We start from the raw sequence: 57,671 nt of genomic DNA, 5'->3' as shown, positions 1-57,671 counted from the left end.
GTATTTCTTCATCGTAGCCAACAAGATACTTTAGAGCCTGATTATATTGTTCTATTGCGCTGTCATATTTCTTTTGGGCGTAATGAACGTCACCTTTAGCAATGATTGTTAATGCTATGGCTTCATCATCTGCATGCTGTAATGCTACAGGTAACAACTCATCTATATATATGTTCGCTAAGTCATAATCTTTTTCGTTTAATAATATTTCAATATATTCAATAGAATATTTTATGTGGTTACGTTTATCACCTGTGTTTTTATAAGTTAAAGAAGCTTGTAAAAAGTGATGTAAAGCTTGATCTACATTGTTTGATTCTTTGGCCAAATTAGCTAACAAAATATGTGACTGAGCAATTACAGAATGGTTTTTGTTCTTTTGAGATAGACGTAATGCTTCATTTGCAAAATCTACACTGATTTGTGGATTTGCATGAGAAAATGATTTGGCTTTATTTAATAGCTCTGTATCACTTAAATTTTGTGTATTAGATATGTCTGTGGAATCTTTTAACAGAGACTCTTGAGCAAAAACAGTGCTCGCGCAGGACAACAATAGTACGCAGAAGAAAAAAGATACTATACAACTATTAACTAAAGACAATCGCTTGTAAAAAGACGCTTTTGAATAGGTCGATAATCTTAAAAGAAATTGGTACTTGTATCGATATATCAGCATATTTTGCAGTTTAAGTCTTTGAGTTATACGGAATAGCCGCAGGTATTTGATAAAAGTATAGCTGGTAAAACCAGATGTTCAAGGAAGATACTATATCAGTTAAAAGGTTAGTTTTTAGGATCGTAATTGTTTACGTTTTTTATAATTTATTTAGCGGATTTGAAGTTAAATTAACTTACGCTAATTTAACTTGCTTGTTATTACTTTTATGCCTAAAGCTATCATAGCGACACCCATCACTCGGTCTACCCAATGGCCTATGGCTTTAAACTTTCTATTTACTGCAGGTCTCGAAAGCAGGAATACAACACTGGAAAACCAAATGAATTGAATAGCCATTATCCATGTCCCGTAAATAAGCAAATGAGATAAAGGTAAATCAGGGGAGAGTACTAAGGTAAATAAAGACACAAAGTAAATTGGCGCTTTAGGGTTTAATGCATTACACAAAAAGCCTGAACCAATGCTTTTTAATGGTGAGTTCTTTTTAGCTTCAGGTTGCGCTGTTTCGTTACTTGCAATCTTGCTAGTTTTTTTGGAAGTAAGTCCTTTGTAACCTAAATACATCAAATAACTACCACCAATAATTTTTATCGCCCAAAGTGCCGAGCTTGAATTGGCAATAATAGCCGCTAAACCTAGTGCAGAATAAATAAGATGAATTGATAAGCCTAAGGTGATTCCTATACTGCAAAATAATCCCGTTTTTTTACCATGAGAAAGGGTTTGTTGAGAAACTAAAACGAAATCAGGTCCTGGAGCTGCAGCAGCCAAAAAGTGAATTGTTGTGATTACAATTAAGCCTTGAATTAAATCCATTATATTCGTCTCAGGTATATCAACACATTACGTGATGTAATTAATTAAAAAATCATTCTAAGTTGAGTAAGTAATTTTGTCTAATGTTAGATTCCGAGCAGCCAGCTAACATGATAAACTGCGTACAATTCATCATTACCATTACAGAATAAAAACAGTCTATGTTCCAATTAAATTTAACGCAATTTACCCAAGAAGAATTCTTACGTGATTACTGGCAAAAAAAACCAGTATTGATCAAGCAAGGTTTCTTAAATTTTGAAGATCCAATTTCACCCGATGAATTGGCAGGTATTGCTTGTGAAGAACAAGTTCAATCGCGTCTTATTCATCATACCGATGGTAAATGGCAAGCTGATTTTGGTCCGTTTGAATCTTATGATCATTTAGGTGAAGAGAACTGGTCGTTAGTAATACAAGCATTAGATAATTGGTCGGAAGACGCAGCGCAAATTATTGAAGCTTTTCGTTTTATTCCTCATTGGCGTTTAGACGACCTAATGGCGAGTTTTGCAACACCAGGTGGGAGTGTGGGTCCTCACATGGATAAATACGATACTTTTATTTGCCAAGGTTCAGGAAGTAGACGTTGGCGAGTAGGTGATAATGGTGAACATAAAGAGTTTTCAGCTCATACCGCTTTGCTTCATGTTGAAAGTTTTGATGCGATTATTGATGAAGAATTAGAAGCTGGTGATATTTTATATATTCCGCCGGGGTTCCCTCATGAAGGCTCATCTTTAAATAATTCAATGAGCTTTTCTGTAGGTTTTAGAACAAATTCTACTGTTAGTTTGTTAAGTGCTTTTGCTGATCATTTAATTGATAACGACCAAGGTAATGAATTAATTCAAGATCCTAATCGAGCAGCGACTCAAAACAGTGGAGCGATTGATACTAAAGACTATCAATTGATTAAGAATCAGTTGCAACAAATTTTAGATAACGATGAGGTGTTTAGAAATTTTGCAGGTAGTTATATGTCGCAAGCTAAACATGAAATGGATCTTGTTCCTAATGAAGAACCTTTCTCAGATGAAGATATTTCAGACATCTTAACGCAAACCAATTTATTACGTTTAGGCGGATTACGCGCTTTTTACTTTACTGACACTGTAGATCAAGGCATTTGCTACATCAATGGCAGCCAAGTTGATTTCGACTCAAGTATTACATCAGCGGTTAAGTTAATGTGCGATAACGTATGTGTTGCGGCAGAAGATTTAGCACAATGGAAAGATAACTCATTATTTATCGACTTTGTTAAAACACAATTAGATCTAGGTTACTGGTATTTTTCAGAATAAATACAGTGAGATTATCTTAAAAGGTTTTTAATGAGCGAATCTCAACCTTTTATGAAAATGAATACCAAGTTAATAGTAAAAATTATTGTTAGAGTTATGTTATGCGTATAGATAAGTTTATTTGTAAAAGTACTGAATTAACCCGAAATGAAGCTAAAAAAGTACTTAAAAGTGGTGATGTAAGAGTAAATGGTGAAGTTGTTAAGAATGCAGCAACACAAGTCCATGAAAATAATACCGTTGATATTGACGGACAAATTCTAACACCAAGAACCTCACGTTATATTATGCTTCATAAGCCGTTAGATACAATTTGCTCAAATGTAGATGAGGTATATCCGTCTATTCTTCATTACATTGAAGTAGATAAAGCTTTTGACTTACATATTGCAGGGCGATTAGATGCAGATACCACCGGCTTAGTGATAGTCACAGATGACGGTCGATGGTCGCATAATATCATCTCACCCAATAAAGAATGCCCTAAAACATATCGTGTTTGGTTAAGAAACCCGGTAGATGAGTCAGCTATTGAAAAGTTTAAAACCGGCGTACAACTTCAAGGTGAAAGCGGTTTAACTAAGCCAGGAATTCTTGAAATTATTGAAGACCAAGAAGTATTACTAACCATTACTGAAGGCAAATATCACCAAGTAAAACGAATGTTTGCTGCTATTGGTAATAAAGTGGTGGGTTTACATCGCGAGAGTATTGGTATTGTTGAATTGGCTGATTTACCTTTGGGAGAATGGCGTTATTTAACTGAAACTGAAGTTGATTTTTTTAAGTAGTGCCGTTCTTTTACTCGTTATATTTTAGTTATGTGGTTCAAATAATAGATTGAAAAATGGCTAAACCTATAGTGATTTCTGCCGATATAAAGGAATAATCTATTAAAAGTTAACATACATTATTTAGAGGTTGTTTGTCATGGATGTTCTTCCAGAACTATTAGCAGCAGCACTTGTTCCTAAAGCTGAAAGTACAGGGAACAACAAAAAACAAAAGAACGAACATTATAAAAAAGAAGCTTTGCCGAAAAAGGCAGATGTTTCTGCCGAAGATGAGGTGGATGAAAATAAAGCTAAGCTTGTTGAGAGAAGATCAAACTGGGTTGAAAAGGACAGACGTTCTACTAACGACCGAAGAAAGCAAGTGGCTAAACGTGGTCGCTGGTTAGAGTCTAGAGACACTAAAGACCGGAGAAAATCCAATAAAACTATCTCAATTACTATTTGACAAGAGTCAGGTGTTTAAATCTTTTTTACAATGCTATAGCGAATTACCGGCGAATTGTTCAATGAATCGCTATCGCTGGCTTTTAAATAGTGCTTAAAATTAATCATATTTAAGCACTATTTAAATAATTGGTAGGAAGTTATTTGAGTTTACTTTTTAGCGTTTAATTCATTAAACTTAGCAAGCTGCTCTGGTGTTGCTGGTAGCTGATGTTTCTCTTTCCATTCAGAATATGGCATTCCATAAACTTGTTGGCGTGCCGTTTCAATATCCACATCTACACCTAACTTTTCAGCTTCTGCTACAGTCCATTTAGAAAGACAATTTCTACAAAAGTCAGCTAAATTCATTAAATCGATATTTTGTACATCTTTACGACTATCTAAATGTGCAAGAAAACGTCTAAATACTGCTGCTTGAATTTCTACTTCTTTATCCATTACTTATATACTCTTTTATTTTTGCGTTTTAGATGATTTAAATACGCTTTAATTCTTGGTTAATCTTGTTGTTCGTCTTCAGTTTTTTCAACAGGAGCAACTTGATCATGTCGTCTTATTTGAACAATCATCCCCATGTACGGATGGTCAAAGTAGTGGATCTCTTTACTGCGTACACGTTTATTTTGCTCAAAACGGATAGATTTTAATTTAACTGGCTGCTTTGTTACCAATTCATTGGTTGCTTGCTCAGCAAGAGACATATTGATTACATTAAAATCAGCCGTTATATGCAGAAAATGTTCAACTTCAACTTTCAAAAAGCCTTCTATTGTCCAATCTTGTGCTGGTTTTTGAGGTTCAATAAGTTGTTGCTTTGAGCTTAATTCGTCACCGGTCACAAAAGAGTTTGTTACTGGGTTAACTAAATCATTAGGAGCTGAACTTAATTGAGCTAATACATCCTTGATATCAGGTTGTGCAGAGTTGGCTTGTTTTAATATGTTAGCAATTTGTTGTTGAACTGCTTCTTGTTGAGCTTCATTATTAATATTTAATTCGGTGACTGTAGAAGTAGCAAAATTTTCATTAGCAGCAGGGTAAGCCCCTTGACCTGTGAATAATTGATTATTTTGCTGTATAGCTAAAGCGTTTGCCGTTGCACGTTTGTAGTTACCTAAAGCCTTATTATAAGGTTGTATTAGGTTTTCACCCGCGTATAACTTAAGAGGTATTGCTTTTTTAGGGCCTTGCGTTCTTTGACGCCATCCCATATGTAATAAAGGTTTGAAGTTTCTGCTACGCTTCAGTTGCTTAAAAATATCTTGTAACTGTAAAGATTCTTCGTTTATTAAGTATGGATGATCAGTCGTTAAGTCTTCCTCACCCGAAATTAACTCAGGAATGTGACTTGGCGCTGCTCCGTTGTAATAAAAGTTTGGATTTTCTTTTTTATATTCAACGAAGAATTCCTCTGGGATTTTACATGATTTTTGAGGAATACTAACTTGTGTTAACGGTTGATTATGCTGGTAACTACTTTCTATAGCTTGAGCTAAATCAGTATCAATAATTGTGTCGTTTTTACTAACTTGATAATTATTATAATTACTATTAGAAGCTGGAATAGATGAATAAACGTTTTGGCTTTCCACTGATTTTTCTAACAAACTAGTTAAGTTATTGCTAGAAAATTGATTGAATTGTGAATTATCAAAAAGATTAAAGTTATTAGCTTTAGCTCTTGCTACTTGTTCTTCAAACGTTGGATATTGAATAGTAAAGCTTTGCGCTATAAAAGGTGACGGAGGTATATTTATAAAACCTTCACAGCTTGGTAATCTATTTTTTAATGTAGAAATGTCAGAGGCTAAATAAGGTCCTAAAAGGTCAAGGACAGTATTTTGTTTAGGTAATTCACTCGACTCAGGAAAAGCTTCTTGCAGACGACTTTTATCGTCAATCTGACTGAACAATATCACTTCAATTTCAAACCATGTATTTTCATAATTATTGGCAGCATTTACATTTAAAGACAATGTAATTACAGTTAATAAAGTAATGATATTGGTTTTTTTTAGTAAGTTCCTGATCAAGTTTTTTCCTTTAATTTTTACATTTCTAGTAACTTTTTTTCAATAATACCAAATTTCGATGGTAAATCGTTACTAATAAATTTACATTTAATTAACAACTGGCTGTGTATTGCTAAGTTAATTCATTTAATACAGAAGCGATTAAAATAAATCGAGACTTACTGTCTTCATTTTGCTGTTTGAACCTCAGTTTATTAGCACCTTCCAGTTTATACATAGACTGTTTTTGTTGGATCAATTTAATAATTTGCATCGGATCAACTTGAGTATCATCACTAAATTCTATTGAACCACCTGTGCTACTTGCTTCAATGCGCGATATTCCTATTTTTTGAGCTTTAAGCCGCAACTTAGCTATATGAACTAAGTTTTTTGCAGGCTGAGGCAATAAACCGAAACGGTCAATTAACTCAACTTGTATTTCATCCAACTCTTGTTTGTTTTTACAACTTGCAATACGTTTATAAATACTCAACCTTAAGCTGATATCAAATATATAATCATCAGGCAGTAAAGCCGGCACTCTTAACTCTATTTCGGTCTGGCTACGCATAACTTGGTCGAGTGATAACTCTTTACCGTCTTTAAGTGCAGCAACCGCTTGGTCGAGCATTTCCATATATAAACTAAAACCAATTTGGCTCATTGAACCACTTTGATCTTCACCTAACAATTCACCTGCACCACGTATTTCTAAATCATGTGTTGCTAAAGTAAAACCTGCACCTAAATCTTCAAGTGATGCTATTGCGTCTAAACGTTTTTTAGCATCTTTAGTCATCGCCTTTACATGAGGAGTTAGTAAATAGGCATAAGCTTGATGATGTGAACGACCCACACGACCACGCAATTGATGCAACTGTGCTAAGCCCAAACGGTCAGCTCGGTCCATTATAATAGTGTTGGCACTTGGTACATCGATACCTGTTTCGATAATTGTAGTACATAAAAGTACATTGTATCTTTGATGATAAAAGTCGCTCATTACACGTTCAAGTTCACTTTCACGCATTTGACCATGTGCAACAACAATACGAGCTTCTGGTACTAAGGTTTGAATGTCTGCCGCAGTTTTTTCTATAGTGTCTACATTGTTATGTAAAAAGTAGACTTGGCCACCACGTACAATTTCACGCAGTATTGATTCACGTATGAGTGCATCTTCTCTTTGTCTAACAAAGGTTTTTACCGCTAAGCGTTTTGCTGGTGGTGTTGCGATAATAGATAAATCACGCATGCCGCCCATTGCCATATTTAACGTTCTAGGAATAGGTGTAGCAGTTAAGGTTAAAATGTCTACATTACTTCTTAGTTGTTTGATTTTTTCTTTTTGTTTAACACCAAACCTATGTTCTTCATCAACAATTAATAAACCTAAATCTTTATATTTAATACTGTTTTGTAAAAGCTTATGGGTACCAATTAAAATATCTATTTCACCTGATTCTACTTTAGCGATAACCGCATTTTGCTCTTTAGTGGTTTTAAAGCGAGATAATACTTCGATAGAAACAGGCCAGTTAGCAAAGCGATCTCTAAAGTTTTCGTAATGTTGTTGAGCAAGTAGGGTAGTTGGTACAAGTATGGCTGTTTGTTTACCATCGTTAACGGCAATAAATGCTGCACGCATGGCTACTTCAGTTTTACCAAAACCTACATCGCCACACACTAAACGATCCATAGTTTTAGGTGAAAGCATATCGCTAACTACGGCATTAATCGCTTGCTCTTGATCTAGGGTTTCTTCAAAACCAAAGCTATCTGCAAAGGCTCGGTAATCTTTTTTATCACGCTTAAAAGTATAACCATGATTGTTAGCTCGCTTAGCGTAAATATCGAGTAATTCAGCAGCAACATCTTTAACTTTTTCTACGGCTTTTTTCTTAGCCTTACTCCAGCTATCTGTACCTAACTTATGTAAAGGCGCATGTTCAGCATCAGTACCTGAATAGCGACTAATTAGATGTAATGAAGCAACTGGAACATATAGTTTCGCGTCGTTCGCATAACTTAACATTAAAAATTCAGTGGTCATGCCGCCTGTTTCTAATGTTTCTAATCCTGAATAACGACCAATACCATGGTCAATATGCATAACAGGTTGACCGATAGATAATTCAGCTAAGTTTTTAAATAATGCGTCGGCTTGGATATCTTTTTGTTTGTTACGACGACGAGTTTGTTGAACTCTATCGCCCAGTAATTCTGATTCAGTAATTAGGGCGATAGCATTCTTTTGTGCTACCCCTTTACTTTGAAAAATAAAACCATGAGTAAGAGCATTTACAGTAATACCAATAACATCATCGCTTTCAACAAAACTGTCTATATCGCTAAAGGTTTTAGGCTTGATATTATCGCGTTTAAGCAGTTCTAAAACACTTTCACGTCGACCTTGGCTTTCAGCAACAAAGAGGATTTTACCTGGCGATTCTTTGCTTTTCATGAATCGAGTTAATAGCTCAAATGGTTGCTTTAACTTATGGTCTACGGTGAGATCAGGTAATGATTTTACGTCGAAATGAATAGTACCTGCTTTAGTGCTAGGTTCTTCATCAAGGCTATTTTCAAGCTCTTGCTGTTGGTCGGTTAGCTCTATGTTTAATTCAGAGTTTACTGTCGTTTTAGTTACACTGTTAGCTTGTAAAACAATTCTATCGTAAGGCTTTAATTCGGTATAAAGCTCTTCGCTATTTAAAAATAATTTATCAGGAGAGACTAATGGGCGCGAAGTATCGTATTTTCTGTCTTCATATCTGAAGGTCGCATCTGTCCAGAAGCTTGCTTGTGCTTTGTCTATATCACCAGAAACAATAACTAAAGTATTATCAGGTAAGTAGTCACATAAAGTATTGGTTTCATCAAAAAACAGCGGTAAGTAGTATTCGATACCTGCGGGTAAAATTCCGTTACTGACTTGATGATAAACAGACTCTTTAGGAATGTTACCTGTGAACATTTCACGGTATTGACTTCTAAATAAATTAATTCCGTTTTCATCTGTTGGAAATTCGTGAGCAGGTAATAAATCTATGCCTGCTATTTTATCACTCGAGCGTTGTGTTTCAGGATCAAATAAACGAATTTCGTCAATCTCATCATCAAAGAAATCTAATCTAAATGGCGTTTTACTTCCCATAGGAAATAAGTCGATAATTGCACCACGTGCACTAAACTCACCATGTTCCATAACTTGATCTACAGCGCGGTAGCCGCTTGCTTCAAGTTCTCGCTTAAGCTGGGTTAGATCTTTTCTATCACCTTTTTTGATGATTAAGCTATTTTGTTCAAGATACTTTTTAGGAGAGATACGTTGTAGCAAAGTACAAACAGGTACAATAACAACACCTTTTTTCATACGAGACAGTTGATACAAGGTCGCTAGGCGTTGTGAAATAATATCTTGGTGAGGAGAAAACGTATCGTAAGGTAGGGTTTCCCAATCAGGAAATAAGCAAATTGATAAAGCTTTGCTGCTATTTAAACTTTTAAGTTCGTGTTCAATTCTTATCGCTGATGGCGTGTCATGAGTCAGTAATAAAACAGGCGAGTCGGCATTACATGCACCGTGATATATCGCTAAACTTGAACTACTGCCTTGTAAGTTCGTCCATGTTTTTTTATCTGCATTTTTCCCTTTTCTTTTCGCCAATACGGGATTGAAAAGGCTTGTATTCTTACTCATAACATCTCTATAAATTTGTTGTCTTTATATTATTACGTATGGCTTCGGCTAAGCGATCATTAAAATTAACCGAAATGAAAAGTAGACGTATTTTATTAGCTTTTTAGTCAGTTAAAAAATGATCCAAAAGTCTGAAAAATCAGCGGTATATTAACATGAGATTAAGTGAAAAGTTTATGAAATTTGCGATTTAACTAAGAAATTAAGTAACAAAAAATACAACAAGCTTAAGGCTTAATAGCAGTTATCTGTTTTAAATTCTGTTAAAATAGCTTTTTACACTTTTCATTTTGTGCTGATTGTTTATTAGTACAATTATTTGATTTATTTTTTAGGATACTCCTTTGACCAATAACGATATTTTACGTCGCCTTAGATACACGTTTAATTTTAACGACCAAAAAATGATTAGCATTTTTGCTTTAGCTGACACCACTGTTACGCGTGAAGAAGTCAGTAATTGGTTAAAGAAGGAAGAAGATCCTGCTTACATTAACTGTCCTGATGTTACTTTAGCGACTTTTTTAAATGGTTTGATCAACGAAAAACGTGGAAAGAAAGAGGGGCCTCAGCCACAACCTGAAAAAAGAATTACTAATAATATTATTTTAACTAAATTAAAAATTGCTCTTAATTTAAAAGCTGAAGATATTCTTGAACTTGTAAAAGGTGCTGAATTTAACTTTAGTAAATCTGAGTTAAGTGCTTTTTTCAGAAAATCAGATCATAAGCATTATAAAGTATGTAAAGACCAATTCTTACGTAACTTTATTAGAGGTTTAGATAACAAGTATCATGTAAGTCGTCCTGAAAAGTATACTAAGAAGAAAGATGAATCTGCTATCGATGGCGGTAAAGGTACGACCAAAAGCTGGTCTAAAAAGCAAGATAGAGAGCCCGATAACTTACCTGAAAATAGAGATAATAATTATAATTCAGCTGCTCCTCGTGCCAGTGCTATTTATGTTAATCCTAATGCTAAAGCCACTAAAAAAGCAGAGCCAGAGCGCAAAGTATTAAAACTTAAACCGAAAGATATTTGGGGCGAGTAATCTCTTTGTCAGTTTTTCTATAATAGCCCGATGAATATTGGGCTTTTTTAATTCTTCGCTTATTCAATTGTAAAATCATAAACATCAGAAATTTAAATTATGCTGTATCTATTCATTATATTTTTAAGTGCTTTTTTACTTTTTCAAGTTCAACCACTTATTGCAAAGTTAATATTACCTTTATTCGGCGGTGGTGCAGCTATTTGGACTGCTTGTTTGTTGTTTTTTCAGGCTTTTCTATTACTTGGTTATTTATATGCTCATGTATTATCGAAATGTAAAAGTTTAACGACTCAAGTTTCAATCCACTCAGTTGCTTTGTTAGCAAGTTTGTTGTTTATGCCGATAGGCTTAAAGGAGTTGGTTGAGTTTGATCAAACTGCGCCGCTATCCGATATTTTAAAGCTTTTAGTTTTATCTATTGGCGCACCATATTTTTTATTATCTTCAACGGGACCCTTGGTGCAAAAATGGTTGAGTCATGTTTACGCAGCAAAACCAGATTTTACACCATATAAACTTTACTCATTATCTAATATTGGTTCTCTGCTGGCGTTAGTAAGCTATCCTTTTATTTTTGAGCCTTTATTCTCTTTACCTAATCAACTCACGTATTGGTCAGCAGGTTATATCTTTTTAGTAGGCTCACTTATTGTGTTTTGTGTGCAATTATTTAAGTTGGTTTCTGCTTCTTCTAATGAGGTTTATGCAGAAAAACCGATAGGCAGTAATATAAGTGACAAAGATTCGAATGATAATCATCAGGTTATCGGTTTTAAGTTGGATTGGCTGTTGTGGTTAGCATTATCGGCAATTGGTGTAGTGTTATTAGTGTCTATCACTAATGCGATGACACAAAATATTCCCCCTGTACCTTTTTTATGGATATTGCCACTTAGTTTATATTTACTTACTTTTATTATTAGCTTTCATAGCCCTAAATGGTATGTTCGTTGGTATTGGTATGTGCTATTTATACTGAGTTCGTTTGCTGGTTTACTGATGTTTTTTATTGGTTCTCAGTTCGATATTTTATCTCAAGTATTTATCTATTCAGGCATATTGTTATCAGCTTGCATGATCTGTCATGGCGAACTTGTTAAGTTAAACCCATCAACTGATAGACTGACGTTATTTTATTTAAATATGTCGCTAGGAGGTTTCTTAGGAAGTGCCTTTGTCGCTTTTGTTGCGCAACGCTTTTTTACTCAATTTTTAGAGTTTCCTATCGCATTAGTTGCTGTGTTTTTGTTACTTGGATGTTGTACTTATTTATTAAGAAATTCAACGGTAAAAGATAACAACAAATCACCAATATTAATTGCAAGTTCTTGTGGCGTTTTTGCTGTAATGCTGGTGGTTGGATTTGTTTCTTTGAACCAACAATTTAAAGAAAATACAGTAGAACTCAGTCGTAATTTTTACGGTATTTTAAGTGTTAAGGATGTAGAAGTTAATGGTGTTGTTGAACGACGACTAATTGATGGAACAACTTCTCATGGTACTCAGTCTTTAAATGCAGAACTTGCAGATATTCCTATGAGTTATTATCGAAAAGATTCAGGTGTGGCTTTAGCACTTCAGCACCTGTTTTTAACTCCGCAAGTGAATGTTGGCTTGATAGGTTTAGGCGCCGGTACTTTAGCCACTTATGGACGCAGAGGTGATAGTTACACTTTTTATGAATTAAACCCTAATGTTGAACGTATGGCACGACAGTATTTTACTTATATTGATAACAGCAAAGCGAATGTTGAAGTGATTATTGGCGATGGTCGAGTGACTTTGCAAAAAGAGTTAGATAATGGTGATGCTAATGCTTTTGATGTGTTAGTGGTTGATGCTTTTTCTGGCGATTCTGTTCCAGCACATTTATTAACAGTTGAAGCTTTTGATTTGTATTTTTCACATCTGAAAGCGAGTGGAGTGTTGGCAATTCATGTGTCTAATAGTCATTTAGATTTAACGGCTTTAGTGAAAGGTTTAGCGGCAAATCGTGATTATTCAGCTTTGTATTTTAAAACTGAAGCAACAGATACTGAAGTAACTCAAACAGAATGGGTGATAGTAACGAATAATCAATCTTTCATTAGGAATACTAAGGTGAAGCGTTTACAGTCTGAATGGCCTAATGATAATGAATTAATTTGGACAGATAATTACAGTAATTTACTGTCAGTGCTTAAGTAATTACTTTATCTGGTGATTGGCTATTCTGGATTAGTGACAAGTAGTAAGAAATTCTGGAGAAAAAGGCTAATAGCTTGGAAACATATTTTTTAGATATTATCTAAAGTATGTCGAAGTTATTAGCCATTGCTTTGCTAGCTATTTTACCAAGTGCCTATGTTTTCCATACTCAACCAAGGCTCTTGAGGTGCTAATGCTTCACCCTTTTGTAATAACTCAACAGAGATGTTATCTGGCGATTTAATAAAAGCCATATTACCACAGCGTGGCGGTCTGTTAATTACAACGCCATCATCCATTAGCTTTTGACAAAAATCGTAAATATTGTCTACTTCAAAGGCTAAATGACCAAAGTTTCTACCTGTATCGTATTCTTCTGTTGATCCCCAGTTGTGAGTTAATTCAACTTCCGGTTCGCCAATAGCTGTAGCCAGATAAATCAGTGTGAATTTACCTTCTGGCACATCAATGCGTTTGGTTTCTACTAACCCTAATTGATCACGGTAGAATTTTAAAGAAGCGTCCAGGTCATTTACTCGTACCATACTGTGTAAAAATTTCATTATTTAATAAACCTATAATTAACGTGATTGAGGTTGATGTGAATTAATAATATAGCAGTTTGTTAGCTAATAATTTTTCACTTTGAATATTGCTACATTTTACATGTCTGTAAAGGTTTTCGGAATTTTTTGTTTTACTAAATGTGACGCTATCTTATTTTGAAGGTTAGGATGCTGTTTTGTGTAGTAACAAATGCTGAGAAACTGTTTGTAGATAAGACCTTGTTACAAAATAATTAGAACGAAAATACAGTGTATTTAGGTGAGAATTTTTCATTTATAAAGGAATGTTAATTTCAAGTTTTTAACGCTAGAGTAGTTATACTAAGTACTTCAGGACGATTGGATAAAATCGGTTTGTTGTATTTTAGTGAATATTAAAAATACGCGATGGATAGCGATAAGCTTTTTAGGTACTGAGGTATTTAAATCGACAGCTATTTATATTTAAATAAGCAATAATACTCAGTAACTTAGCTACCTAATATATTTCCTATATGCCTAAAGAAACACATTCTCAAACTTATTTAGAAATGCTGATCAAGAAGTTTCCGTTTTTATCAGCTTATGTACTTAAGCAAAATCTATATTTACTCATTTCCATTGTTGTGATCATGTCACTCATTTTGGTTGGTATATCAACCTATACTTTATACAGTAAGAAAAAGATGACTGTAGACCCGAAACTTAAAGAAATTTCGGGTATCGAATTTGATAAATATAACCGATTGTGGGCAATTAATGATGGCGGTAATGAAGCTAAACTTTATCGTTTAAATGAAGATGGCTCTATTGCCAAAGAAGTATTAATTACTAATGCTAAAAACATCGATTGGGAAGATATGACTCAAAACAAGTTTGGGCATTTCTTTTTAGGTGATTTTGGTAACAATGAACAAGATCGAAAGTGGTTAACTATATATAAAATTGAAAACCCTATCGATATCAAAGCCGACACGGCTGAAGCTGAAATAATCAAATTCACCTATCCTGAAATGGATGGTAAGCCTGTAGCGCCACATGAAAGAAATTATGATTTAGAAGCTTTTGTTGCCTTAGGACGTCATCTATATCTATTTACAAAGAATCGCACAAAGCCATTCAATGGTATTACTAATGTTTATAAAGTGGGAGACCATGCTGCCAATTTTAACGCCGAGCTAGTTGGTTCATTTCAAACATGTACTACTCTTGAAAAACTGTGCTGGATAACTTCTGCTGCATTAAGCCCAGATCGTAAAAAGCTTATTTTACTCGATTCTACCAGTATTTGGTTGTTTGAGAATTTTGATGGAGACAAGTTCTTCTCGGGCGATGTATCACGTATTGATTTAGGTATAGTCACACAAAAAGAAGCGGTAACTTTTTATGATGATAATACGATTGTTTTTACCGATGAAGAGTTTGCAGGAATTGGTGGCAACACCTACACCATTAAATTAGATAAAGCGAAGAAAAAGGTAGTTAAAAAGAAAGCAATTCCAAAACCTGAAACCAATGAATCACCAACTTCAGTATCACCTAAAAATCAAGAACCAGACGTTCTACAACCACCAAGTACGCAATCTTTAATCGTTGAGACTATCAGTTGCGTTGTGGTAAATACCGCTATTTGGCTAAATCAATTATGGAAACAAGAATTTTAGTTTAGTCTTTAGAGTTGAAGTGAATATTAAGTAACCTCAGCTTAATCAATTTTTCTATAGTGACTATTTTTACTAACTTCTTCGTTAAATTCACTTGCAATAGACTAGCTATTGAGGCGTAATTTTTCCTTGAATTAAGAAAAACTATTACACTTATTCAGTTTTTTCTTTGAAATCACACAAATCTTCTATGATACATGAACCACATTTCGGTTTGCGAGCAACACAAGTATAACGACCATGCAGAATAAACCAATGGTGCAGGTTAAAGAAGAATTCAGTTTTTCTTGGTGTGTTTTTAACGATATTCTTTTCGGTTTCTTCTACTGTTTTCCCTTTAGCATAGCCTGTACGATTTGCTAAGCGTTGAATATGAGTATCTACCGCAATAAAGTAATTACCTTCATTGTCTTTTAACTGGCCAAAGGCCGTATTTAAAACAACGTTAGCTGTTTTTCTACCAACACCTGGAAGTGCCTCTAAAGCGGCTCTGTCTTCTGGTACTTCACCTCCATGTAAATCTACCAATATTTGACAGCTTTTCATGGTGTTAGCTGCTTTGGTATTGAATAAACCTATCGTTTTTATGTAAGATTTTAAGCCATCTAAGCCTAGATCTAGAATAGCTTGAGGGGTATTAGCAACAGGGTATAGTTTATCTGTTGCTTTATTTACACCAACGTCAGTAGATTGAGCAGAAAGAAGAACAGCAATAAGCAGCTCAAAAGGCGTGCTAAAGTTTAACTCGGTAGTTGGATTTGGGTTATCCGCTCTTAACCGAGTAAGCATTTCTATTCTTGTTTCTTTATTCATAACGTTAACAACTTTTGCTTTAATTATTTGAAGAGGTTAGCTGGTTTTAGCTAGCATCAAAATTTACACGAACACGCTCTATAGCTTCAGCATCTTTTTTAGGAGCGCTTTTCTTGATTTTTTCGTCCACTGCATTTTTAAAAGCAATGAATAGTCCCATTGCGATAAAAGCTCCTGGAGGAAGTACAGCAAGTAAAAATTGACTATCTACACTGTATAACTCTATGCGTAAACTACGCGCCCATTCACCCATTAATAGATGTGCACCATCAAATAAGGTGCCTTGTCCTAAAGCTTCTCTTACTGCACCTAAAACAAACAAAACAAGTAGGAAACCAAGTCCCATCATTAATCCATCAAAGGTCGCTTGTTTAACTGGGTTTTTAGATGCGTAGGCTTCTGCACGACCAATAATGGCGCAGTTGGTAACAATTAAAGGTAAAAATATACCCAAAGATTGATATAAAACAAAGGTATAGGCATTCATTAATAATTGAACGCAGGTTACAAATGAAGCAATAATAAGCACAAAAATAGGGATCCTAACTTCTTTAGGAACCCACTGGCGTACTAACGAAACCGTAGCATTTGAACAAATTAACACGAACAAAGTTGCTATACCTAAACCTAAGGCATTAGTAATTGTTGTAGTAACCGCTAATAACGGACACAAACCTAATAGTTGTACTAAGCCAGGGTTGTTTTTCCATAAGCCTTGCCAAGCGAGTTCTTTGTATTCAGCACCGTTTGTCATTCAATGTCTCCACAATTTTTAGGTTGATTGAATAAGCTTTCTTTATTTTCATTAAAAAAGATTAGAGTGTTACGAACCGCTTTCACTACAGCTCTTGGTGTAATGGTAGCACCTGTAAATTGATCAAACATGCCACCATCTTTAGTGACATTCCAGCGAGGATCAGGATCTGCTGTAATCTCTTTATCAGTAAAACTTGTGATCCATGGGTGTCTTTCAAGCTCTATTTTATCACCTAATCCAGGGGTTTCGTTATGAGATAACACTCTTACACCACTAACAACACCTTGGGTTGTTATACCTACAATAATATCAATATTACCATTGTACCCATCTGGTGCTGTTGTGGTTACTGCAATAGCAACAGGAGTTTCATCAAAGGAGGCTATATAAGCGGCATGTGCCGTTTGGCTATTAATTTCTTCGCCTTCTTCAGTTGATGAATGAGGGATCATAATACAATCTTCAATTATTTGATTATTATAAGTATTTGGATCTATAACTTGAGAGAGTCGATCAAGTAACTGTTGTTGCTTTTGAAGTTCTATTTCTTCTTTAGTTAATGAATGTACTATGCCTACAACTGCAGTGCAGACAATAGCGAATATAGCGAGAACATTAGCATTTTTTTGAATCGCTTTACGCATTGGTATTATCCTCAGCATTTTGCTCTTTTTTATGTCCGTATGTACGAGGACGTGTGTATTGGTCGATTAACGGAGCACTCATATTACAAAGTAACACGGCAAAGGCCATAGCTTCTGGGTAACCACCATATTTTCTTATTAGAAATACGAGTAGTGCAGCTAAAGCACCAAAAATCATTCTGCCTTTTGTACTTGTTGCTCCTGACACCGGGTCAGTCAGTATAAAGAATGCCCCCAACATACAAGCACCATTAAACCAATGGAACATGGTTGATGCATTTGAGTCCGGGCTAAATGTAAAAGCAATAAATGAGAATACAAACAAGCTAAATAAAAAGCTAAAAGGGGTTACCCAATCAATAGCTTTTTTAAATATCAAGAATAATCCACCGGCTAAAAAGCCTGCGTTTATCCACTCCCAGCCAATACCAAAGTTTTCCCCAATAACGGTGCTATCCATACTTTCAGCAATAGTTAAGCCTAAGGTTAGATTTGTTTTTACAGTATCTAGTGGCGTTGCCATGGTGTAGCCGTCAATATGGGTTTTTATTTGCTCCATAGAGTAGCCATCAGTGGTAAAGCTAGTGAAAATAACCGATAGAGTATCGAAAAAGGTTAAATCGATAGCTAATAACTGCAATGGTGGTTGCCATGACGTCATTTGGACCGGAAATGAGATGAGTAACATCACATAGCCAGCCATAGCCGGATTAAAAGGATTGTGACCTAATCCACCGTATAATTGTTTTACTATTATAATAGCAAACGCTGCACCTAAAATTGATATCCACCAAGGAGCTAATGCGGGTAGGCTTATACCTAAGAGAATTGCGGTTAAAATAGCACTGCCATCGAAAATTTGTTCAGGGATTTTCTTTTCTCTTAGTGACAGAATAAAAAACTCAGCAACTAATGCGCTAATAATCGCTAGTGAAATGTGAACTAAGTTACCCCAGCCAAAAAAGTACCATTGCGCAAAAATGCCAGGTAGAGTGGCGTAAATAACTAACCTCATTAAAGCAGAAGTTTTATTTTGTATATGGTTATGCGGCGAACTTGCGATCCAAAATGCCATAATATTAATTTAACTCTAAACGTTGTTGTTTTTTGGCTTTTGCTTTAGCTACTGCTTCAGCGATTCGTTTTTTCTTTTCTGCAGCTTTTGTATCTTCAACATCAGGCTGACTATTGTCTGATTTTTCTGCTTCTTGTTCTTTAGCTAATTTTTTAGCTTTTGCTTTGGCAATAGTCGCCGCTATTTTAGCTTTTTTGCTGTCAGCTTCAGAAACATCATTTACTGATGTTTCTTCTATTATTTCGTTTTGATCATCAGTTTTTTCGTCTACTTGTTCTTTAGCTAGTTTTTTAGCTTTTGCTTTGGCAATAGTCGCCGCTATTTTAGCTTTTTTGCTGTCAGCTTCAGAAACATCATTTACTGTTGTTTCTTCTTTTATTTCGTTTTGATCATCAGTTTTTTCGTCTACTTGTTCTTTAGCTAGTTTTTTAGCTTTTGCTTTGGCAATAGTCGCTGCTATTTTAGCTTTTTTGCTGTCAGCTTCAGAAACATCATTTACTGCTGTTTCTTCTGTTATTTCGTTTTGAACATCAGTTTTTTCGTCTGCTTGTTCTTTAGCAAGTTTTTTAGCTTTTGCTTTGGCAATTGCAGCTGCGACTTTAGATTTTTTGTCATCAGCTGTGTTTTCTGTTGGCGTTTCATTTTCAACTTTAGCTTCAACTGTCTTGTCTACTTCTGCAGTTATGTCACTATTATCTGTAACTTGATTAGCCAGTTTTTTGGCTTTAGCTCTAGCAATGGCTGCCGCTATTTGTGGATTTTTAGGCTTAGCTGCTGCTTCAGTTGTTGAATCTTGAGATGTCGTATCACTAGTTTGTGCTTTTTTCGCTTTTACACGCGCTAATGCGGCTGCTACGGCAGACATTTCGTTATTAGCTTCAACAGTACCTGAATTCATCTTAGCTTTACGAGCTTCTGCAGCTTTACGCTGTTTTTCTTCTCGGGCTTTTTTATCACGCTCTAATCTTAACTTACGTGCTTCAAATCGTATTTTTGCTTTGTCAGCTTTAATCTCTTGTTGTTTGTGTTCGCGTATTTCTGCTTTACCAATACGATAATAATGTACAAGAGGGATGTGACTAGGGCATACATAAGCACAAGCTCCACATTCAATACAGTCGAATAAATTCAGGGTTTCAAGCTGTTGGTGATCTTTAGCTTTAGCACTCCACTGTAATTCTTGCGGAAGAAGTTGAGCAGGGCAGACGTCAGCGCATTGCCCACAACGAATACATTCCACTTCTGTACTTTCATCTGATATTTCTTTTGCACTTGGGGCAAGTACGCAGTTTGTTATTTTTACAACAGGTACATTACCTGAAGGTAAAGTGAAGCCCATCATTGGACCACCCATGATTATACGTTGCTTGTCATGTGGGTGAAGTTCACATTGTTCGAGCAAAAAGTTAACGGGTGTGCCTAATAAAGCCCAAACATTTTGTGGTTTATTTAATCCAAGACCTGTAACAGTTGTTACGCGTCTAATTAAAGGAATATCATTTATAACCGCATCTGCAATTGCAAAACATGTTGCAGTATTTTGCATCACAATACCTTGTGAGCTTGGTATTGCTCCACTTGGTATTTCTTTGCCTGTTAAAATTTGAATTAACTGTTTTTCACCACCTGAAGGGTACTTAGTTGGTATAATGCATACTCTTATATGATCTAAGTTTTTCGTGGCATTTTGCAAAGCTTTGATGGCTGCTGGTTTGTTGTCTTCTATACCAATTAATACGTTTTCTGGTTTAATAATTTGATGAAGAATGTTAATGCCGTCAACAATTGTTGGGCTATGTTCTTTCATAAGAAGATCATCAGCTGTTATGTAAGGTTCACATTCTGCAGCGTTAATAATCAAAAACTCTATCTTGGCTGAGGTGTTTGCTTTTACATAAGTTGGAAAACCAGCTCCTCCCATACCTGATATACCTGCGTCAGATATTTTCTGTAATAAATCAGAATCACTTTGTTTAGTGTAATCGTTACAAATATTACGCTTTACCCATGTATCGTTTCCGTCAGGCTCTATAAACAAACAAGGTTCTTTTAATGCTGAAGGGTGAGCTATGGTTGAATCTTTTATTGCTGTTATTTTTCCACTGGTTGGTGCATGGATAGGGACAGCCATCGGATGAGCGCTAGAAGTAAGCGGTTGACCTTTTAATACAGTATCGCCAACAGAAACTAATAAATCCCCCGCTTGACCAATATGTTGTTGCAGAGGGAGTATAAGTTCTTTAGGTAATGGTAAAGTTCTAATAGGTTTATTTTCAGTGATAAACTTTTGTTCAGGCGGATGAATGCCACCATGGAACTTCCAAAATTGGTTTTTATCAATTCGGTTAATAATAGATTCCACGTAAATTCCTAATCAACTTGTGTTACAGGTATGCTGTTTAAATCCCACTGCCAACTTTGCTTAGTGGTTTCGATTGGTCTCATCTCGATACAATCAACAGGGCAAGGGGCTACACATAAATCACAACCTGTACATTCATCTATAATTACGGTGTGCATTTGTTTGGTGGTACCAATAATAGCGTCTACCGGGCAGGCTTGGATGCATTTAGTACAGCCAATACAATCTTCTTCAATAATAAAGGCGACTTTAGGTGTGTTGTCTGCGGCATGATTTTCATCTAAAGGTTGTACTTCAACGCCAAGTAATTCGGCCATTTTCTTTATGGTTTCTTCACCACCCGGAGCACATTTATTTATTGCTTCGCCATTAGCCACAGCTTCAGCATAAGGTTTACAGCCAGGGTAACCACATTGTCCACATTGTGTTTGTGGTAGTAGGTCGTCTATTTGCTGGGCAAGTGGATCTCCTTCAACTTTGAAACGAATTGAAGCGTAACCAAGTAGAGCGCCAAATAATAAAGCGATAATACCTATAACAATAATTGCAATAATAATGGACATTAAAACTTAACCAATCCTGTGAAGCCCATAAAGGCTAATGACATTAAACCAGCAGTGATCATGGCAATAGCCGAACCTTTAAATGGAGAAGGGATGTCGGCATTGGCTAATCTTTCACGCATAGCTGAAAACATAATAAGAACTAATGAAAAACCTGCTGATGCGCCAAAACCGTAGATGATAGATTCAAAAAAGTTATGTTGTTCATATATATTAAGTAGTGCAACACCTAATACCGCACAGTTAGTGGTAATTAATGGTAAAAATATACCTAAAAGTCGGTATAAGTTAGCACTGGTTTTGTGAACCACCATTTCAGTAAACTGTACCACAACAGCAATAACTAAAATAAATGCCATTGTTGTTAGATATTCTAAACCTAATGGAGCCAATATATAGGTGTTAACAAGGTAACTAAGTAATGAGGCGAGTGTCATTACAAATGTTGTAGCATACGCCATTCCTATAGCGGTTTCTGTGCGTGAAGAAACCCCCATGAATGGACAAAGTCCTAGGAATTTTACTAGGACGAAGTTATTAACTAAAACAGTCCCAACTAGCAGTAATAGATATTCAGACATTTAAGAATTACATTAGTATATTAATGGCGCATATTATCCGTTTTTCTCACTAAAGAAACAACCTGTGGATTGTAGGGATATTCGTCAATTTAGAAAGTTTATAGCTAGATTTTATTTAATTGGACGCTAGATGAGCTATTGAGCTTGGTGGAGTGTTATATTTTAGACGTGTTATATGTTGAATATTTATTTTAATGTTAAACACCATTAACGCCGTTATGAAAAATGAGGGCGCTAATGGTGGAATCACTACAAGTTTATAAAGGTAATGGTTTTCCGATATAAAAGCCTTGGCAGCCATCAATAAATAGTTTTTCTAAAGCGAATTTTTCTTCTTGGCTTTCAACACTTTCAGCCAATACAAGAATACTTAACCTATGTGCTAAGTCTACCATTAATCGAAGGAAGTATTGATTGTTTTTGTCTTCGTCTATATCTCTGGTGTAAGTACTATCCATTTTAATAAAATCAGGTTTTAAATCTTTAAAGAATTTAAATGACGTTAAACCAACACCAAAGCGCTCAACTGTTATTTTAGACCCTGCTCTGTGTATCATATCAATGAAACGTTTACTGGTTTTAATATTTTGTTGTAAACCATATTCTGTGATTTCAAAAACAAGTTTTGCGGCAATAGATGAATCTCTTAATAATCTTCTTTCTAACCAAATTAAGAAATGTTCATCGTGAATACTTCTGGTACTAATATTGATACCGTAAGAAGAATCTCTTAAGTTCTTATTGGCTATTTCCGTCATAACCTTTTCAATGATCATTTTGTCTATAGCTACAATTTTATCAAGCTTCTCAGCCATAGCTAAAAATGAAGCTGTTGGCAGCATTTCATCATTTGAATTTAAGAAACGAGCAAGTACTTCACCATAAATCTTAGCGTTTCTATTTGACGGCTTAATGTTTTGCACCAGTAGAGTAATACGTTGGTTTTCAATAACGTTATCAATTTCTTGACGCCAGTTTTGATTGCCATAACCCGCACTTGAATTTTCTAAAATGTTGGTGTCAGTTTGTGCATACCAAGAATTTTTCTGCTGTGTTTGAGCAATACTTATACCTGTATCAGCAAGAGCTAATAATTCACCTAGTGGCTTATCTTTGGAAAATGCAACTAAGCCTGTATAGGCAACTGAGTCTAAGTCTGATGCCTGTTGAAATAAGTTAAACTTATCAGTTAGGTGTTGGGTAAAGTTTTCAGCCGTTTTTACTGTGCAATTAGGAATAATCGTTGCAAAGTCTGAACTGTTAAGCCTGAATAATTGCGCCCCTTGATACTTAGTGATAGCTGCTTTCATAATGTCAGCTACACCTAGAATATATGTGTCACCAGCATTATAACCATGTATTTGGTTAATCGTTTGCAACTCAGAACATCGCGTTATTGATAAAACACCAAACTTAATAGATTGATCTTTATTTATTTGATTTTCGAAATACTGAACAAATCGACTTCTGTTGCTTAATTTCGTAACTGGCTCTAAATAAGCTTTTTGTTCAAGTTCATTTGTATTTACATTATGGAAATTGATAAGTTTTTTTAATTCATCATAAACTTCATCAAATTCAGAGCTAATATTTACATCTAAGTCTTCATGATTTTCAAAGCTTTTTTCTATAGCGTTTTTAAGTTCATTACACAACTTGGTTAATACTGTTTTGTAGTTGTGGGTACTTAAAATACTTGCTATTAAAATGAAGACAAATGTTAAGCCCAAAATAAGGAGTAATATTTGTAATAAGAAGTTCGATTCGTCTTCTACATTAAGTTGATAAACAACCGTTAAATTATCGTTTAATGTGACTTGTTGAACTTTAGGCACAGTAAAAGGTAAAACAAAACCATTTATAGGATTTGATGAGTTATAAATGCTTTCTGATTTATTGTAAGTGACTTTTAGTAATGCATATTTATGATTTGAACGTAAATTATCAATAAATAGTTTATGGTTAGACTCTATCGACTCTACATCAGGTTTATCCTTGAATACCTGATTGAAGTTAGTAGTAATCACAGTGGCATGTTCGTTTTGTTTTTCTTCCAGATATTTAGATGTAGTAAATATCGAAAAAAGAGCAATGATTAACGAAAAAACGATGCCTAATATGCAGTTCCGTAGCAATGATTGAGAAAATGAGTACATAGTAAATTTGTTAGCCCTAAAATAGAACAAATGTTAATGATATTCCTAATTGCATTTATATCATACCAATAAAAAATATACTATTGAGATATAAGGATAAATGTTTAAAAAAACGTATGTTTTTTATTCACTAATAATTATTTAAATTAATTAGTCTCCTTTAATAGCATCTTTTTTTAAACTACTAAGGTAAAGCTCTTGCGCTTAGACATTAGGAAATATATAATTTGTCACAGCTTTAGTATAGCAGTTGTCACTAGATATTCATTTGAATAAGCTTCAATGTATATTAATTGTTATACACAGGTGTCGTAATTTGTTACACACCAATACAGAGGGTTAGTGAATTTGGGCCCCTCGTTAGGGGCTTTTTTGTGTGCGAATGTTTGTTAAGTCTCATTTATACACAGATAAATGTTTTTAATAATGGGCTTAATGCCCTTTTTTTGTTTCTGGAGAAAATGATTGGCTAAGTTTGAGCAAAAATTAACTGCAATGTTAAGACCTGCTGTTGAAGGTGTAGGTAAAGAGTTACTTGGTGTTGAGTATATAAGCGCTGGTAATAATTCAATATTACGTTTATTTATAGATCATGAAAATGGTATAAACGTTGATGATTGTGCAGAAGTTAGCCGTCAAGTTGGTGCAATATTAGATGTTGAAGATCCAATAGGTCCAGAATACAACTTAGAAGTTTCTTCACCAGGTTTAGATAGACCTTTGTTTGATTTAGAACATTTTCAAGCAGTAATAGGTGAAACGATTACGGTTAAATTATCTATGCCTTTAAATGGCAGACGAAAGTTTAAAGGCACACTTGAAGCTATCGATAACGAAATATTAATAGTGGTAGTTGATGGTCAGGATTACGAGCTTGTTTTTAGCAACATCGATAAAGCAAACCTTGTTCCTAAATTTTAACGATAATTTTAGATTTATTTTAAATAATTAAGGCTAAGTAGCATGAGTAAGGAAATATTACTAGTTGTAGATGCTGTTTCAAATGAAAAGGCATTACCTCGTGAAAGTATTTTTGAAGCAATGGAAACTGCTTTAGAAACAGCCACAAAGAAAAAGTATGAAGGCGACATTTTAGTTCGTGTAAGTATCGATCGCATAACTGGAGAGTTTGATACTTTCCGTCGTTGGTTAGTTATTGCTCCGAGCGAAGAGCAAATGGAGAACCCATACTCAGAAATTACATTTGACGCAGCTCAATACGAAGATCCTGAAGTAAAAATAGGTGATTATGTAGAAGAGCAAATTGAATCAGTTAAATTTGATCGCGTTACAACACAAACAGCTAAGCAAGTTATTGTTCAAAAAATCCGTGAAGCTGAACGTGGTTTAATTGTTGATGCATACCAAGAACATCTTGGTGAGATTATTACGGGTGTAGTTAAGAAAGCTAGCCGTGATAGTGTGATTTTAGATTTAGGTAATAATGCAGAAGCGATTGTATATCGTGATGACATGTTACCACGCGAAACTTTCCGTCCAGGCGATCGTATTCGTGGTTTATTATATGAAATTAAACCAGAAGCTCGTGGCGCACAATTATTTGTAAGCAGAACTAAACCTGAAATGCTTATTGAGCTTTTCAGAGTTGAAGTGCCAGAAATTGGCGAAGAAATGCTTGAAATTAAAGGTGCTGCTCGAGATCCAGGTTCACGTGCAAAAATTTCGGTTAAAAGTAACGACAAACGTATCGATCCAGTAGGTGCGTGTGTTGGTATGCGTGGTTCACGTGTACAGGCTGTTTCTAGTGAATTAGGTGGCGAGCGTGTTGATATCGTTTTATATGATGACAACCCTGCACAATACGTAATTAATGCAATGGCTCCGGCAGAAGTTGCATCAATTATTGTTGATGAAGATAAAAACACAATGGACATTGCGGTTGAAGAAGATAACTTAGCAATGGCTATTGGTAGAAGTGGTCAAAATGTACGTTTAGCAAGCCAACTAACTGGTTGGGAACTTAACGTAATGACTGTTGCTGCTATGAACGAGAAGCATCAAGCAGAAAACGATAAAGTACTATCTTTATTTGTTGAGAAACTTGACCTTGATGAAGATTTTGCAACGTTATTATGTGAAGAAGGTTTTACTTCACTTGAAGAGATTGCATACGTTCCAGCATCAGAAATGTTAGAAATTGATGGCATGGACGAAGATATCGTTGAAGAACTTCGTGCAAGAGCTAAAGAAGCATTAACGACTCAAGCACTAGCAAGTGAAGAAACACTTGAAGGCGCTGAGCCAGCTGAAGACCTACTTAACCTTGAAGGTTTAGAACGTCATTTAGCATTTGTATTAGCGAGTCGAGGTGTAATTACCTTAGAAGATCTTGCTGAACAAGGTGTTGACGAAATATCAGATATCGAAGAATTAGATGAAACCAAAGCAGGCGAGCTAATTATGGCCGCTCGTAATATTTGTTGGTTTAACGAAGAATAACACACCGGGAGAAAATTATAGATGGCAGATGTAACAGTGCAAGAACTTGCCAAAGAGATCGGTACACCGGTGGAGCGTTTAGTTAGTCAATTGGCTGACTCAGGCGTTCAAAAATCGGCAACCGACTCTGTTTCGCAAGAAGAGAAAGAAGCTTTATTAGACCATTTAAAAAAGCAACATGGTGATGATTCTGCTGCTCAACCGAGCAAAATGACACTTAACCGTAAAACTAAATCTACTTTAGTTCTTGGTCATGGTAGTAAAGCTAAATCAGTGAATGTTGAAGTTCGTAAAAAACGCACTTACGTTAAACGTAGTGAAGTTGAAGAACAGCAAATCGCTGAAGAAGAAGCAAAAGCTTTAGAAGAAGCTCGTATTCAAGCTGAAGAAAGCGCTAAAGCAAAAGCTGAAGCTGATGCTAAAGAAGCTGAAAATGCTAGAGCAGCTGCAGCAGCCAAATTAGAAGTTGAACGTGAAGCTAAAGCAAAGGCAAAAGAAGAAGCCGAAGCTAAAGCAAAAGCAGCAGCCGTTGCTAAAGCGAAAAACAACGAAGAAGTTAAAGCTCCTGTTAAAGCAGCAGAAAGTGATGAAGCTAAAAAGCTTCGCCTTATTCAAGAGCAAGAAGCTAAAGCTAAAGCTGAAGAAGAAGCTAAAGCCGCTGCTGAAGCTGCTAAGAAACTTGCTGAAGAAAATGAAGCTCGTTGGAAGGCTGAAGAAGCTGAACGTAAAGCTAAAGAGAAAGAGGTTGTTCATTTAACTTCTTCTAAATACGCTCAAGAAGCTGAAGATAAAAGTGATTCAGCTGATGAAGGCGGACGTCGTCGTCGTAAAAAGAAAAATGCTCCGCAAGATCGTAATGCACGAGGCGGTCGCAATGGACGTAACAAACAAACATTGTCTGCACCTCAAAGTTTAAAGCATGGTTTTACTAAACCAGCTGAAACTAAGTTACAAGAAGTTCGCATTGGCGAAACAATTTCTGTAGCGGAATTAGCAAACAAAATGTCTATTAAAGGCGCTGAAGTTGTTAAAGCAATGTTCAAAATGGGTGCTATGGCAACCATTAACCAAGTTATTGACCAAGAAACAGCTGCACTAGTAGCTGAAGAAATGGGTCGTGAAGTGGTACTAGTTAAAGAAAACGCTTTAGAAGAAGCGGTATTATCTGACCGTGGTGCTTCAGGCGCACAAATTACTCGTGCTCCAGTAGTAACCATCATGGGTCATGTTGATCACGGTAAAACTTCATTACTTGATCACATTCGTGAAGCTAAAGTTGCAGACGGCGAAGCCGGTGGTATTACTCAACACATTGGTGCTTATCATGTAGAAACTGGGCATGGAATGATCACATTCTTAGATACTCCTGGTCATGCTGCATTTACAGCAATGCGTTCACGTGGTGCTAAAGCTACAGATATCGTAATCATTGTTGTTGCAGCAGATGATGGTGTAATGCCACAAACTATTGAAGCAATTCAGCATGCTAAAGCATCTGAAGCTCCAATTATTATTGCTGTAAACAAAATGGATAAAGAAGGTGCAGATCCAGAGCGTGTTAAGAGTGAATTATCACAACACGACGTACTTTCTGAAGAGTGGGGCGGCGACGTTCAATTCTGTCATGTATCAGCTAAAACAGGTTTAGGTATTGATGAACTACTTGACGCTGTATTACTTCAATCTGAAGTTTTAGAGCTTACTGCTATTGTTGATAAAATGGCAAGCGGTGTAGTAGTTGAATCTAAATTAGATAAAGGTCGTGGTCCAGTTGCAACTGTGCTTGTACAAGAAGGAACGTTGAATCAAGGCGATATCGTACTTTGTGGTTTAGAATACGGTCGTATTCGTGCTATGCGCGATGAGAACGGAAAGCCAATTCAATCAGCTGGTCCATCTATTCCAGTAGAAATACTTGGATTAAGTGGTGTTCCACAATCAGGTGACGAAGCAACTGTTGTTAAAGATGAGAAGAAAGCACGTGAAGTTGCTTTATACCGTCAAGGTAAATTCCGTGACGTTAAACTAGCTCGTCAACAGAAATCTAAACTTGAAAACATGTTTGCTAACATGGCTGATGGTGATATTTCAGAAGTTAACGTTGTTATCAAATCTGATGTACAAGGTTCACTTGAAGCAATATCTGATTCTTTAGTTAAACTTTCAACTGATGAAGTTAAAGTTAAGATTATTGGTTCTGGTGTTGGTGGTATTACTGAAACAGATGCAACACTTGCTGCTGCTTCAAATGCTATTGTTGTTGGTTTCAACGTTCGTGCTGACGCTGCTGCCCGTAAAGTGATTGAATCTGAGAAAATTGATTTACGTTACTACAGTGTTATCTATGCCTTGATTGATGAAGTTAAACAAGCGATGAGCGGTATGCTTGCTCCTGAGTTTAAACAAGAAATCATTGGTCTTGCTCAAGTACGTGACGTATTTAAATCTCCTAAAATCGGTGCAATTGCTGGTTGTATGGTAACTGAAGGTATTATTAAGCGTTCAGCTCCAATTCGTGTACTTCGTGAAAACGTTGTTATATACGAAGGTGAACTAGAATCGCTTCGTCGCTTTAAAGATGACGTACAAGAAGTTCGAAACGGTACTGAATGTGGTATCGGTGTTAAGAACTACAATGACGTACGTGTTGGTGACCAAATTGAAGTATTTGAAACTGTTGAAGTTCAACGTACACTTTAATTAAATAATACATCACATGAATTTAGGGCTAATTTGGAGTAATCATCTCCTATATTAGCCCTTTTATGTTTTTAAAGAATGATGAATAAACTATTTGTCATTTGAAATAATAGGTAATTAACATGGCAAGAGAATTTGCTCGTACCGATAGAGTCGGACAAGAAATTCAAAAAGAAATCGCAACTATACTTATGAGAGAAGTTAAAGACCCTCGTTTAAGTATGACAACGGTTTCAGCAGTAGAAGTAACAAGAGATTTAGCTTATGCAAAAATTTTCGTTACCTTTTTTACTAATGAAGAAACAGAGATAAAAACCTCCGTTGAAGTGTTAAATGACGCAGCTGGTTTTATACGCTCATTATTAGCAAAAAAATTGAGAGCACGAATTATGCCTCATCTACGTTTTGTTTATGATCAATCTATGGCTGAAGGTGTACGTATGAGTTCACTTGTAGACCAAGCTGTAGCAAGTGATAAACACTTAATGGATGATGAATCAGTTGAGTCAACTGATGTTGAAGATGATAAAGAGTAATACTCGCATTTTTTAAGGTAAAATTTAATGGCCAAGAAAAGAAAAGGCAGAGCAATAAACGGTGTGTTATTGCTGGATAAGCCTTATGAAATGTCATCTAACAATGCATTACAACGAGTTAAACACATTTATTTTGCACAGAAAGCAGGGCACACAGGTGCTTTAGATCCTTTAGCAACAGGCATGTTGCCTATTTGTTTAGGTGAAGGCACTAAGTTTTCTCAGTTTTTATTAGACACAGATAAAACCTATGTAGTTACTGCTAAGTTAGGTATAAGAACCACCACTAGTGATGCTGACGGAGACATTGTTTCTGAAAAAGAAGTCAAAGTAAGTGCAGAGCAACTTAATACAGCACTGGATTCTTTTAGAGGTACAACCCAACAAATTCCTTCAATGTATTCTGCATTAAAATATCAGGGGCAGCCTTTATATAAATATGCTCGTGAAGGTATCGAAGTTCCAAGAGAATCAAGAGACATCACGGTTTTTAATTTAGAACTTTTACGATTTGAAGGTGATGAAGTTGATTTATCAATTCATGTATCTAAAGGGACATATATTAGAACGATTGTTGATGATTTAGGGGAATTATTAGGTTGTGGAGCTCATGTTGCACACCTAAGAAGAACGGCTGTTGGTAACTATCCTAAAAATAGAATGGTAACTATGGAAGAGCTAGAAGCTTTGTTAGAAAAAGCTGAAGCTGACGAAGTTTCACCTTCGACATTATTAGATCCATTATTATTGCCTATGACAACAGCTTGCGATGGTATACCTCCTGTATTTGTTGATGATATGTCAGCACATTATTTAAGACATGGTAATCCTGTTCAAGCATCTAATGCACCTGAAGACGGCATGGTACAAGTTTTTATTGGTGATAATATCAATGAAGGTGAGTTTATTGGTGTTGGTTTTATTGATGATGAAGGTAGAGTGGCGCCTAAACGTATTGTTGTTGCTCAATAGCAGACGGTAATCTTTATAAAGCATCAATACGACAAGAATATATATAGGCAGCCAGTATAGACTGCCTTTTTTATGATTAACTACAATGAGTATTTATAGTAGGTCTAACCTTATACTCATCCATATTTAATATTTAATATTTAACACGCGAAAGGCGGATTATTTAAGGATTTAGCAGTAATAAGTTGCAATCGTATGTTTTACTGATAGAATACGCGCTCTTTTGTCGTCTAAGCTGAATTAGTGTTTGGCTAGATGAGAATTTTACTTACTTACTCCATCTTAGGTTTAAGTAAACACACTAAGGAAATATTATGTCTTTAAATGCTACAGAAAAAGCTGCAATCGTCGCAGAATATGCTCAAAAAGAAGGTGATACAGGTTCACCAGAAGTTCAAGTTGCTTTGTTAACTACACAAATCAACCACCTACAAGGTCACTTCAAAACTCACATACATGATCATCACTCACGTCGTGGTTTATTACGTATGGTAAGTCAACGTCGTAAATTACTTGATTACTTAAAAGGCAAAAACGTTGAACGTTACACTGCTTTAATCGGTAAATTAGGTCTACGTCGTTAAGATTAGATTTAGAAAGAAGAGGAGCCTTATGGCTCCTTTTTTTTGTTTAAAATTTCCTGGTCTAACCAGATCTTGTTATAAATATTACGATCGTGATAAATTGTATAAAAATAAAATATAAAGGTGCGGTTATGAAAAGTATTACAGAAGTATTAGCTCAGTATAAAAGTGTACATTTCAATAAAACTAATATTGTGACTCATTTTATAGGAATTCCTTTAATCATATGGGCAGTAACTTTATTATTAAGCTTAAATGTATTTCATATTGAGCTTTCTAATATGAGTATTTTCTTAACTCCGGCATATGTATTTTTTACTTGTGCTCTTATTTATTATTTTATGCTGCATATTAAGTTGGCGATAGGGATGACGGTGTACGTAGCGGTTAACTTATATTTAGTGAGCTTTGTAACTACTCATCCGTCCGCGTTATACATAGCCATTATTGTCTTCATTATTGGTTGGGTATTTCAATTTATTGGGCATTATTACGAAAAAGCTAAACCTGCATTTGTTGATGATTTAGGTCAGTTTCTTATTGGACCATTATTTTTACTTGCAGAAGTTTACTTTTTATTAGGTTGGGAAAAGAAACTAGAAGAGACAATAACGCCTATCGCAATTGGTAAAAGAAAAGCACTAACTCACTCTTAGTTAGTGTTTCTGAAAGCTGGGAAAAGTTGATGTTTATATAGCTTTCCATAAGTAATATAAAACGAACAGATAATTAATCTGTTCGTTCTTTTATAACTAATCCTTTGGGTTAACTCTTTTTTATTCAAAAGTCAGGGAGGTTAGCTAATAGCTACGCTAATTGTTTTTGAATCCATAGCGAAATATCATCTATCTGCTCTGGTAATACACTGTGTGGCATATTGTAAGTTTTCCATTCAACATTATAGTTTTGTTCAACTAAAAGTTTATTAGCCATTTTACCTGCTGACATTAATACCACTTCATCTTGTTCGCCATGATTTTGTAATATGCTTGTCGTTTTATTCGCTTCATTAAGGTTTTCAGGTAATTTATCTGCATTAGGTAAATAACAAGAGAGAGCCATAATTCCTGCAAGTTTTTGAGGGAATCTTAACCCTGTAAATAAACTCACTACACCACCTTGGCTAAATCCAGCAAGTATGATTTTTTCAGCTGGGATACCTGAGTGTATTTGTTCTTCAATTAATTGATGGATAGAAGCTTCAGACTCTAATACACCAGCCATATCGGCTCTATTGTGTAAATCCATTGATTTAATATCATACCAAGCTTTCATCACATAACCTTGGTTAATCGTGACTGCTCTATCAGGCGCATGAGGAAAGATAAAACGGATATTATGATCTGAAGGTAGCTTTAATGCGGGTACTATAGGTGCAAAACCAGCGCCTGAATCGCCTAAGCCATGTAACCATATAACGCATGCCTTTGCTGTTGACTGTGGCTCAACGGTTATTCTTTCTAATGAAGTTGTTGTCATATAATTAAACTTTTTATTAAAAATGAACTAAATTATACCAAGTGATTCGAATAAAAAATAATGCAATAAAGTTTATTACATAAATTATTAAGCTTTTACCCTAAGTATTGCACTTTGTAGGTGGAAATAGTGTGGGTAGTTAGTATAATGTGCCAGCGAATATTTGTGGTTCAGCAAATATCTGTTATTAATTATAAAATTATCCAAACTGTATAATTTTTTGTTCAGCTTAAAAAAACGTTAAAAAGTTATGCTTTTTTATCATAAGTGAATAAATAATTGTACAGATTGGAGATAATCCGAAAAAATAAGGAATGAACATATGTTCAATACTGTTACAAAAACTTTTCAATACGGTCAACATACCGTAACTTTAGAAACGGGCGCAATCGCTCGTCAAGCAACTGCTGCTGTTATGGCAAGCATGGACGATACATGTGTATTAGTTTCTGTTGTTGCTAAAAAAGAAGCTAAAGAAGGGCAAGACTTTTTCCCTTTAACGGTTAACTACCAAGAAAAAACATATGCAGCAGGTAAAATCCCTGGTGGTTTCTTCAAACGTGAAGGCCGTCCTTCTGAAGAAGAAACATTAATCTGTCGTTTAATTGACCGTCCAATTCGTCCGTTATTCCCTGAAGGTTTCACTAACGAAGTTCAAGTTATTATTACTGTTGTTTCAGCTAACCCTGAAATTGCACCAGACATTATTTCATTATTAGGTACTTCTGCAGCATTAGCTATTTCAGGTACTCCTTTTAATGGTCCAGTTGGCGCAGCACGCGTTGGTTACACAGACGGTAAATACATTCTTAACCCATTACAATCTGAATTAGAAACTAGCAAGCTAGACTTAGTTGTTGCTGGTACTGAAGCAGCTGTACTTATGGTTGAATCAGAAGCTGACGTTTTATCTGAAGATGTTATGTTAGGTGCTGTAATGTACGGCCATGAGCAATCTCAAACTGCTATTAATGCAATTAAAGAATTTGCTGCTGAAGTAAACACTCCTTCTTGGAACTGGGTTGCTCCTGTTAAAAACGCTCCATTAACAGCTAAAATAGCTGAACTTGCTACAGCGCAAGTTGATGAAGCTTACCAAATTACTGAAAAAGCAGTTCGTTATGAAAAAGTTGCTGAAATCAGAAATGCAGTAATTGCACAGTTAGAAGCTGAAGATGCTGAACTTAACGTTCAAGAAGCTAAAGACTTATTCCACGATTTAGAAAAAACTGTTGTTCGTGGTCGTATCACTCAAGGTCATCCTCGTATTGATGGTCGTGATCCTGAAATGATCCGTGCTCTTGATGTTATGACAGGTGTATTACCAAGAACTCATGGTTCTGCAGTATTTACACGTGGTGAAACTCAAGCATTAGTAACGGCTACTTTAGGTACAGCACGTGACGCACAACGTGTTGAAACTATTTTAGGTGAGAAAACTGACAACTTTATGTTGCATTATAACTTCCCTCCTTACTCAGTAGGCGAGACTGGTTTTGTTGGTTCTCCAAAGCGTCGTGAAATTGGTCATGGTCGTTTAGCTAAACGCGGTATGTTAGCTGTTATGCCAACTATGGATGAATTCCCGTACGCAGTACGTGTTGTTTCTGAAATTACAGAATCGAACGGTTCATCTTCAATGGCTTCAGTTTGTGGTACTTCATTAGCACTTATGGATGCTGGTGTTCCAATTAAAGACTCTGTAGCGGGTATTGCTATGGGTCTAGTTAAAGAAGGTGATAGCCACGTTGTTCTTTCTGATATCTTAGGTGATGAAGATCACTTAGGCGATATGGACTTTAAAGTTGCGGGTACTAAAAATGGTATCACAGCACTTCAAATGGACATTAAGATTGAAGGTATTACTCAAGATATTATGCAAACTGCGCTTAACCAAGCGAAGGGCGCTCGTATTCATATCTTAAGTGTAATGGATGATGCAATTGCTGGTGCTCGTGAAGAAATTTCACAATTTGCACCTCGTATCCACAAATTAAAAATCAATACTGATAAAATTCGTGACGTTATTGGTAAAGGTGGCGCAACTATTCGTCAACTTACTGAAGAAACTGGCACAACTATCGAAATTGAAGATGATGGTACAGTTAAAATTGCAGCAACTTCTAGCGAGCAAGCTGAAGATGCTATTAACCGTATTAAAGCATTAACTGCAGAAATTGAAGTAGGTACTATTTACCAAGGTAAAGTTGTACGTATCGTTGATTTCGGTGCTTTTGTTAATGTATTACCTGGTAAAGATGGTTTAGTTCACATTTCACAAATTTCTGAAGAACGTGTAAATGCTGTAACTGACGTGCTAACTGAAGGACAAGAAGTTACTGTTAAAGTACTTGAAGTTGACCGTCAAGGCCGTGTACGTTTAAGTATTAAAGAAGCTGCTGAAAAACCAGCAACTACTGAAGCACCTGCTGCAGAATAATTATTTGTAAGAATTAATGAGCAAATAACAAAAAAGGGAGCCAATAGGCTCCCTTTTTTATATACTGATCACAATTGTATTATAGGAATATTGCTGTGCTACTAAAAAGTAAATTGTTAATTATTAGTTTTGTTTTATGTGTACAAGGTTGTACAAGTCTTAATGGAAATAAAACGGAAAGTAGTTCAATTGGACAACTAATTATTGCTGAGCCTGCTACAGTTAATTATAAAAGTGAAATTGCCATCTTACGTCTAAGTGACATTATTCTTAGAGCAGAGATTACAGATGAGCAACGCGCCCAATTATTCTATGATCGCGGTGTTATTTACGACAGTGTAGGCTTGCGATCTTTAGCACGCTTAGACTTTAATCGTGCTTTAAAATTAAAACCCGACTTAGTTGATGCTTATAACTTTATTGGTATTCAATATACTCAGCTACAAGAGTTTAACCAAGCATACGATTCTTTTGATTCGGCTATAGATTTACAGCCTGATCATGAATACGCTTATTTAAATAGAGGTATTGCTCTTTATTATGGTGGCAGACCTATTTTGGCTAGAGACGACTTTGAAACTTTTCATCATGGACAATCAGATGATCCCTACCGCGTACTTTGGCTTTATTTAGCTGAATATGAAATTAATCCAGAACAAGCTGCAAAAGATTTACTTGAGCGTTCATCTGGAGTTGCGGATAACACTTGGGCCAAAAGTATTATTGATTTATATTTAGGCAAGTTATCTCAAGGTGAGTTTATTGAAAATTTGACTAATAATATTACTACCAACAAAGAGTTAAGCGATAGATTGTGCGAAGCCTATTTTTACTTAGGTAAATATAGTCAACTAAATGGTCAACCTGCTTCAGCTGCAAACTTTTTCAAGTTAGCTTTAAGTACTAACGTATTTGAATTTGTTGAGCATAGATATGCGAGATTAGAATTAGATTTAATGCGAAAAGATAAATTAGAAACTGCGCTTTATTAAATAGCGCACCTGATTTTTGTTAAGCAATTGAAATATCTCCCACTTCTTTTCAAAATAATAATAGTGAGCCTGATGGTAACCATACCATCAGGCTCATTTTTTTTCCCTCAATATATAGCTAATAAAATTGCAACAAATACAATTAGTGATGAAGAGGTCTCGTTTGGAATCGAAAATCAGATTGAAGAAGCTATAGAATATCGCTTCTTATCTGTCGATGATGAATCCAACGAATGGTTTTATCTCGCAAAGATACTTGGTAAAACAGATAAAGATACGGCTTTTAAACTGGCAACTATCTATCACATTGAAGGTGATATAACTCAGGCTACACAATGGTACAAGCAAGCATCTGAACTTGAGCATAAGAAAGCTTTAACTGAATTAATTGATTTATATATAGAAGAAGGGCACTTACTCGCTGCCAAAAAACTATTACTACCATTAAAGTCAAAACAAGATGCTTTACATAAGCTTGTTGATATTAGTGTCACTTTAGGCGATGAAATACTATTAAATGAGCTTATAGTTTTACTCAAGCAGACAAATAATAAAGACCTTATAAATCAGTTAAAGCGTTACGGAATAATAGATGATAACTCGTTTTATCCAACACATTCTAAGATTCGTGTCAGAGGCGAATGTCGTAATAGTATTCAATTATTAGCAACTAACCTGAGTAATTTACATAAACTCGATATGCTTGTAGAAAATATTAAAGATCATCCATTAACTAACTTTATCTGCTTTAATACACCTCGTTATATTTCATCAACACAGCTTAACTGTGAATACGAGCAAGACAGTGCAATTAAGTGTGATGAAGCTTTGTGGGCCAGTTTTATACCTGAAATTGATGCTCGATATCTTGGACTTATGTTAAATGAAGGTGGGGCTAATGTAGATAATGGTATTTTGTATTTAGATTCTAATGATGACACTCAAGTATTTATTCATGAATTATCACATTTATTAGGGTTTGTAGATGAGTATCCCTTGTCAGCTAAACACAAGGTATGTCAAAAACCGCAAGAATCTAAATTTTCTCATAATATAGCCGTATTAAAAACTCATTATGAAGGTGATAAAAAAGATGTTGTAGCTTTACTTGAGAAACAAATTCCGTGGTTTGGTTTTATCGACAAGGCTACACCTATTATTCATAAAGATGGAGGTAAGTGGGTAATAGGAACGCCTAACTTTTACTTATCAAATAAGAGTAAATTGATCGGTTTATTTAAGTCTGAAACATGTGATAAAAATAAAGTTCAAGCATTCATGCCGACAGCTAGCAAAACAAACTTACGCTATTATGAAGAGCGTTTTATCACTTTATATACGGATTTATTAAAAAAAAATCCAGATGAGTTTCTAATGCCCAGTTATCATTATAATGTGGCAAAAACTTTATTTAAAAATAATAAAGAAAGCTTAGGGCTGGAATGGTTAAATAAAGCATTAAAACGTGAGCTAGCTAAAGATGCCAATTTAAATAATTCAGAGCATACAAATAGAGAAATACGCTACAACAAGATTAAAAATGGAGAATATTAAGCTTCTCCCATATTCTTTATTGTTATTAGTTTTTTTGATAGACAGGGAAATCAGAGCTAGTAACAAATTTATGTTTATTTATAGCCTCATGTTTTTCTTGAGTAACTTCATTATGTGTTTGAAGAGGCGTGTTAGTAGATTGAAAAGTTTCATCATTTCGGAAGTATTGTGATTGATTGTTGTACCAAGAATATAACTTCATCATTTTACCTATTAAGGTTTATTGAGCTTCAAAATATCTTAAGTGATTAGTTTTAAACATCACGTATAAATCTATAGCTATTATCAGTTATAATTATTGCAAGATTATTATGTAAATAAGTCAGCTTTTTCATGCACACCTTTAATGTTGAACAGTTCAGAACTCAATTTCCTTTATTAAAAAATAAGCTCAATCATTCTGATCTTATATATTTTGATAATGCAGCTACTACTCAAAAGCCTCAGTGTGTTATTGATAAGTATCAAACTTATTACCAAGAGAGTAATGCGAATGTTCATCGAGCATCTCATCAGTTAAGTGCTGCATCTACTGCTAAATTCGAAAAAGCTAGAATGTCTGTTAAGCAATTTATTAATGCTCAACATCTTGAAGAAATTATCTGGACGAAAGGCACAACCGAAAGCATTAACTTATTAGCAAACAGCCTCGGAGATTTAGTCTTAGATGCGGGTGATGAGATAATTTTAACGCAAAGTGAACATCATGCGAACATTGTGCCTTGGCAAATAGTTGCCGAGAAGAAGCTAGCAGTTATCAAAGTTGCTCCGTTAACTAAAACGGGGCTAATTGATGTTCAAGCGCTGAAGTCTCTTATTACTCCTAAAACTAAGATCATAAGCTTTGCTCATATTTCTAATGTTATTGGTAAAGTTAATCCTATAAATTCAATTGTGCAGCTTTGTAAGCGGCATAATATTGTGAGTATTATTGACGGTGCACAAGCTATCGCTCATGAGAAAGTTGATGTTCAGGCACTTGAATGCGATTTTTACTTATTTTCAGCTCATAAAATGTATGGACCTACAGGCGTAGGAGTACTATACGGCAAAAGAGAATATTTAAATAAAATGCCTCCTTATCAAGGTGGAGGTGAGATGATCGCTAAAGTGAGCTTCGCACAAACGAGTTATAACGTTTTACCATTCAAGTTTGAAGCGGGAACACCTAATATTGCAGGAATAGTGGCTTTTGTAAGCGCAATAGATTTTATTACTAACTTTGATATAAATGAAATAATCGCTTACGAGAATAAACTTTTGAGTTATTGCTATGAGAAATTACAAGCAATCAAGGCTATTTCATTTTTAGTAGAAGAAGCTCCAAGTATTCCACTTTTCTCATTTGTTATTGAAAATAATCACAATCATGACGTAGCAAGTTTTTTAGATGCCCATAATATTGCTATTAGAGCAGGGCATCATTGTGCTATGCCTTTAATGGAATACCTACAAGTTAATGGATGTATACGTGTAGCGTTAAGCGCATACAACACGTTCGACGAAGTAGACCAATTGATTAAAGTTTTAAGCCAGTTATTGAGTCAAGAAGAAAACTCAAAAGCGATGAATACAACCAATACTTCTTCTCTCTCTCAAGATAAAACTTCTGTGGTTGATAATAAAACTGATATAGATGACCAATGGGTGATCAATAAGTTTTCTAATCTTAAGGGGTGGGACAGCCGACATCGAGAAATAATGATGTTAGGAAAGAACCATATTCGCTTAGAAAGAGATTTACTGACTCATGATAATCTTATCGAAGGCTGTGAAAGTAAAGCTTGGATAACTTTTAGCAAGAGTAATGATATTTTCCAATTCCAAGGGGATAGCGATGCTAAGGTTATTCGTGGATTACTCACTATTACATTAGCCGCCTACAATGGGCAAACAGCAGAAGATATTTTAAGTTTTGATATAGACACATACTTTACAAAACTTGGGTTAATACAACATTTAAGTCCATCTAGAGCAAACGGACTGCTAGCTATTGTTAATAGAATAAAGGAAATTGCAGAACAATAGGTGCTGCAATCTATATTTACACCGATTTTTTATTAATTAATTTACTAATTGCACGACTTACAGCAAAAAAAGCAAATGTTGCTGTTACATGTGTAGTTGATCCAAAGCCACCGCTACAATCTAATTTCATCGCGCCATCTTGTTCAGGTTTTTGGTGGCAAACATTGCCTTCTTGATCGGGGTATACCAATTGTTCAGTAGAGAATACAGCATCTATTGAAAACTTACGCTTTACGTTTCTTGAAAAATTATGTTCTCTGCGGAGCTGGTTTCTAACTTTAGCCAATAGTGGATCTTGATATGTTTGGCTCAAATCACATATTTGTATGCGTGTAGGGTCAATCTGCCCACCAGCACCACCAATTGTAATAATAGGTAGTTTGTTACGCTTACAATGAGCAATCAACTTAGTTTTAACGTTTACGGAGTCTATAGCATCAATAACATAATCAAAACTGCTCAGAAGTAAATCAAACAGATTATCAGGAGTGATAAAGTCTTCAACCTGATGAACTTTACATTCAGGGTTTATCTCTTTAATACGTTCAGCCATTACTTCAACTTTACTTAGACCGACAGTATTGGTTAAGGCATGTATTTGACGGTTTACGTTAGTGATACAAATATCATCTAAATCTATTAAGGTGATCTCGCCAACGCCATTTCGCGCTAAAGCTTCAGCAGCCCATGAGCCAACACCACCAATACCAATCACACAAAAATGAGATTGTTTGATAATTTGAGAACCATTGTTGCCATATAAGCGGTTAATACCACCAAATCTAAGTTGATAATCAGACATAAAATTAATTATTAAAAAAAGAAAAGAATTGTATCAGTCTGAAGATCATAAAAGCAGTCAAAGAAAGCTTTTTTTATTAAAAATTTTATATTAAATGTATTTATATTAATTATTGTAAGTATTCATTTAATTGATGCGTATTTAATAAAAAATTGTCAAAAAAAAGGATTATTTAAGCTTTATATAAAGAAAATTGTCATGTTGATTGGTTATTATCTTTCAATAAATTGGTTAAATCATCAATTTAAATTGGTAAGTTAGCTTGTGGAAAATAATATACCTTATAAATAAATAGACTTAAAAAAGGTAAGTTATAACTAAGAAAAGACGTTTTAGATAAAAAACCATTCTAGTATTTAATAAAGATTACATTTATTTGATGATAATTTAGGTATAAAAAAAGGTAGCAGATGCTACCTTTTTACGTGTTACTAACAGATTACTTATCTGATAATGGTACAAATGTTTTATCAACTTCGCCAGTATATAATTGACGAGGACGACCAATTTTTTGACCTGGTTGAGATAGCATTTCTTCCCAATGAGAAATCCAACCAACAGTACGTGACATTGCAAAAATAACAGTGAACATACTAGAAGGAATACCTAATGCTTTCAAGATGATACCTGAATAGAAATCAACGTTAGGGTATAGTTTTCTTTCAATGAAATAAGAGTCTTCTAAAGCTACTTTTTCAAGCGCCATAGCAACATCTAATAAAGGATCTTGGATGCCTAACTCAGATAAAACTTCATGACATGTTTCACGCATTACAGTAGCGCGTGGGTCGAAGTTTTTGTATACACGATGACCAAAGCCCATAAGACGGAAAGAATCATCTTTATCTTTAGCTTTAAGTACGTATTCATCAACACGAGAAACATCGCCAATCTCTTCAAGCATAGTTAAACATGCTTCGTTAGCACCACCATGAGCAGGACCCCATAAAGAAGCGATACCAGCAGCAATACATGCATAAGGGTTAGCGCCTGAAGAACCAGCTAAACGTACAGTTGACGTAGAAGCATTTTGCTCGTGGTCTGCATGTAAAGTAAAGATTCTGTCCATTGCTTTAGCAGCGATAGGGTTAACTTTGTATTCTTCTGCAGGTACTGAAAACATCATGTGTAAGAAGTTTTCTGCATAAGTTAAGTCATTACGTGGATATACAAAAGGTTGTCCAACATTATACTTATATGCCATCGCTGCAATTGTAGGTAACTTAGCAATTAAACGATGTGCACTACGCATGCGTTGTTCAGGATCTGTAATGTCTAAATCATCATGATAGAAAGATGAAAGAGCGCCTACAACACCACATAACATAGCCATAGGATGTGCATCAGGTAAGAAACCTTGGAAAAATTGTACTAATTTTTCGTGTACTAATGTGTGGTTTGTAATTACGTTTACGAATTCTTCATATTCAGCTTTAGTTGGCGCAGTACCGTTTAAAAGAATATAACAAACTTCAAGATAATCAGCATCTTGAGCAAGATTAGCAATAGGGTAACCGCGATGTTGTAAAACACCTTTACCACCATCAATAAAGGTAATAGATGATTCACAAGAAGCTGTAGCTAAAAAGCCTGGATCGTATGTGAAATAACCACTAGCGCCTAAAGTTCGGATGTCTATTACGTCATTACCCGCTGTACCTTTAAGAATAGGTAACTCAGCAACTTCTTTACCGTTAATACTTAGAGAGGCCTTTGATTCAGCCATATGTTCATCCCCTATAAAATTAGTTTATCTGAAAAGTAACTAAGGCTTAGTTACTTTTGATGTATATAAAAACTGCCAGTATTCTACTCCATAACACCCCTACTAAGTCAATTCAAAAGTGAGAAGGTAAAATTTGATTTGATTAAAAAGTCATCTAAAAGCAACGAACGATTAAAATTTAGCCATAAGCCGTTAGAATAGCAAGGATTCGATAATTAAGTGAATTGTAATTAATTATCATCGTATATATAATCAAATAGATCTTAAGTAGTGTTAAGTAATTTAGCCTTTTAAGTAAATTACGCACCAACTGAGATCGTTGGGGGGTCATGTTAAATTTAAAAAGAAGAACCTAGCATGGCAAAGATATAAGTTGAATAGCTCTAAGAGCTCCTTAGGCAACAATCGTGAAAAAACAACGTCCTGTAAACCTAGATCTGACTACAATTAAAATGCATCCTGCTGCAAATGCATCTATTTTACACCGAGTATCTGGTGTAATCATGGTATTTGCTATTGGCATATTATTGTGGACACTTTCTCTATCACTATCTTCAGCTGAAGATTTTTCTCAACTTCAAGCAACTCTTGATGGTTTTATCTTCAAGTTTATTCTTTTAGGTATTCTATCTGCTTTGATATATCACGTATTAGGTGGTATCCGCCATTTGTTAATGGACTTAGGTCATTTTGAAGAATTAGCATCAGGTAATTTAAGCGCTAAATTTATTATGATTTTATGGCTTGTATTAACAGTTGTAGTAGGAGTTTGGTTATGGTAAATAACGCAGCAACAGTAGGCCGTAGCGGCGTACACGATTTTATATTATTAAGAGCAAGTGCAGTAGTTCTTGTTCTATATACATTCTTCTTAGCTGGTTTTTTTCTTATTACCCCAGAAGTAACTTATAACGTTTGGCATGATCTATTTGCTTGCATGAGCGTTAAAATATTTACTTTATTAGCTATTATCGCTCTAGTGATTCACGCGTGGATTGGTGTGTGGCAGGTTCTTTCTGACTACATAAAACCAGCATTGCTTCGTGGTTCATTACAGTTTGTTTTTTCAATCACGTTGCTTGTTTATTTAGCTGCGGGTTTCATCATAGTTTGGGGTGTATAAATGAGCGTTCCAGTTCGTGAATTTGACGCCATAGTAATTGGCGCAGGCGGTGCGGGTATGCGCGCTGCATTAGCAATTTCAGAGTCAGGTAAATCTTGTGCTCTAATCTCTAAAGTTTTTCCTACACGTTCTCATACGGTTTCAGCGCAAGGTGGTATCACTGTTGCGTTAGGTAACGCGCATGAAGATCATTGGGAACAACACATGTACGACACGGTTAAAGGTTCTGATTATATCGGTGACCAAGATGCTATCGAATATATGTGTAAAACTGGTCCAGAATCAATTATTGAATTAGAGAACATGGGCTTACCATTTTCTCGTACTGAAGAGGGCAAGATTTATCAACGTCCTTTCGGTGGTCAATCTAAAAACTTTGGTGGTGAACAAGCTGCACGTACAGCAGCTGCAGCTGACCGTACAGGTCACGCATTACTTCATTGTTTATACCAACAGAATGTTAAAAACAAAACTAACGTATACTCAGAATGGTATGCATTAGATCTTGTGAAAAACTCTGATGGTGCGGTTGTTGGTACAACAGCTATTTGTATTGAAACCGGCGAAGTTGTTTACTTCAAAGCTCGTGCTACTGTTCTAGCAACAGGTGGTGCTGGTCGTATATACGCATCTACAACTAACGCACACATCAATACGGGTGATGGTGTTGGTATGTCACTTCGTGCTGGCATTCAAATGCAAGACATGGAAATGTGGCAATTCCACCCAACAGGTATAGCAGGCGCTGGTACATTAGTAACAGAAGGTTGTCGTGGTGAAGGTGGATACCTTCTAAACAAAGATGGCGAACGTTTCATGGAACGTTATGCACCTAATGCTAAAGATTTAGCTGGTCGTGACGTTGTTGCTCGCTCTATGATGACTGAGATACGTGAAGGTCGTGGTTGTGACCACCCTACATATGGTCTACACATTAAGTTGAAACTTGATCACTTAGGTCGCGAAACTTTAGAAAAACGTTTACCAGGTGTTTGTGATTTATCTAAAACATTTGCTCACGTTGATCCAGCTGAAGAACCAATTCCGGTAATACCTACATGTCATTACCAAATGGGTGGTGTTCCATGTAACGTAAATGGTCAAGCAATACATTTTGATCCTGCAACAGGTAAAGAAACTATTGTTGAAGGTTTATTCGCAGTAGGTGAAATTGCAAACGTATCTGTACATGGAGCTAACCGCTTAGGTGGTAACTCATTACTTGATTTAGTTGTATTTGGTCGTGCAGCAGGTAACTTCTTAGGTACTTACTTAAACGACAGTCAATCAGCTAAAGAAGCATCAGAATCTGATTTAGAAGCATCATTAGCACGTACTAATCGTTGGGAATCATCTACTAGCGGTGAAGACCCTGTTCAAATTCGTAAAGACTTACAGCAATGTATGCAGCTTAACTTCTCGGTATTCCGTGAAGGTGAAGCTATGGCTGAAGGTATGAAAGAATTAACAGAAATTCGTGAACGTTTAAAAACAGCTCATTTAAGTGATAAGTCTTCAGACTTTAATACTCAACGTATTGAATGTTTAGAGTTAGACAACTTAATGGAAACTGCATTCTGTACAGCAAAAGCTGCTAACTTTAGAACAGAATCTCGTGGTGCTCATGCTCGTCAAGATTTTACTGAACGTGATGATGCAAACTGGTTATGTCATTCAATTTACACACCTGGCTCAGAAGACATGTCAAAACGTGATGTAAACATGAAACCAGTTCACCGTGAAGCTTTCCCACCTAAAGCTCGTGTTTACTAAGGAATAATTTGATGAAACAAATATTTTCGATTTACCGTTATAACCCTGATGTAGACAATGCTCCATACATGAAGGATTATGAACTAGAAATACCTGACGGTTCAGACATGATGGTACTTGACGCATTAATTATGCTGAAAGAGAAAGATCCAACATTATCTTTCCGTCGTTCATGTCGTGAAGGTGTATGTGGTAGTGATGGTTTAAACATGAATGGTAAAAATGGTTTAGCGTGTATTACACCTTTATCTGATATACCAGCTGCTAAAATTGTTTTAAGACCATTACCAGGTTTACCCGTAGTACGTGATTTAATTATCGATATGACTCAATTTTATAATCAATATGAAAAAGTTAAGCCGTATCTAATTAACGATGGAAAAAATGCTCCATCAAGAGAACATTTACAAACTATCGAAGAGCGTGAACATTTAGATGGACTATACGAATGTATTTTATGTGCGTGTTGTTCAACTTCTTGTCCATCATTTTGGTGGAATCCAGACAAGTTTATCGGACCAGCAGGTTTATTACATGCATATCGTTTCTTAATCGATAGTCGTGATACTGCTACTGAAGAACGTTTGGACGGCTTACAAGATGCATACAGTGTATTCCGTTGTCACGGTATCATGAACTGTGTTGATGTATGTCCTAAAGGATTAAACCCAACAAAAGCTATCGGTCACATAAAATCGATGCTTCTTTCTAGAGCGGTTTAATTTATCTGAATATAGCAGAATATTAGTTTTAATATTCTGCTATTGTAGATGAGAAGAATTTTTATTGGTGTAACGGCTTAACATTTGTATTTTCGTTTCAAGTTAAAGAATAAATACTTTATGGTATTTATAACCTAAAGCTTAAATAAGCGTATAAACGTTAAAAAGTTACGATGTGTTTTATTGCTTTTATCCCAGTAAAGGAACAGGCAATGCCCGAAGGTGCAATGAAGGCTTGGATAGAGTCTTCCCATTTAAGTGGCGCAAATGCTGCTTACATAGAAGAATTATACGAATCTTATCTGGATAACTCTCAATCTGTATCTGCAGAATGGCGAGAAATCTTCCAACAACTTCCTAAAGTTGAAGGCTCAGATGTTGAATATAGACATTCTGAAATTCGCGACGAATTTAGAACCTTAGCTAAACAGCCAAGCAAAACGGTTGTTGTATCAAGTGGTGGCGACGCCAAACAAGTTAAAGTTTTACAGCTTATTAATGCTTTTCGTTTTCGCGGACATCAAAATGCTAACCTTGATCCATTAGGATTGTGGCAACGCGATAAAGTTCGTGACTTACAATTATCTCATCATGACTTATCAGAAAATGACTTCGACAAAGATTTTAATGTTGGATCATTAGCTATAGGCCAAGATTCAATGAAGCTAGGTGAATTATACAAAGCTCTTAAAACTACTTATTGTGGTTCTATTGGTGCTGAGTACATGCACATCACTTCAACAGATGAAAAACGTTGGTTACAAAACCGTTTAGAATCTGTTCAATCTAAACCTGTATTAACGGTTGCCGAAAAAGAAGAAATTCTTAAAGGTTTGATTGCTGCTGATGGCCTAGAGAAATACTTAGGTGCAAAATTTCCTGGTGCAAAACGCTTTTCTTTAGAAGGCGGTGACGCATTAGTACCTATGCTTAAAGAACTTATTACACGTGCAGGTACTGCAGGTGCTAAAGAAGTTGTTATGGGTATGGCACACAGAGGCCGCTTAAATGTTCTTGTTAACGTTATGGGTAAAAACCCATCTAAACTATTTGACGAGTTCGGCGGCAAGCATGATGAAATATTATCTTCAGGTGACGTTAAATACCACCAAGGTTATTCTTCTGATTTTGTAACTCCGGGTGGCAATGTTCATTTAGCATTAGCATTTAACCCATCTCACCTTGAAATAGTTAACCCAGTAGTTATTGGTTCTGTTCGCGCTCGTTTAGATCGTCGTAACTGTAGCCAAGGCGACTTAGTCTTACCTATTACTATTCACGGTGATTCAGCAATTGCTGGTCAAGGTGTTGTACAAGAAACTTTCAACATGTCGCAAGCGCGTGCATTTAAAGTTGGCGGAACAATACGTATTGTTGTAAATAACCAAGTTGGTTTTACAACATCTGATCCTCAAGATACACGTAGTGGTGAATACTGTACTGAAATTGCGAAAATGGTTTCAGCGCCGATTTTACATGTAAATGGTGATGATCCAGAAGCAGTGATCTTAGCAACTCAAATTGCATTAGATTACCGCAACGAATTTAAACGTGACGTTGTCATTGACTTAGTTTGTTACCGTCGTCATGGACATAACGAAGCCGATGAGCCTAGTGCAACTCAGCCGTTAATGTACAAAATCGTTAAAAAACATCCTACTCCTCGTCAGTTATATGCAGATAAACTTGCAAATGAATCAAGTATTTCGAAAGAAAAATCTGATGAATTGGCAGCATACTATCGTAAGTTGTTAGACGAAGGTCAGTGTACTGTTGAGCAATGGCGTCCTATGACAGAGCATTCTGTTGATTGGTCTCCATACTTAGGTCACAACTGGGATGATGAGTACGAAAAAGAAATTTCAATTGATAAGTTAAAAGAACTTGCCAAAAAAGTTTCAACTTTCCCTGAAGAACATAAAGTACACGGTCGTGTTCAGAAAATTTATGATGACCGCGTTAAAATGGCTTCGGGCGAAAAATTACTTGATTGGGGTATGGCTGAAAATTTAGCTTATGCCTCTATAGTAGATGAAGGCAAACGTGTTCGACTTACGGGTCAAGATGCTGGTCGTGGTACATTCTTCCACCGTCATGCTGTATTACATAATCAAGAAAATGCTTCTAAATATTTACCATTACAAAACATCAGAGAAGGACAAGGTCCATTTGATGTTCATGATTCGGTATTATCAGAAGTTTCAGTTCTTGCTTTTGAATATGGTTACACAACAGCTGAACCTGCAGGTTTAACTATTTGGGAAGCACAATTCGGTGACTTTGCTAACTGTGCACAAGTAGTATTTGATCAATTTATCTCGTCAGGTGAACAAAAGTGGGGTCGCTTATGTGGTCTTACAATGTTGTTACCTCATGGTTATGAAGGTCAAGGACCAGAGCATTCATCAGCACGTTTAGAGCGCTTCTTACAATTATGTGCAGATCATAATATGCAAGTATGTGTTCCATCTACTCCTGCTCAAGTATTTAACATGTTACGTCGTCAAGTTGTTCGTCCTATGCGTCGTCCACTTGTTGTTATGTCACCTAAATCATTATTACGCCATCCATTAGCTGTTTCTTCATTAGAAGAGTTAGCAACTGGTGAGTTCCACAACGTAATTGGTGAAGTTGATGAAATAACGCCGAAAGATGTTGAAAGAGTTATATTCTGTAGTGGTAAAGTTTATTACGAACTATTAGAACAGCGTCGTAAAAACGAACTTAATAATATTGCTATTATTCGTATTGAACAGCTTTATCCTTTCCCAGAGAAAGATCTTACAGCTGAAATCGCAAAATATGAAAACGCAAAAGATTTTGTTTGGTGCCAAGAAGAGCCACAAAACCAAGGTGCTTGGTATTGTTCTCAGCATCACTTCAGAGCAGTAATACCAGTAGGTACTAATTTGACATATGCAGGTCGTGCAGCTTCTGCAGCACCAGCTGTAGGTTATATGTCAGTTCATGTTAAAGAGCAACAAGCGCTAGTCCAAAACGCGCTAAATGTTGAATAGACTAGTTTTTGTTAAGGAATAAAATAAATGACAACCGAAATTAAGGTTCCTGTTTTACCTGAATCAGTTGCAGATGCAACAGTAGCTACTTGGCATGTACAAGTAGGCGATAAAGTTACACGCGATCAAGTATTAGTTGATATCGAAACTGATAAAGTAGTACTTGAAGTACCAGCAACTTCTGACGGTGTAATCACTGAAATAAAAGAAGTTGAAGGCTCTACAGTACTAGGATCACAAGTTATTGCTATCCTAGCTGAAGGCGAAGCGTCTGCTACTGCAGAAGCTCCTGCAGCAAGTGCACCAGCAGAGGCTGCTCCTGTAGCAAGCACAGCTAAAGTTATCGACATCGTTGTTCCAGTTTTACCTGAATCAGTAGCTGATGCGACTGTTGCAGGATGGCACGTTGCTGAAGGCGACACAGTTACTGTTGACCAAAACTTAGTTGATATTGAAACTGATAAAGTTGTGTTAGAAGTTGTAGCTCAAGAAAGTGGTGTTGTGGGTAAAATCATTCACGCTGAAGGCGATACAGTATTAGGCAACCAAAAAATTGGTGAACTTAATGCAGGCGCTACAGCAAGTGCAGCTCCAGCAGCATCTTCTGAAGAAGCACTTAGCAGTGATGAATTAGCAAGCCCTTCAGTACGTCGTTTAATGACTGAAAAGGGACTTACAGCTTCTCAGGTAGTAGGTTCTGGTAAAGGCGGACGTATTTCTAAAGAAGACGTTGAAGCCGCAGCTAACTCAGCTCAAGCTAAACCAGCAGCAGCGCCAGCTAAAGCAGCAGCTCCTGTAGCGCAAGACTTAGGCGAGCGTACACAGAAACGTGTTCCAATGACACGCCTACGTAAAACAATTGCTACACGTTTACTTGAAGCTAAAAACTCAACAGCTATGTTAACAACGTTCAACGAAGTTAACATGAAGCCAATCATGGATTTACGTGCTCAATATAAAGACTTATTTGAGAAAACTCATGATACGCGTTTAGGCTTTATGTCTTTCTACGTTAAAGCTGTAACTGAAGCGTTAAAACGTTTCCCTGCTGTTAATGCTTCAATTGATGGTGATGACATTGTTTACCACAATTACTTTGATATCAGCATCGCTGTATCAACGCCACGTGGTTTAGTTACACCTGTATTACGTGATGCTGACCAATTAAACATGGCTGGTATTGAAAACGGTATTCGTGACCTTGCAATTAAAGGTCGTGATGGCAAATTAGCAATGGCTGATATGCAAGGTGGCAATTTTACTATCACTAATGGTGGTGTATTTGGTTCATTATTATCAACACCAATTCTTAACTTGCCACAAGCGGCTATTTTAGGAATGCACAAAATCCAAGACCGCCCAATGGCAGTTAATGGTAAAGTTGAAATATTACCAATGATGTACTTAGCATTATCTTACGATCACCGTTTAATTGATGGTAAAGAATCTGTTGGCTTCTTAGTAACTATCAAAGAGTTATTAGAAGATCCAGCTCGTTTATTACTTGATATCTAACTGATTGAGCATTAGTTTTAAATAACTAATTAGTAAACCCTTGAGCACTAGTGTTCAGGGGTTTTTTATTATTTAAAGGTTAATAATAAATCGAGTTAGTATCACACTAAGTTATAGTGGTTATAACAAATACGTATAGTGATAATTACTATTAAAAATAGGGCTTTTGTACTATACTTTGTCCGATTTTTCACTGGCAGCGAACTAACTGAATTTATAAGAAATTTAGTAAAGAGTCGTTGTCATCATTTACAGATAAATGGAAATAACACCATGAATTTGCATGAGTACCAAGCGAAACAATTATTCGCTGAATATGGATTACCAGTTTCTGAAGGTTTCGCTTGCGATACCGCTCAAGAAGCTGCTGAAGCTGCTGACAAGATTGGCGGCGATATGTGGGTTGTTAAAACTCAGGTTCACGCAGGTGGACGTGGTAAAGCTGGTGGCGTAAAGCTAGTTAAATCAAAGCAAGAAATTAAAGATTTCGCTGAAAACTGGTTAGGTAAGAACTTAGTTACTTACCAAACAGATGCAAACGGTCAACCGGTTGCTAAAATTTTAGTAGAAAGCTGTACTGATATTGCTAACGAATTATACCTAGGTGCAGTTGTTGACCGTGGTTCTCGTAAAGTAGTATTTATGGCATCTACTGAAGGTGGTGTTGATATTGAGAAGATTGCTGAAGAAACTCCAGAGTTAATTCACAAAGCTGAGATTGATCCATTGGTTGGTCCTCAAGCATATCAAGCACGTGATTTAGGCTTCAAGTTAGGTTTAAACCCTACTCAAATGAAGCAATTTGTTAAGATCTTTATGGGTCTTGGTAAAATGTTTGAAGATTTCGATTTCGCATTATTAGAAATCAACCCGTTAGTAATTACTGACGAAGGTAACCTTCACTGTTTAGACGGTAAAATTGGTATCGATGGTAATGCTTTATACCGTCAACCTAAAATCCGCGCAATGCACGATCCATCTCAAGAAGATGAGCGTGAAGCACATGCCGCTAAGTTTGAATTAAACTACGTAGCATTAGACGGTAACGTTGGTTGTATGGTTAACGGAGCAGGCCTAGCAATGGGTACTATGGATATCGTTAACTTACACGGCGGCAAGCCAGCTAACTTCCTAGATGTTGGCGGCGGGGCGACTAAAGAACGTGTTTCTGAAGCATTCAAAATTATCCTTTCTGACGATAACGTTAAAGCTGTTTTAGTTAACATCTTTGGTGGCATCGTTCGTTGTGACATGATCGCTGAAGGTATTATCGCTGCTGTTAAAGAAGTAGGCGTTAAAGTACCAGTAGTTGTACGTTTAGAAGGTACAAATGCAGACGCAGGTCGTGCAGTATTAGCTAGCTCTGATGTAAACATCATTGCAGCTGAATCATTAACTGATGCAGCAAACAAAGTTGTTGCAGCTGCGGAGGGCAAATAATGTCTGTATTAATTAATAAAGATACTAAAGTTATCTGTCAAGGTTTCACTGGTGGTCAAGGTACATTCCATTCAGAGCAAGCTTTAGAATACGGTACACAAATGGTTGGTGGCGTATCACCAGGCAAGGGTGGTCAAACTCACCTTGGTTTACCTGTATTTAACACAGTACGTGATGCAGTAGAAGCAACTGGCGCAACAGCTACAGTTATCTACGTTCCAGCTCCATTCTGTAAAGATGCAATTTTAGAAGCTATCGATGCTGGCATCGAACTTATCGTTACTATTACTGAAGGTATCCCAACTTTAGATATGGTTGACGTTAAAGTTAAGCTTGAAGAAACGGGCGTTCGTATGATCGGTCCTAACTGTCCAGGTGTTATCACTCCAGGCGAAACTAAAATTGGTATTATGCCAGGTCACATTCACTTACCAGGTAAAGTAGGTATCGTATCTCGTTCAGGTACTTTAACTTATGAAGCTGTTAAGCAAACAACTGATGCTGGTTTCGGCCAATCTACTTGTGTAGGTATCGGTGGTGATCCAATTCCAGGTACTAACTTCATCGACGTATTGGAAATGTTCCAAAACGATCCACAAACTGAAGCAATCGTAATGATTGGTGAAATCGGTGGAACAGCTGAAGAAGAAGCTGCAGAATACATCAAAGCTAACGTTACTAAGCCTGTTGTTTCTTACATTGCTGGTGTTACTGCACCAGAAGGTAAGCGTATGGGTCATGCTGGCGCGATTATCGCTGGTGGTAAAGGTACAGCTGATGAGAAATTTGCAGCATTAGAAGCGGCTGGTGTTAAAACTGTTCGTTCTTTAGCAGAAATCGGTTCAGCACTTAAAGAGAAAACAGGTTGGTAAGCTAAGGCTTCTAATGTGTGATTTTTGTCGTTCCTTGGCATCCATGCCATCACGACATTAATACATCCCTGTATGTCAACCCGCCTTATCTAATAGATAGCGCGGGTTTTTTATTTATTATCTTTGAAAACTAATTTACCAAAGTGATCGTGTTTAACATGTTTTATATGTATATGAGATAACGACCTATTATTTATTATTAGACCTGTAACATCATCAATGAATTCTTTAGTACAAGCATAGCCAAAAATGATACTTTTAAATGCCTCAAATGGTATTTTATGTAAGCTGATTTTTGGGTATATGTCGTGAAAATCATGATTAGCATCACTATTACTTACTTTTTTAAATCTATAATTATTCTTTTTTCTTTTTCTTGAGACCATGATTTATTTTTAGATAAGGCCAATCTGTAAAAAAGATCTTTCATCTCAGTACTAGAAAAATTTTCAATATTAAAGTTTTTTCGTTTTACACCATTAATTAATTCTATTCCATTGTAATGAGTGTATGTTGCTCTATCAGTTTTTAAATACGATACAGTTTGCGGAATGTTCTTTTCAAAGAAAGAGTGGCTTTCATCAAATTCTACTGCTATTCCTGTTCCTTCAGTAGCATACATTACCCACATATGTTCATTTAAAGCGTCTGTTGATAAGGAAAAAACACCTAGAACTTTACTCATATTGTCTACAATATTTTCGTTAAATTGTTCTATGTTATTTATTTGATTTTCCTGAAAATATTGTTCAGCCGGTTTGCTATTAAAGCCAGACCATTCTGAAGGATTATAACTATTGGTATCATTAGGAATTCCTAATTTGCATAATATATCTTCTTCACTTAATGCTGGAGGATTAATTTGGTTGTTATTTTTTTTATAATCGTTAATTGCATATTCTCGGTCTGAAGGTGATATTTTATTAAAATAAGGGTATAACTTAAATTCACTTCCCTTATCATTTAATTTATTAGGCTGAGTAAATCTAAATAATCCGTTTTTTAAGAACTCAGTACGAACTTTATATGAGCATTCACATTTACTTTCATTGATATTAAATACTTTTCCGAAATATTTTACTAACATTCATTGGCTTCCTTTTTATGTTAACAATATTATAAGCTTAGAACTCCCCTTTGTCGCGGTGGCGACGACACCCAAAGGGACGCTACCGCCGTCGTCCCACTGGACTCCCATGGCGCTGCTGAAAAATGTTATTCCTCATTCTCATAAATATATAGAGCTAACGTTCAGAACGCACATCCATGTGCTACTTCACTTTACTGGCGTCCTGCCAGTAATAGCTGATATTTATTTCTCACTCAGACATTTTTTAAAGCAGAATTGGCGCGCTTATAGCCTGTTGTATATTTTCTCATTTTAATTTTAGCTTTTATTCAATTTCCATTATTTAAAGCTTACCGCAATAGTTCATTTATTCATTTCTTTGTGTGATTTTTATTTATCAGATGGCCTAAAGCCTTAATGTTTTCTTATTAGTTTAGCGTGCACCTGTTCCTATCTCAGCGTTGAAATTATAATTCTTAATAGCTGTTATTCAGTTACAACCATGGTTGGCTGTAACTGACGTTAAGCAGGGAGACGTGACGTTGCCATCACGATAAAAGGCTATTAACTAATGTAATACCTTAGTTAATAAAAAACTGGATTGGTTTTTATTGAATGGTAGGTCGCATATAGATAGGTGGGTTCCCTTAAAAAAGTTTAGCTGGCGAACTGAAATATAACCAATGTGTAACACTTATTAGGATGTTCTTGCTACTTCTTAAATACGGGTATAGCGATTAGAGATATTAGTGTTTAGATAATATCTCTATTCGTTTTTTACAAAGTTGATTTTTTTAAGGAGTTAGTGGTGATAATTTGATACATACTCTCAATAACTTATAAATATAGGTTAATAAATATATTATTCTTTACTTTCTTCTTCAATCATTGGCCATCCTCCTAGATTCTTCCACTTGTTGACAATGTGGCAAAATAACTCAGCTGTTTTTTCAGTATCGTATAATGCTGAATGTGCTTCACTGTTATTGAAATCTATTTTTGCAGCAATACAGGCTTTAGCTAATACTGTTTGGCCTAAAGCTAAACCAGAAAGAGTTGTGGTATCAAAACTTACAAAAGGGTGAAATGGAGAGCGTTTCATTAAACATCTTTCGGTAGCTGCGTTAACAAAACCTAAATCAAACGATGCATTGTGAGCAACCATAATCGCTCGCTGACAACCAACTGCTTTCATCTTTTTACGAATAAGTTTAAAGATAGCTTTTAGTGCTTCTTCTTCACTTACAGCGCCACGAAGTGGGTTGGTAGGATCAATGCCGGTAAATTCTAATGCTGCTTTTTCTAAGTTAGCGCCTTCAAAAGGCTCCACATTAAAATGTATTGTTTTATCTAATGAAAAATTTCCTTCTTCATCAAGAGCTAAAGTAGTTGCTGCTATTTCAAGTAGGGCATCAGTTTGTGAATTAAAGCCGGCAGTTTCTACGTCAACTACAACAGGGAAATAACCTCTAAAACGTTCAGCAAAAGGTGTTTTTCCATTTTCCGACAAGGTGGCAGAAGATGAATTTAGATCAGTCATACAAGAATGTCTTTTTATTTTGATAATAATTAACAATTATCTCAGAAAATAGCTAAAATAAGTACGGGGTTTTAGTGTTTTTTACTTTATATAGGGATTATCGAGTAATTGATGCTAAAGTTATTAAATAAATTGTCGATAAAGTTACTGTCATTTAAAACAAATTATAATTGATTATGAAAAAATACTTTCTTCCAGTTGTTTTATTAGTATCTGTTTGCAACGCAAATGCAGGTATGAGGCAGTATGCGGCAAATTTAGATAACTCCAAGTGGCAATTATCTAATCAGTCTCGTTTAGAGTGCACGCTTTCTCACAATATTCCTAATTACGGTGAAGCCAAGTTTTATAGCAAGGCTGACCGTAAGTCTAATTTAGAATTTGAATTAGACATGATGCGTTTGCCTGATAACTATTCCCTCGCTGAAGTTCGCTCAGTTGCGCCTAAATGGCGACCAGGTGTTTCTGGTTATACGTTAGCAAATATGAAATTGCACAAGCAATTTGCACCAAGCTTACCTAAAAAGGTTGCTTGGACCATGCTGAATGAATTAGATCAGGGCATGAGTCCTACATTTTATTACAACGATTGGTATCGTAGCAGTGAAAAAATATCTGTTGGTTTATCAACGGCAAAATTTAAACGTGCTTACCAAGAATTTGTAAGCTGTGTAGGTAATCTGCTTGATTACAATTTTGACGATATTTCTTATACGGTATTAAATTATCAATTTGGTACTGACGACTTAACTAAGGCTTCTAAACGCAAGTTAGCGATGATTGCTGAATATTTAAGTTTAGATACAGAATTAGAGTTAGTATTGATTGATGGTTATACCGATAGCTACGGCCCAAGAAATGCAAACTATAAAATGTCGCAACGTCGCGCTAATAACATCAGAGAACAGTTTGTTAAAACCGGTATCGATCCTAGCCGTATAGAAGCAAATGGTTATGGTGAAAAACGTCATATCGCATCAAACGATTCTATTATTGGTCGTGAAAAGAATAGACGTGTTGTTATTAGAATGGATAAACCATAAAGATATATTCGTTATAAATTAAGTAATTCAGTTGAATAGGCCTCTAGGTTATCTTAATCTAGAGGCTTATTTTTTATGGACGTTTATATAATGAAACTATTATTAAAAATTTCAGCCTTAGTGCTAGTCAGTTTATCTTATTTTGCTAATGCAGAACTCAAGGATGCTTATACTTATGCTAATTATGATCAGGTTACTACCACACACATCTATCTAGATTTGGATGTCGATTTTCAAGAGAAATCACTTAATGGTTTTGCTGAATTATCATTAAAATGGTTAGTAAATGATGTACAACCTATTTATTTAGATACACGTGATTTGGTTATCAAGCGTGTGATGGCAAAAAATACAGCAGGTAACTGGGTGAGTGTTCAACACAGCCTAGCCAAACGCGATGATGTATTAGGTGCCAAGTTAACGATTACACCTAAATTTAAAGCCTCAAAAGTTCGAGTTTATTACCATTCAACAGAAAAAGCTTCAGGCCTACAATGGTTATCGGCAGAGCAAACTGCAGGTAAGAAACATCCTTTCTTATTTAGTCAAAACCAAGCGATTCATGCTCGTTCTTGGATCCCAATTCAAGATACTCCAACGGTTCGAACAACTTATGATGCTCGTATTACAACAGATAAAGATTTAATTGCTGTAATGAGTGCCTTTAATGAACCTGACACTGAGCGCGACGGTGACTATTTCTTCTCAATGCCCCAAGCTGTGCCGTCATACTTGATTGCATTAGGTGTAGGTGATTTAGAATTTAAAGCCATGAGTAAGCAAACAGGTATCTATGCAGAAGCGTCTATTTTAGATGCTGCTGTTGCTGAGTTTGATGATACTCAAGCTATGATTGATGAAACTGAAAAGTTATTTGGTCCATATCGTTGGGGTAGATACGACTTACTTATTCTACCACCTAGCTTTCCGTTTGGTGGTATGGAAAACCCACGTTTATCTTTTATTACACCTACTGTTATCGCCGGTGATAAAAGCTTAGTAAACCTTATCGCTCATGAATTAGCTCATTCTTGGTCTGGTAATTTAGTGACTAACGAGAGTTGGAGAGATTTATGGCTAAACGAAGGTTTTACAAGTTATGTAGAAAACAGAATTAT

At 35.8% G+C, this 57,671-nt stretch carries 46 protein-coding genes and 1 pseudogene (2 of these 47 running past the window's edge); 27 read left to right on the top strand and 20 right to left on the bottom strand.

Annotated elements, in window-relative coordinates; all coding sequences use genetic code 11:
* Together Q5N69_RS07440 and Q5N69_RS07435 are read right to left on the bottom strand one after the other, a co-directional pair.
* Positions 1-553 carry the beginning of a GGDEF domain-containing protein gene (locus Q5N69_RS07440; RefSeq protein ID WP_304368235.1) on the bottom strand. The gene continues 1,790 nt to the left of window position 1, outside the view, so 553 of the gene's 2,343 nt are visible here — the first part of the coding sequence; the start codon lies at positions 551-553; its stop codon lies off the left edge, out of view.
* Positions 554-859: 306 nt separating this feature from the next.
* Positions 860-1,498: a LysE family translocator gene (locus tag Q5N69_RS07435; protein ID WP_304368234.1), complete on the bottom strand. Its 639-nt coding sequence runs from the start codon at positions 1,496-1,498 to the stop codon at positions 860-862.
* A gap of 161 nt (positions 1,499-1,659) precedes the next feature.
* On the opposite strand from Q5N69_RS07435, the gene Q5N69_RS07430 reads away from it, so the two are divergent.
* The 3 genes from Q5N69_RS07430 (at position 1,660) to Q5N69_RS07420 (ending at position 4,044) form a co-directional block, all read left to right on the top strand.
* Positions 1,660-2,805, top strand: coding sequence for a cupin domain-containing protein (locus tag Q5N69_RS07430; protein WP_304368233.1), 1,146 nt, complete (start codon positions 1,660-1,662; stop codon positions 2,803-2,805).
* A gap of 101 nt (positions 2,806-2,906) precedes the next feature.
* Positions 2,907-3,596: a pseudouridine synthase gene (locus Q5N69_RS07425; RefSeq protein WP_304368231.1), complete on the top strand. Its 690-nt coding sequence runs from the start codon at positions 2,907-2,909 to the stop codon at positions 3,594-3,596.
* 139 nt (positions 3,597-3,735) lie between these two features.
* The gene (locus tag Q5N69_RS07420) at positions 3,736-4,044 is read left to right on the top strand and encodes a hypothetical protein (RefSeq protein WP_304368230.1); all 309 of its coding nucleotides are present in this window, start codon (positions 3,736-3,738) and stop codon (positions 4,042-4,044) included.
* A 149-nt stretch (positions 4,045-4,193) separates the two neighbouring features.
* Here the strand turns inward: Q5N69_RS07420 and Q5N69_RS07415 are convergent, their stop codons facing one another.
* The 3 genes from Q5N69_RS07415 to mfd form a co-directional block, all read right to left on the bottom strand.
* A complete protein-coding gene (locus tag Q5N69_RS07415; protein ID WP_304368229.1) occupies positions 4,194-4,484 on the bottom strand; it encodes a DUF1244 domain-containing protein in 291 nt (96 codons plus the stop codon).
* Positions 4,485-4,543: 59 nt separating this feature from the next.
* Positions 4,544-6,079, bottom strand: a complete 1,536-nt coding sequence (locus Q5N69_RS07410) for a CsiV family protein (RefSeq protein ID WP_304368228.1) — start codon at positions 6,077-6,079, stop codon at positions 4,544-4,546.
* 112 nt (positions 6,080-6,191) lie between these two features.
* Positions 6,192-9,764, bottom strand: a complete 3,573-nt coding sequence (gene mfd / locus Q5N69_RS07405; RefSeq protein WP_304368227.1) for a transcription-repair coupling factor — start codon at positions 9,762-9,764, stop codon at positions 6,192-6,194.
* A 344-nt stretch (positions 9,765-10,108) separates the two neighbouring features.
* Between mfd and Q5N69_RS07400 the strand changes: the two are divergent.
* Together Q5N69_RS07400 and Q5N69_RS07395 are read left to right on the top strand one after the other, a co-directional pair.
* Positions 10,109-10,576, top strand: a pseudogene (locus Q5N69_RS07400) (DUF1456 family protein); the annotation flags it as partial.
* 339 nt (positions 10,577-10,915) lie between these two features.
* A complete protein-coding gene (locus tag Q5N69_RS07395; RefSeq protein WP_304368226.1) occupies positions 10,916-13,006 on the top strand; it encodes a fused MFS/spermidine synthase in 2,091 nt (696 codons plus the stop codon).
* A 143-nt stretch (positions 13,007-13,149) separates the two neighbouring features.
* On the opposite strand, the gene Q5N69_RS07390 is transcribed toward Q5N69_RS07395, so the two are convergent.
* The gene (locus tag Q5N69_RS07390; RefSeq protein ID WP_304368225.1) at positions 13,150-13,569 is read right to left on the bottom strand and encodes a VOC family protein; all 420 of its coding nucleotides are present in this window, start codon (positions 13,567-13,569) and stop codon (positions 13,150-13,152) included.
* Positions 13,570-14,102: 533 nt separating this feature from the next.
* On the opposite strand from Q5N69_RS07390, the gene Q5N69_RS07385 reads away from it, so the two are divergent.
* Entirely contained in the window at positions 14,103-15,215 is a 1,113-nt protein-coding gene (locus Q5N69_RS07385; RefSeq protein WP_304368248.1) for a hypothetical protein, read from the top strand.
* Between the two features lie 153 nt (positions 15,216-15,368).
* Here Q5N69_RS07385 and nth read toward each other — a convergent pair whose 3' ends face one another.
* From nth to Q5N69_RS07345, 8 genes are all read right to left on the bottom strand, one after another.
* A complete protein-coding gene (nth, locus tag Q5N69_RS07380) occupies positions 15,369-16,028 on the bottom strand; it encodes an endonuclease III (RefSeq protein ID WP_304368224.1) in 660 nt (219 codons plus the stop codon).
* Between the two features lie 46 nt (positions 16,029-16,074).
* Positions 16,075-16,782 (bottom strand): electron transport complex subunit E, encoded by a 708-nt coding sequence (locus Q5N69_RS07375; RefSeq protein WP_304368223.1) that lies wholly within the window; start codon positions 16,780-16,782, stop codon positions 16,075-16,077.
* Positions 16,779-17,429, bottom strand: coding sequence for an electron transport complex subunit RsxG (gene rsxG / locus Q5N69_RS07370; protein ID WP_304368222.1), 651 nt, complete (start codon positions 17,427-17,429; stop codon positions 16,779-16,781). The genes Q5N69_RS07375 and rsxG overlap by 4 nt, the downstream gene beginning before the upstream one ends.
* The gene (gene rsxD / locus Q5N69_RS07365; RefSeq protein WP_304368221.1) at positions 17,422-18,504 is read right to left on the bottom strand and encodes an electron transport complex subunit RsxD; all 1,083 of its coding nucleotides are present in this window, start codon (positions 18,502-18,504) and stop codon (positions 17,422-17,424) included. Before rsxD ends, rsxG begins: the two co-directional genes overlap by 8 nt.
* Positions 18,505-18,508: 4 nt before the next feature.
* A complete protein-coding gene (gene rsxC / locus Q5N69_RS07360) occupies positions 18,509-20,866 on the bottom strand; it encodes an electron transport complex subunit RsxC (protein ID WP_304368220.1) in 2,358 nt (785 codons plus the stop codon).
* An 8-nt stretch (positions 20,867-20,874) separates the two neighbouring features.
* Complete coding sequence (rsxB, locus tag Q5N69_RS07355; protein WP_304368219.1) at positions 20,875-21,429, bottom strand: electron transport complex subunit RsxB; 555 nt, start codon at positions 21,427-21,429, stop codon at positions 20,875-20,877.
* Positions 21,429-22,010: an electron transport complex subunit RsxA gene (gene rsxA, locus Q5N69_RS07350; protein ID WP_304368218.1), complete on the bottom strand. Its 582-nt coding sequence runs from the start codon at positions 22,008-22,010 to the stop codon at positions 21,429-21,431. Before rsxA ends, rsxB begins: the two co-directional genes overlap by 1 nt.
* A 257-nt stretch (positions 22,011-22,267) precedes the next feature.
* The gene (locus Q5N69_RS07345) at positions 22,268-24,166 is read right to left on the bottom strand and encodes an EAL domain-containing protein (RefSeq protein ID WP_304368217.1); all 1,899 of its coding nucleotides are present in this window, start codon (positions 24,164-24,166) and stop codon (positions 22,268-22,270) included.
* A gap of 465 nt (positions 24,167-24,631) precedes the next feature.
* Here Q5N69_RS07345 and rimP point away from each other — a divergent pair, with 465 nt between their 5' ends.
* From rimP to Q5N69_RS07310, 7 genes are all read left to right on the top strand, one after another.
* Positions 24,632-25,087 (top strand): ribosome maturation factor RimP, encoded by a 456-nt coding sequence (gene rimP, locus Q5N69_RS07340; protein WP_304368216.1) that lies wholly within the window; start codon positions 24,632-24,634, stop codon positions 25,085-25,087.
* Between the two features lie 42 nt (positions 25,088-25,129).
* Positions 25,130-26,626, top strand: coding sequence for a transcription termination factor NusA (gene nusA / locus Q5N69_RS07335; RefSeq protein ID WP_304368215.1), 1,497 nt, complete (start codon positions 25,130-25,132; stop codon positions 26,624-26,626).
* A gap of 21 nt (positions 26,627-26,647) precedes the next feature.
* Positions 26,648-29,326: a translation initiation factor IF-2 gene (infB, locus tag Q5N69_RS07330; protein ID WP_304368214.1), complete on the top strand. Its 2,679-nt coding sequence runs from the start codon at positions 26,648-26,650 to the stop codon at positions 29,324-29,326.
* A gap of 122 nt (positions 29,327-29,448) precedes the next feature.
* Positions 29,449-29,862 (top strand): 30S ribosome-binding factor RbfA, encoded by a 414-nt coding sequence (rbfA, locus tag Q5N69_RS07325; protein WP_304368213.1) that lies wholly within the window; start codon positions 29,449-29,451, stop codon positions 29,860-29,862.
* A 27-nt stretch (positions 29,863-29,889) separates the two neighbouring features.
* Positions 29,890-30,834, top strand: a complete 945-nt coding sequence (gene truB, locus Q5N69_RS07320; protein WP_304368212.1) for a tRNA pseudouridine(55) synthase TruB — start codon at positions 29,890-29,892, stop codon at positions 30,832-30,834.
* Between the two features lie 314 nt (positions 30,835-31,148).
* Positions 31,149-31,418 (top strand): 30S ribosomal protein S15, encoded by a 270-nt coding sequence (gene rpsO, locus Q5N69_RS07315; protein ID WP_304368211.1) that lies wholly within the window; start codon positions 31,149-31,151, stop codon positions 31,416-31,418.
* 131 nt (positions 31,419-31,549) lie between these two features.
* Positions 31,550-32,074, top strand: a complete 525-nt coding sequence (locus tag Q5N69_RS07310; protein WP_304368210.1) for a DUF962 domain-containing protein — start codon at positions 31,550-31,552, stop codon at positions 32,072-32,074.
* 151 nt (positions 32,075-32,225) lie between these two features.
* Here Q5N69_RS07310 and Q5N69_RS07305 read toward each other — a convergent pair whose 3' ends face one another.
* Positions 32,226-32,897, bottom strand: a complete 672-nt coding sequence (locus Q5N69_RS07305; protein WP_304368209.1) for an alpha/beta hydrolase — start codon at positions 32,895-32,897, stop codon at positions 32,226-32,228.
* Positions 32,898-33,219: 322 nt separating this feature from the next.
* Here Q5N69_RS07305 and pnp point away from each other — a divergent pair, with 322 nt between their 5' ends.
* The 3 genes from pnp (at position 33,220) to Q5N69_RS07290 (ending at position 37,883) form a co-directional block, all read left to right on the top strand.
* The gene (gene pnp / locus Q5N69_RS07300; RefSeq protein WP_304368208.1) at positions 33,220-35,337 is read left to right on the top strand and encodes a polyribonucleotide nucleotidyltransferase; all 2,118 of its coding nucleotides are present in this window, start codon (positions 33,220-33,222) and stop codon (positions 35,335-35,337) included.
* Between the two features lie 95 nt (positions 35,338-35,432).
* Positions 35,433-36,329, top strand: coding sequence for a lipoprotein NlpI (nlpI, locus tag Q5N69_RS07295; RefSeq protein ID WP_304368207.1), 897 nt, complete (start codon positions 35,433-35,435; stop codon positions 36,327-36,329).
* 27 nt (positions 36,330-36,356) lie between these two features.
* Complete coding sequence (locus Q5N69_RS07290; protein ID WP_304368206.1) at positions 36,357-37,883, top strand: hypothetical protein; 1,527 nt, start codon at positions 36,357-36,359, stop codon at positions 37,881-37,883.
* 25 nt (positions 37,884-37,908) lie between these two features.
* Here the strand turns inward: Q5N69_RS07290 and Q5N69_RS07285 are convergent, their stop codons facing one another.
* On the bottom strand, positions 37,909-38,085 hold the full coding sequence (locus Q5N69_RS07285) for a hypothetical protein (RefSeq protein WP_304368205.1): 177 nt from the start codon (positions 38,083-38,085) through the stop codon (positions 37,909-37,911).
* A gap of 131 nt (positions 38,086-38,216) precedes the next feature.
* Between Q5N69_RS07285 and Q5N69_RS07280 the strand changes: the two genes are divergently transcribed.
* Positions 38,217-39,911, top strand: coding sequence for a SufS family cysteine desulfurase (locus Q5N69_RS07280; protein WP_304368204.1), 1,695 nt, complete (start codon positions 38,217-38,219; stop codon positions 39,909-39,911).
* A 16-nt stretch (positions 39,912-39,927) separates the two neighbouring features.
* Here the strand turns inward: Q5N69_RS07280 and tcdA are convergent, their stop codons facing one another.
* On the bottom strand, positions 39,928-40,713 hold the full coding sequence (tcdA, locus tag Q5N69_RS07275; protein ID WP_304368203.1) for a tRNA cyclic N6-threonylcarbamoyladenosine(37) synthase TcdA: 786 nt from the start codon (positions 40,711-40,713) through the stop codon (positions 39,928-39,930).
* 439 nt (positions 40,714-41,152) lie between these two features.
* On the bottom strand, positions 41,153-42,439 hold the full coding sequence (locus Q5N69_RS07270; protein ID WP_304368202.1) for a citrate synthase: 1,287 nt from the start codon (positions 42,437-42,439) through the stop codon (positions 41,153-41,155).
* Between the two features lie 407 nt (positions 42,440-42,846).
* Between Q5N69_RS07270 and sdhC the strand changes: the two genes are divergently transcribed.
* The 8 genes from sdhC to sucD all read left to right on the top strand — a co-directional run bounded on the left by sdhC (position 42,847) and on the right by sucD (position 52,901).
* Complete coding sequence (sdhC, locus tag Q5N69_RS07265) at positions 42,847-43,221, top strand: succinate dehydrogenase, cytochrome b556 subunit (protein WP_304368200.1); 375 nt, start codon at positions 42,847-42,849, stop codon at positions 43,219-43,221.
* The gene (gene sdhD, locus Q5N69_RS07260) at positions 43,215-43,562 is read left to right on the top strand and encodes a succinate dehydrogenase, hydrophobic membrane anchor protein (RefSeq protein WP_304368199.1); all 348 of its coding nucleotides are present in this window, start codon (positions 43,215-43,217) and stop codon (positions 43,560-43,562) included. Before sdhC ends, sdhD begins: the two co-directional genes overlap by 7 nt.
* Positions 43,563-45,335: a succinate dehydrogenase flavoprotein subunit gene (sdhA, locus tag Q5N69_RS07255; RefSeq protein ID WP_304368198.1), complete on the top strand. Its 1,773-nt coding sequence runs from the start codon at positions 43,563-43,565 to the stop codon at positions 45,333-45,335. It abuts the gene before it with no gap.
* An 11-nt stretch (positions 45,336-45,346) separates the two neighbouring features.
* Positions 45,347-46,057: a succinate dehydrogenase iron-sulfur subunit gene (locus tag Q5N69_RS07250; RefSeq protein ID WP_077338401.1), complete on the top strand. Its 711-nt coding sequence runs from the start codon at positions 45,347-45,349 to the stop codon at positions 46,055-46,057.
* A 212-nt stretch (positions 46,058-46,269) separates the two neighbouring features.
* Positions 46,270-49,074 carry a 2-oxoglutarate dehydrogenase E1 component gene (sucA, locus tag Q5N69_RS07245; protein WP_304368197.1) on the top strand — a complete coding sequence of 935 codons (2,805 nt, stop codon included), beginning with the start codon at positions 46,270-46,272 and terminating at the stop codon, positions 49,072-49,074.
* A 27-nt stretch (positions 49,075-49,101) separates the two neighbouring features.
* A complete protein-coding gene (odhB, locus tag Q5N69_RS07240) occupies positions 49,102-50,589 on the top strand; it encodes a 2-oxoglutarate dehydrogenase complex dihydrolipoyllysine-residue succinyltransferase (RefSeq protein WP_304368196.1) in 1,488 nt (495 codons plus the stop codon).
* 273 nt (positions 50,590-50,862) lie between these two features.
* A complete protein-coding gene (gene sucC / locus Q5N69_RS07235; RefSeq protein ID WP_304368195.1) occupies positions 50,863-52,029 on the top strand; it encodes an ADP-forming succinate--CoA ligase subunit beta in 1,167 nt (388 codons plus the stop codon).
* Positions 52,029-52,901 carry a succinate--CoA ligase subunit alpha gene (gene sucD / locus Q5N69_RS07230; RefSeq protein ID WP_304368194.1) on the top strand — a complete coding sequence of 291 codons (873 nt, stop codon included), beginning with the start codon at positions 52,029-52,031 and terminating at the stop codon, positions 52,899-52,901. The genes sucC and sucD overlap by 1 nt, the downstream gene beginning before the upstream one ends.
* Positions 52,902-53,238: 337 nt before the next feature.
* On the opposite strand, the gene Q5N69_RS07225 is transcribed toward sucD, so the two are convergent.
* Both Q5N69_RS07225 and rnt read right to left on the bottom strand, forming a co-directional pair.
* Positions 53,239-53,988 (bottom strand): DUF2971 domain-containing protein, encoded by a 750-nt coding sequence (locus tag Q5N69_RS07225; RefSeq protein WP_304368193.1) that lies wholly within the window; start codon positions 53,986-53,988, stop codon positions 53,239-53,241.
* 844 nt (positions 53,989-54,832) lie between these two features.
* On the bottom strand, positions 54,833-55,510 hold the full coding sequence (rnt, locus tag Q5N69_RS07220) for a ribonuclease T (protein ID WP_304368192.1): 678 nt from the start codon (positions 55,508-55,510) through the stop codon (positions 54,833-54,835).
* 176 nt (positions 55,511-55,686) lie between these two features.
* On the opposite strand from rnt, the gene Q5N69_RS07215 reads away from it, so the two are divergent.
* Positions 55,687-56,553: an OmpA family protein gene (locus Q5N69_RS07215; RefSeq protein WP_304368191.1), complete on the top strand. Its 867-nt coding sequence runs from the start codon at positions 55,687-55,689 to the stop codon at positions 56,551-56,553.
* A 90-nt stretch (positions 56,554-56,643) separates the two neighbouring features.
* Positions 56,644-57,671 carry the 5' portion of a M1 family metallopeptidase gene (locus Q5N69_RS07210; RefSeq protein WP_304368190.1) on the top strand. The gene runs 820 nt beyond the window's last position, so the window shows 1,028 of its 1,848 coding nt (coding positions 1-1,028); the start codon lies at positions 56,644-56,646; its stop codon lies beyond the right edge, outside the window.

Origin of the sequence: Pseudocolwellia sp. AS88, from assembly GCF_030551755.1 — a bacterium.
Taxonomy (GTDB): domain Bacteria; phylum Pseudomonadota; class Gammaproteobacteria; order Enterobacterales; family Alteromonadaceae; genus Pseudocolwellia.
Note: the sequence above shows the minus strand (reverse complement) of the source record. Positions and strands in the feature narration are given on the sequence as shown.

Bases quoted from the DNA above. Each gene is read 5' to 3' on its own strand.
- Q5N69_RS07435 (WP_304368234.1), bottom strand. From the start codon at position 1,498: ATGGATTTAATTCAAGGCTTAATTGTAATCACAACAATTCACTTTTTG.
- Q5N69_RS07430 (WP_304368233.1), top strand. From the start codon at position 1,660: ATGTTCCAATTAAATTTAACGCAATTTACCCAAGAAGAATTCTTACGT.
- Q5N69_RS07425 (WP_304368231.1), top strand. From the start codon at position 2,907: ATGCGTATAGATAAGTTTATTTGTAAAAGTACTGAATTAACCCGAAAT.
- Q5N69_RS07420 (WP_304368230.1), top strand. From the start codon at position 3,736: ATGGATGTTCTTCCAGAACTATTAGCAGCAGCACTTGTTCCTAAAGCT.
- Q5N69_RS07415 (WP_304368229.1), bottom strand. From the start codon at position 4,484: ATGGATAAAGAAGTAGAAATTCAAGCAGCAGTATTTAGACGTTTTCTT.
- mfd (WP_304368227.1), bottom strand. From the start codon at position 9,764: ATGAGTAAGAATACAAGCCTTTTCAATCCCGTATTGGCGAAAAGAAAA.
- Q5N69_RS07395 (WP_304368226.1), top strand. From the start codon at position 10,916: ATGCTGTATCTATTCATTATATTTTTAAGTGCTTTTTTACTTTTTCAA.
- Q5N69_RS07390 (WP_304368225.1), bottom strand. From the start codon at position 13,569: ATGAAATTTTTACACAGTATGGTACGAGTAAATGACCTGGACGCTTCT.
- Q5N69_RS07385 (WP_304368248.1), top strand. From the start codon at position 14,103: ATGCTGATCAAGAAGTTTCCGTTTTTATCAGCTTATGTACTTAAGCAA.
- nth (WP_304368224.1), bottom strand. From the start codon at position 16,028: ATGAATAAAGAAACAAGAATAGAAATGCTTACTCGGTTAAGAGCGGAT.
- Q5N69_RS07375 (WP_304368223.1), bottom strand. From the start codon at position 16,782: ATGACAAACGGTGCTGAATACAAAGAACTCGCTTGGCAAGGCTTATGG.
- rsxG (WP_304368222.1), bottom strand. From the start codon at position 17,429: ATGCGTAAAGCGATTCAAAAAAATGCTAATGTTCTCGCTATATTCGCT.
- rsxD (WP_304368221.1), bottom strand. From the start codon at position 18,504: ATGGCATTTTGGATCGCAAGTTCGCCGCATAACCATATACAAAATAAA.
- rsxB (WP_304368219.1), bottom strand. From the start codon at position 21,429: ATGTCCATTATTATTGCAATTATTGTTATAGGTATTATCGCTTTATTA.
- rsxA (WP_304368218.1), bottom strand. From the start codon at position 22,010: ATGTCTGAATATCTATTACTGCTAGTTGGGACTGTTTTAGTTAATAAC.
- Q5N69_RS07345 (WP_304368217.1), bottom strand. From the start codon at position 24,166: ATGTACTCATTTTCTCAATCATTGCTACGGAACTGCATATTAGGCATC.
- nusA (WP_304368215.1), top strand. From the start codon at position 25,130: ATGAGTAAGGAAATATTACTAGTTGTAGATGCTGTTTCAAATGAAAAG.
- infB (WP_304368214.1), top strand. From the start codon at position 26,648: ATGGCAGATGTAACAGTGCAAGAACTTGCCAAAGAGATCGGTACACCG.
- rbfA (WP_304368213.1), top strand. From the start codon at position 29,449: ATGGCAAGAGAATTTGCTCGTACCGATAGAGTCGGACAAGAAATTCAA.
- truB (WP_304368212.1), top strand. From the start codon at position 29,890: ATGGCCAAGAAAAGAAAAGGCAGAGCAATAAACGGTGTGTTATTGCTG.
- rpsO (WP_304368211.1), top strand. From the start codon at position 31,149: ATGTCTTTAAATGCTACAGAAAAAGCTGCAATCGTCGCAGAATATGCT.
- Q5N69_RS07310 (WP_304368210.1), top strand. From the start codon at position 31,550: ATGAAAAGTATTACAGAAGTATTAGCTCAGTATAAAAGTGTACATTTC.
- Q5N69_RS07305 (WP_304368209.1), bottom strand. From the start codon at position 32,897: ATGACAACAACTTCATTAGAAAGAATAACCGTTGAGCCACAGTCAACA.
- pnp (WP_304368208.1), top strand. From the start codon at position 33,220: ATGTTCAATACTGTTACAAAAACTTTTCAATACGGTCAACATACCGTA.
- Q5N69_RS07285 (WP_304368205.1), bottom strand. From the start codon at position 38,085: ATGAAGTTATATTCTTGGTACAACAATCAATCACAATACTTCCGAAAT.
- Q5N69_RS07280 (WP_304368204.1), top strand. From the start codon at position 38,217: ATGCACACCTTTAATGTTGAACAGTTCAGAACTCAATTTCCTTTATTA.
- tcdA (WP_304368203.1), bottom strand. From the start codon at position 40,713: ATGTCTGATTATCAACTTAGATTTGGTGGTATTAACCGCTTATATGGC.
- Q5N69_RS07270 (WP_304368202.1), bottom strand. From the start codon at position 42,439: ATGGCTGAATCAAAGGCCTCTCTAAGTATTAACGGTAAAGAAGTTGCT.
- sdhD (WP_304368199.1), top strand. From the start codon at position 43,215: ATGGTAAATAACGCAGCAACAGTAGGCCGTAGCGGCGTACACGATTTT.
- sdhA (WP_304368198.1), top strand. From the start codon at position 43,563: ATGAGCGTTCCAGTTCGTGAATTTGACGCCATAGTAATTGGCGCAGGC.
- Q5N69_RS07250 (WP_077338401.1), top strand. From the start codon at position 45,347: ATGAAACAAATATTTTCGATTTACCGTTATAACCCTGATGTAGACAAT.
- sucA (WP_304368197.1), top strand. From the start codon at position 46,270: ATGCCCGAAGGTGCAATGAAGGCTTGGATAGAGTCTTCCCATTTAAGT.
- odhB (WP_304368196.1), top strand. From the start codon at position 49,102: ATGACAACCGAAATTAAGGTTCCTGTTTTACCTGAATCAGTTGCAGAT.
- sucC (WP_304368195.1), top strand. From the start codon at position 50,863: ATGAATTTGCATGAGTACCAAGCGAAACAATTATTCGCTGAATATGGA.
- sucD (WP_304368194.1), top strand. From the start codon at position 52,029: ATGTCTGTATTAATTAATAAAGATACTAAAGTTATCTGTCAAGGTTTC.
- Q5N69_RS07225 (WP_304368193.1), bottom strand. From the start codon at position 53,988: ATGTTAGTAAAATATTTCGGAAAAGTATTTAATATCAATGAAAGTAAA.
- rnt (WP_304368192.1), bottom strand. From the start codon at position 55,510: ATGACTGATCTAAATTCATCTTCTGCCACCTTGTCGGAAAATGGAAAA.
- Q5N69_RS07215 (WP_304368191.1), top strand. From the start codon at position 55,687: ATGAAAAAATACTTTCTTCCAGTTGTTTTATTAGTATCTGTTTGCAAC.